The organism is Pseudomonas sp. K2I15, from assembly GCF_002204795.1.
Classification (GTDB): Bacteria; Pseudomonadota; Gammaproteobacteria; order Pseudomonadales; family Pseudomonadaceae; genus Aquipseudomonas.
In genome coordinates, this window is sequence record NZ_NIXO01000017.1 from 56,520 (window position 1) to 107,373 (window position 50,854).

Genomic DNA, 50,854 nt, shown 5'->3' on the forward strand with positions numbered 1-50,854 from the left:
CGGTGGGCGGCGCATCATGCAGCCAGCCCAGCAGCGCCAGCACCGGCAGCGGCTTGACGAGCAAGCAGAGCAGGGTGGCGTGGGTGCTCAGGCCGTAGATAAAGGTCACCGCACCCATCAACGCAAGGATCATCCATGGCATATCAGTTCACCGTAATGGCGCAGTCGAAGGTTTCGGCCGGTTCTGCTTCCGGCTCCCAGGGTTGTTGTGAGGTGAGGCGCAAACGGCCCTGGCCTGCATTAGAGGCCTGGAAGCGCCAGGTGGACTGGCCGCCACTGCCGACTACGCCGGTGTCTTCGGTGTTGCTGTAGACCTCGGGGCTGAGGCTGCGCAGCACACCGCCGGCCGAGTCCTGGATGGCCCAGCGGTAACCGGTGGTGGGGTTGCTGGGCAGGGTCAGGATCAGGTTTTGCCCGGTTTTGAGTTGCAGCGGGCAAGCGCTCTGTTTTTCCACGGTGACGTTTTGCTTCGGCGCACTGGCACAGGCGGCGAGCAGGCAAAGGCTCAGGGGGAGAAGCAGGCGGGCAGCGGTCATGGGGGCTCCGTTGTTTGGCGACGAAGGGCGAGCATAACCGAAGATGAGACAAGGTGTGACAGATGGCGTTGTGTTGGCTGCACCGGCCCCTTCGCGAGCAAGCCCGCTCCCACATTCGACCGCATTCCAAAGGATGAACTCGGTCAAGTGTGGGAGCGGGCTTGCTCGCGAAGGGGCCAGCTCAGACACTACATAACGGTCAGAACAACACCTTCGCCACATCCGCAAACCGCTTGGCAAAGTGCACCGTCATCCCTTCCTTCAGGTACTCCGGCAATTCCTCAAAACTCCCGCGATTGGGCTCCGGCAAGATCAACTCGTGAATCTTCTGGCGCCGCGCCGCAATCACCTTCTCGCGCACCCCGCCAATCGGCAGTACATGCCCGGTCAACGTCAGTTCGCCGGTCATCGCTACGCCTTTTTTCGGCGCCTGGTTACGCGCCAGCGACAGCAACGCACTGGCCATGGTCACCCCGGCGCTCGGGCCGTCTTTGGGCGTGGCGCCTTCCGGCACGTGCAGGTGCACGAAGGCTTCGTCGAAGAACTTCGGGTCACCGCCAAACGACTTCAGGTTGGAGCTGATGTAGCTGTAGGCAATCTCGGCCGATTCCTTCATCACGTCACCCAGTTGCCCGGTGAGTTTGAAGCCACGGTTCAGCGTGTGAATGCGTGTGGCCTCGATCGGCAGGGTCGCGCCGCCCATGCTGGTCCAGGCCAGGCCTGTAATCACGCCCGTACCGGACAGCACTTGCTCATTACGGAACACCGGCATGCCCAAGGACGCTTCCAGGTCCTTGTTGCCGATCTTGATCACCGAGTCCGGCTCATCCAGCAGCTTGACCACCGCCTTGCGCACCAGTTTGCCCAGCTGTTTTTCCAGCTGGCGCACACCGGCTTCGCGGGCGTAGCCATCGATCAGGGCGCGCAGGGCGCCGTCGCTGATGGACAGGCTGTTTTTCGACACGCCGGCTTTTTCCAACTGCTTTGGCCACAGGTGGCGCTTGGCAATCGCGACTTTTTCTTCGGTGATATAGCCCGACAGGCGAATCACTTCCATCCGGTCCAGCAACGGGCCGGGGATCGAATCCAGGGTGTTGGCGGTGCACACGAACAGCACTTTGGACAGGTCCAGTCGCAGGTCCAGGTAGTGGTCGAGGAATTCGACGTTCTGTTCCGGGTCCAGGGTTTCGAGCAGCGCCGAGGCCGGGTCGCCCTGGTAGCTCTGGCCCATCTTGTCGATCTCGTCGAGCATGATCACCGGGTTCATCACTTCCACATCTTTGAGCGCTTGCACCAGCTTGCCCGGCATGGCGCCGATGTAGGTGCGGCGATGGCCCTTGATCTCGGCCTCGTCACGCATGCCGCCGACGCTGAAGCGGTAGAACGGGCGACCGAGGGATTCGGCAATCGATTTACCTACGCTGGTCTTACCCACACCCGGCGGGCCCACCAGCAACACGATGGAACCGGCGACTTCGCCTTTGTAGGCGCCCACTGCCAGGAATTCGAGGATGCGACTCTTGATGTCGTCCAGGCCGGCGTGGTGTTTATCGAGCACTTTGCGGGCGTGCTTGAGGTCGAGTTTGTCCTCGCCATACACGCCCCACGGCACCGAGGTGGCCCAGTCCAGGTAGTTGCGGGTGACCGCATACTCCGGCGAACCGGTCTCCAGGATCGACAGCTTGTTCATTTCTTCAGTGATGCGTTTCTGCGCCTGGGTCGGCAGCACCTTACCCACCAGGCGTAGTTCGAACTGTTCGACGTCGGCGCTGCGATCGTCCTTGGTCAGCCCCAGCTCTTGCTGGATGACCTTGAGCTGTTCCTTGAGGAAGAACTCGCGCTGGTGCTCGCCGATCTTGCGGTTCACTTCGGCGGAGATTTCTTTTTGCAGGCGCGCGACTTCGACTTCCTTGCGCAACATCGGCAAGACTTTTTCCATGCGCTTGAGCATGGGCACGCAGTCCAGCACTTGCTGCAGCTCGTTGCCGGTGGCCGAGGTGAGGGCAGCGGCAAAGTCGGTCAGCGGCGACGGGTCGTTGGGGCTGAAGCGGTTGAGGTAGTTCTTCAGCTCTTCGCTGTACAGCGGGTTGAGCGGCAGCAGTTCCTTGATCGCATTGATCAGCGCCATGCCGTAGGCCTTGACCTCGTCGGTCGGTTGGGTCGGCTGGTGCGGGTATTCAACTTCCACCAGGTACGGTGGGCGGTGGTGCTTGAGCCAGGTCTTGATCCGCACGCGGGTCAGGCCCTGGGCGACGAATTGCAGCTTGCCGTTTTCGCGGCTGGCGTGATGCACCTTCACCAGGGTGCCGTACAGCGGCAGGCTGGAGGTGTCAAAGTGGCGCGGATCTTCTGGCGGGGTTTCCATGAAGAACAGGGCAAGGGAATGGTGGTCGGATTTGCTCACCAGCTCCAGGGTTTCGGCCCACGGCTCTTCATTGACGATCACCGGCAACACTTGCGCCGGGAAGAAAGGCCGGTTGTGGATCGGGATGATGTAGACCTTGTCGGGCAGGTTTTGCCCAGGCAGGGCCAGGCCAGTGTTGGAGGAAGTGTGTTCAGCGTTTTCCGGGTCGGCGTAGTCGTTGAGGTCGATGTCCGGGAATTCTTGCTGGTCGCTCATGGGGCACCTGCATAAGGAAGTATGCAAGTTAGATGGGGCAGGTCGGCAGTGGTTTCAATGGGCGAGGGCGGTTAGCAACAAATTGCACAATATTTTCGAAACGCTGCTGGACCGATGTGGGAGCGGGCTTGCTCGCGAATTCGGTGCATCAGTCGCACATGTATTGGCTGACCCATCGCATTCGCGAGCCAGCCCGCTCCCACAGGTTGGATTGCGTTTCGTCAGCTGAGTTTGTGCAGGTAGGCGGGTAGCGGCTGTTCGGGCAGCACCGACAGCACCTTCAAACGCTGCAACATCCGCTGCCGGGCCCGTTGCAGGTGCTCGCGCAGGTTCAGGGCAGCGGCGTCGAATGCGCCATGCAGCAACAGCTCCAGGATCAACCGATGCTCGGCCAGCATCGCCGGATCGGCGCCAATGCCCAGCAGGCGGTAGAAAATCCGGCTGATGATCATCGGGCTCTGCCCCTGGCGGATCAGCGCGGCGATCTTGCGGTTTTGCAGGCCGGCGAGGCAGTGCTGGTGCAGGTCTTCCTCGATCTGCTCGATCTCTTCCAGGCTGCAATGGGCGCTGTTCTGCGCGTCGAGCACCCGCTGCAGCATGGCGTGCAGCAGGTCGCGGTCGAGGTCTGGCGCGCTCTGGCGCAGGGCTTCGGGCTCCAGGCAGGCGCGCAGTTCGTAGTCTTCGGTGACTTCCCGGGCGGTCAGCGGCCCGGCCAGCCATTGGGAATAGGGTTCTTTTTCTACCAGGCCACGGTCGCGCAGGCGCATCAGCGCTTCACGCACCACCGCGCGGCTGACGTTGTAGTGCTCGGCGGCGGCCTGTTCATCCAGGCGGTAGTGGCCGAAAGCGATGCAGGTGGACAGCGCTGCGCCGATCTCCTCGACGATGCGCTCCCCCAGTGGCCGGGTGTCTACCAGTTCATCTTCACCGTTGAGGCCCAGGTGCGCATGGCTCAGGGGCAGGCGCAGCGGCTCCATGTCCAGGCCTTCGGGGTTGATCAGGTAACCCCGGCCATCGAAGCGGCAAATCAGCCCTTCGTCATGCAACAGGTTCAGGGCTTTGCGCACCGGCACCCGGCTGGTGCCGAACAGTTCGGCCAGCGGCGCTTCCAGCAACACCAGGCCATGGCGGGCGGTGCCGTGGGTGATTGCGTCGCGCAAAACCTGGTGAATCATCGCGTAACGGGAAGCCGAGGCTGGCACTGCTTTCATCGGGTTCTCTGGAGCAAACGGGTCGGTGGCCGGAGATTCTCTCATAGTTGCGCCTGTCACTCTGCGCCACGTCGGTGGCACTTTTTTGGGGCCTTTAGAGGGTGGATGTTACTTTTCTGCACAAAAATGTACTTATTAATAAAAGATACATTATTTCATTGTGGCCGATTATTAAACGCCCACTGATATTTCTTTTGATGTCTCAAACCCATCTAGCCTGTGGATCTGCTCCAAAGTGCCGGATGCGCCAAACGCGCTCTTCACAAGACTGGCACGAAAGCTGCCTTTATAAAATGTACATTTTATTAATATGTACGTTTTTAAAAGGTCATTCCCATGTCAGACGCCACTTCACTGGCCGAGGATTTCGCCAGCGGTCGCAGCGACCCGGTGCACGCCCTCGAACAGGCGCTCGTTCACGCGAGCATGGCCCCCAGCGTGTTCATCTCCCTGACCGCCGAGCGCGCCCGCCGTGAGGCCCAAGCGTCCGCTGCCCGCTGGCGTGCCGGCCAGCCGTTGAGCGTGTTCGACGGTGTGCCCCTGGCCTGGAAAGATTTGTTTGATGTGGCCGGCAGCATTACCACGGCTGGCGCGGCCTATCGCAGCAACGCGCCGGCCGCTTTGCTGGACGCGCCGAGCGTAGGCCTGCTATGCCGCGCCGGGATGGTCAGCGTGGGCAAGACCAACCTCAGTGAGCTGGCGTACTCCGGCCTGGGCCTGAACCCGCATTTCGGCACGCCGCACAACCCGAGCAGCGTCGACCAACCGCGAATTCCCGGTGGCTCGTCGTCGGGTTCAGCCGTCGTCGTGGCGGCCGGTATCGTGCCGATCGCCATGGGCACCGACACCGCAGGCTCCATTCGCATTCCCGCTGCGCTGAATGGCGTGGTGGGTTATCGCAGCAGTTGCCGGCGCTACAGCCGCGACGGCGTTTTCCCGTTGGCCCATACCCTCGACAGCCTCGGCCCGCTGACCCGCAGCGTGCGCGATGCGCTGGCCATCGACGACCTGCTCAACGGTCGCGACCAGCGCCAGCCACGCCAGGCCCGCAGCCTCAATGGCCAGCGCTTTTGGGTCGAACAGAGTGTGCTGGAAGACGCCCGCGTCGAACCCGGCGTGCGCGATAACCTGCAGCAGTGCGTAGACCGATTGAAAACCGAAGGTGCGCTGATTGAAGTGCGCCCCTCGAAGACCTTCCAGGCCACCCTCGACCTGATCCAGCACCAAGGCTGGCTCGGCTCCTTCGAGGCTTTCGCCCTCCACGAAGCCCTGCTCGACAGCCCCGACGCCGAACAACTCGACCCGCGCGTACGCCGTCGCCTTGAAGCCGCGCGCACGCTACCCGCCAGCCAGCTGCTGGCGCTCTACGAAGCCCGCCGCCGGCTGCAACAGCAGCTTGTCGATGAACTCGACGGCGCCATCCTCATCACCCCCACCGTGGCCCACGTTGCCCCGGCCCTGGCGCCACTGGAAGCCGACGATCAACTGTTCGTCAGCACCAACCTCGCCACCCTGCGCCTGACCATGCCCGGCAGTTTGCTGGACATGCCCGGCGTCAGCCTGCCCAGCGGCCGCGATGCCCTGGGCCTGCCCACCGGCCTGCTGCTCAGCGCCCCCAGCGGCGAAGACGCGCGCCTGCTTCGGGCTGCCCTGTCAGTCGAAACAGCACTCACTTTTTAAGGAGACACATCATGGCTAAAGACATCCTCTGTGCATTTGGCGTCGACGTCGACGCGGTCGCCGGCTGGCTCGGCTCCTATGGCGGCGAAGACTCCCCGGACGACATTTCCCGTGGCCTGTTCGCCGGTGAAATCGGCGCGCCACGCCTGCTCAAATTGTTCGAGCGCTACGGCCTGCGCACCACCTGGTTTATTCCTGGCCACTCGATGGAAACCTTCCCCGAGCAGATGAAGGCGGTGGCCGACGCCGGCCACGAAATCGGTGTGCACGGCTACAGCCACGAAAACCCGATTGCGATGACGGCCGAGCAGGAAGAAATCGTTCTCGACAAGTCCATCGAACTGATCACCCAGGTCACCGGCAAACGCCCCACCGGCTACGTCGCGCCATGGTGGGAATTCAGCAAGGTCACCAACGAACTGCTGCTGAAAAAAGGCATTAAGTACGACCACAGCCTGATGCACAACGACTTCCACCCGTACTACGTGCGCAAGGGCGACAGCTGGACCAAGATCGATTACAGCCAGCACCCCGACACCTGGATGAAACCCTTGGTGCGCGGCGAAGAAACCGACCTGGTGGAGATCCCGGCCAACTGGTACCTCGACGACCTGCCGCCGATGATGTTCATCAAGAAAGCCCCCAACAGCCACGGCTTCGTCAACCCGCGTCACCTGGAAGAAATGTGGCGCGACCAGTTCGACTGGGTCTACCGCGAGCACGAACACGCGGTGTTCACCATGACCATCCACCCCGACGTTTCCGGCCGCCCGCAAGTGCTGTTGATGCTTGAACGGCTGATCGAACACATCCAGAGCCATGCCGGCGTGCGCTTCCTCACCTTCGACGAAATCGCCGATGACTTTATCCGCCGCCAACCGCGTACCTGACACCTGTACCTAACCCCTGGCCCACCTTGCGAGGCGCGATTCATGTCTATCTACAACAAGCTTGATCTGACTGGCTGGAAACCCCGGCAACTGACGCCCAAGGAAGTGCGTTTCGCCACCTGGATCGCGTTTTTCGCCTGGGTGTTCGCAGTGTATGACTTCATCCTGTTCGGCACCTTACTGCCGGAAATCGGGCGGCACTTTAATTGGGGTGAAGTGGAGCAAGCGCAGATTGCGACATGGGTGGCGGTAGGCACCGCCGTGGTAGCGCTGGCCATCGGTCCGATCGTGGACAAGCTGGGTCGGCGCAAAGGGATTATTTTCACCGTGGCCGGTTCGGCGATCTGCTCGGCACTGACCGCCATTGGCGGCGCGTGGGGCAAGTCTTCGCTGATCCTGATCCGTTCGCTGGGCGGCCTGGGTTATGCCGAGGAAACCGTTAACGCTACCTACCTGAGCGAGCTGTACGCCGCCTCTGACGACCCGAAACTGGCCAAGCGTCGCGGTTTTATCTACAGCCTGGTGCAAGGCGGCTGGCCGGTGGGCGCGTTGATCGCGGCAGGTTTGACAGCACTGTTGCTGCCGGTGATTGGCTGGCAGGGTTGCTTTGTGTTTGCGGCGATCCCGGCGATTGTGATTGCGGTCATGGCGCGCAAGCTTAAGGAGAGCCCGCAGTTTCAGATTCACCAGCGCATCAGCGAGCTGCGCAAAAGCGGCTCGGTGAAAGAAGCGCAGAACGTCGCCGTGACCTACGGCGTGGACTATGACGAACACAGCAAGGCCGGCCTCAAGGCCGCATTTCGTGGCCCCGCCCGCCGTGCAACGTTGGTGATTGGCGCGGCGCTGTTGCTCAACTGGGCGGCGATCCAGGTGTTCAGCGTGCTGGGTACTTCGGTGATCGTCAGCGTGCACCACATCTCGTTCGAGAACTCGCTGATCATCCTCGTGCTGTCGAACCTGGTGGGTTACTGCGGTTACCTCAGCCACGGCTGGATGGGCGATAAGATCGGCCGCCGCAACGTGATCGGCCTGGGCTGGATGCTCGGCGGGCTGGCGTTTGCCGGGATGCTGTTTGGTCCGAGCAATATGGCGATGGTGGTTGGGCTGTACAGCCTGGGCCTGTTCTTCCTGATCGGGCCGTACTCGGCGGCGCTGTTTTTCATCAGCGAAAGTTTCCCCACCAGCATTCGTGCCACCGGTGGCGCGATCATCCATGCCATGGGGCCGATTGGTGCTGTGGTCGCAGGGTTCGGCGCTACTCAAGTGTTGTCGGCCGGCAGTGACTGGCAGACCGCCGCGCTGTGGTTCGGTGCGCTGCCGTGCTTCCTGTCCGGTGCGTTGATGTTTGCCGCGCGCCATGTGCGTCCGGAAACCGTCCAGTAAGGAGTCATTTGATGAGTCGTAAAGTTGCGTTGATTACCGGTGCCGCCAGCGGCATCGGCCAGGCCCTCGCGGTGGCGTATGCCCGCAGCGGCGTGGCGGTGGTGGGCGGGTATTACCCGGCCGATCCCCATGACCCGCATCACACCGTTGCGCTGGTGGAAGAGGCTGGCGGTGAATGCCTGATGTTGCCGCTGGATGTGGGCGACACCGCATCGGTGGATAACCTGGCTGCGCAGGCGATCCAGCACTTTGGTCGCCTCGATTACGCGGTGGCCAACGCAGGATTGTTGCGGCGTGCGCCGTTGCTGGAGATGACCGACGAGCTGTGGAACGAGATGCTCAACGTCGACCTGACCGGGGTGATGCGCACCTTCCGGGCGGCGACCCGGCATATGCATGAAGGCGGCGCGTTGGTGGCGATTTCGTCGATTGCCGGTGGTGTGTATGGCTGGCAGGAGCATGCGCACTATGCGGCGGCGAAGGCGGGCGTGCCGGGGTTATGCCGGTCGCTGGCGGTGGAATTGGCGCCGTTGGGGATTCGCTGCAACGCGGTGATTCCGGGGTTGATCGAGACGCCGCAGTCGCTGGATGCGAAGAACTCCCTGGGGCCGGAAGGGCTGGCGAAAGCGGCGCGGGCGATACCGCTGGGCCGGGTAGGGCGGGCGGATGAAGTGGCGTCCCTGGTGCGGTTTTTGACCAGTGAGGAGTCGAGTTACCTGACCGGGCAGAGCATTGTGATTGATGGTGGGCTGACCGTGCGCTGGCCGGATTAACCCCCGGTTTTAAGCCGGACTCGCTCCCACATTTTTGACCGCGTTCGCCGTTTGATTATTTAAGGAGTTCACCATGCCCCAACTCTCTAACCGCCGCGCCGTCATCACCGGCGCCGGCAGCGGTATCGGCGCCGCCATCGCCCGTGCCTACGCCATCGAAGGCGCACGCCTGCTATTGGCCGACCGCGACGCCGCAAGCCTCGCCGAAACCGCGATCACCTGCCGCAACCTCGGTGCTGAAGTCCTCGAATGCGTGGCCGACGTCGGCACCGTCGACGGCGCCCAGGCCAGCGTCGATGCCTGCGTCACCCACTACGGCGGCATCGACATCCTGGTCAACAACGCCGGCATGCTCACCCAGGCCCGTTGCGTCGACCTCACCATAGGCATGTGGAACGACATGCTGCGCGTCGACCTCACCAGCGTGTTCGTCGCCAGCCAGCGCGCCTTGCCCCACATGATCGCCCAGCGCTGGGGCCGGATCATCAACGTCGCCTCGCAACTGGGCATCAAGGGCGGCGCCGAGCTGACGCACTATGCGGCGGCCAAGGCGGGCGTGATCGGTTTCACCAAATCCCTGGCGCTGGAAGTGGCCAAGGACAACGTGCTGGTCAACGCCATCGCCCCCGGGCCGATTGAGACGCCGTTGGTAGGCGGCATCAGCGACACCTGGAAACGCGCCAAGGCCGCCGAGTTGCCCTTGGGCCGTTTCGGCCTGGCGGACGAAGTGGCGCCCACCGCCGTGCTGCTGGCGAGTGAGCCGGGCGGCAACCTGTTCGTCGGCCAGACCCTGGGCCCGAACTCCGGCGATGTCATGCCATGAGCGGGCAATAAGCATGTGCGGACTCTGCGGCCTGCTGGGCGAAGACCTGCACTGGAGTGACCCCTTGGGCGATGAGTTGCCCCGGCGCCGCGAGCGCCTGCGCCGAATCGCCGCGATCAACCAGGTGCTGGCGGTGTTCCGGCTCAAGGTCGAAGACTTCCAGGGCGCGTCCTATCTGCTGCTGGGCGCCACCGGCAAACAGGAACTGGCCAGCGGCCTGGATCAGCTGTGGCGGGCGGCAGAGACCATGCTCGGTCGGCCGCTGGACCCTCTTGATCCCCAATTACTCGACCATTTGGAACACGGTCTTCTGTAGAAGCGAGCGTGCTCGCGAAAAACTTCAACGATAACGCGCCCTGTCTGGTTAAACGCGGCGTTCTCAGGTTTTTCGCGAGCAAGCTCGCTCCTACAGGGGGCCAGCAACGAGGTAGAAATATGAGCATCGCCCTCAACGTCATCACCGGCTTTCTCGGCAGCGGCAAGACCACCTTGCTCAAGCGCTTGCTGCAAGGCGAAAGCCTCGGCGACACGGCGTTGCTGATCAATGAGTTCGGTGACGTCGGCATCGACCATTTGTTGGTGGAAGAGGTCGCGCCGGACACGGTGCTGCTGCCCAGCGGTTGCGTCTGCTGTTCGATTCGCGGCGAGTTGAAAGACGCCTTGCTCGGCCTGTTGCAGCGCCGTGAGCGGGGCGAGATTCCGGCCTTCAAACGGGTGATCCTGGAAACCACCGGCCTGGCCGACCCGGCGCCGATCCTCGCCACCTTGAACAACGACGTGCAACTGCGCGGGCGCTTTCATATCGGCCTGGTGGTGACGTTGGTAGACGCCAGCCATGCCGCCTTGCAAGAGCGCCTGCACCCTGAATGGCTGGCCCAAGTGGCCGCCGCCGATCGCCTGCTGTTGAGCAAGACCGACCTCGTCGACGACTGTGCCCCACTGCGCGCGCACTTGCAGGCACTGAACGCCGGTACGCCGATCCTCAACACCTGTGATATCGACAGCGGTGAACAACTGCTGCTCGGCGAAGGCCTGCGCAGCGCCGAACCCGCTGCCGAGGTCAGCCGCTGGAAACTCCATCAAACCACCGCCGCCAACCACGGCGCCGCGCAAGTCTGTTGCCTGACCTTCGACCAGCCGCTGGATTGGGTCGGTTTCGGGGTCTGGTTATCGATGCTGCTAAGATGCCACGGCGAACGTATTCTTCGCGTCAAAGGACTGCTCAACGTGAACGCAAGTTTGGCTCCCATCGTCATCCATGGCGTGCAGCATTGCCTGCATGCCCCGGTTCACCTGCCTGCCTGGCCGGGCACCGATCGGCAATCGCGCCTGGTGTTTATCCTGCGCGGGCTTGACCCGGCGTTGCTGCGTCGCTCCTTTGACGTGTTCTCCAGAAGGTTCGCCGCATGATCACGCTTCGCGTCCTCGGCACCTCGGTAACCTTGCTCGAATGCCTGCGTGTACGCGCCGAGCAGGAGTTGGGCATTCGCCTGGTGTACCAGGTGTACGACGTCGAGCAGGCCCAGCGCATCGCGGTGATGCAGCCTGACAGCTACGACCTCTACGACCAGTGGTTTCACAACGTCGATTTCGTGTGGCCAGCGCGTGCGATCCAGCCGATCGACACCCGGCGCATCGCGCTGTGGCACGAGATCAACGACCTGCCCAAGCGCGGGCGTTTGTCGGCCGACGACCGCCTGGGCAGCGGGAGTGTGCCCAGCGAGCGTCTGTTCGTGCAGCACGACGGCAGCCTCGGCAGCACTGTAACCGAACGCATCAGCATGCTGCCCCTGACCCACAACGCCGACAGTTTTGCCTACCGCCCGGAGCGTTTGCCCGAAGGCTTCAACCGCGCCAACGAGAGTTGGGGCTGGTTGCTGGACCCGGCTTGGGGCGCGCGTACTGCACTGCAAAGTGACGCCGCCATCGGTGCCCTCGATGCCGCGCTGGCGGTGCAGGGCGCGGGGCTTGCGAGCTTCAAGGACATCGGCAACATGAGCATCGAAGAGATCGATGTGCTGGCCGATATCCTGGTGCGCAAGCAGAAGGAAGGGCACTTCGCGGCGTTCTGGTCCGATGACGAGGAGGCGGCGCAACTGATGCTCAGCCCGAGCATCGACATCCAGAGTTTGTGGTCACCGACCCTGATGCGCCTGCATCGGGCCGGGGTCAAATATCGCCTGGCCGTGCCCCGTGAGGGCTATCGTGCCTGGTTCGGCGGGTTGTCGTTGTCGCGCCATGCCAAGGGCCCAGTGCTGGATGCGGCCTATGCCTACCTCAACTGGTGGCTGTCCGGCTGGCCCGGCGCTGTGATGGCGCGCCAGGGTTATTACATCGGCAACCCGGCCCGCAGCCGCGATCACCTGAGCAGCGCCGAATGGGATTACTGGTACGCCGGCCTGCCCGCACGGGAAGAGCTGCTGGGCAGTGATGGCTTGCCGCTGATCGATGTGGGCGAAGTGCGCGACGGTGGCTCTTATGAGCAGCGCATGGGGCATATCGCGGTGTGGAACTCGGTGATGGACGAGCACAACTACCTGGTGCGGCGCTGGAGTGACTTCATGCGTGCTCGAATGTAGATATGGCGATATGTCGCCAATTTAATGACGCTAAAGTCCCTATATTTATTGGGTGCACTTCTTCTCTCGCACAGCTAATCTGCATAATTCTAATATCCTTTTGAAAAGGATATTTATTTGACGCCGATTCAGCTGTCGCGAGGGACGCGTATGACGAAGGGACGTTTCAGCTGGAGGGGGCAGGCGCTGCCAGAGGGCAACAAAATGAGGTGGCGCCATACGTTTCAAACCCGGATCGCCGGGGTGCTGGCGCTGCTGTTGCTGGTGGTGGTGGCGGCAGTGTATTTCGCGGTGAAGACCGCGACCAATCGCGCCGTGGAAAACCAGGCCCGGGTGCAGTTGGAAACGGGCAGCCAAGTGTTCGAACGCTTGCTCGACCTGCGTGGCCGGCGCCTGCAATACGGCTTGAACTGGCTTACGGCGGACCTGCCTTTTCGTCAGTCTGTCGCTGAGGGCGAGCCCGCCGAAATTCTCGCCGCCCTGCGCCGGCATGGCACCGGCCTGACGTCCAGTGAAGTGTTTGTGTTGGGCCTCGACGGGCAGGTGATGGTCAGCACGTTACAGGCGCTGACCCCCGGCCAGCCCTTTCCCTATAACGATGCCTTGCGCCTGGCCCGGCGCAGTGGCCTGCAAATGTTGATTGTGGCCCTGGATGGCCGGCCTTTTCTGCTGGTGCAGCAGGAAGTCGTCGACCCCGCACCGATTGCCCGTGTCGCCATGGGCCTTCCCATGGACGAAGTGTTTGCCAGTGAACTGCGCTCCATGAGCAACCTGGAAGTGTCGTTCATCAGCACACAGAACGGCCAGCGGGGCGAGCTGTTCAGCACCCAGCCGGAGGCCTTTGAGGCATCGATCGTCAGTGATTTGCAGGGCACCTACATCAACCCGGTGCCGCAACTGAACCTGTTTCACGGCCAGCGTTATCTCAGCCAGGTGCTGCCTTTGGGCAACACCGCAGACGGCGGTGAGGTGCGGGTGCTGCTGCAAAGCCCGCTGGACCACGCCCTTGAATCCTTCGCGCCGCTGGACCGGCAATTTCTCGCGATAGCCCTGGTGGTGCTGCTGGTGTCGCTGGCGGGCGCGTTGTTTTTGGCGCGTCGGGTGTCGCGCCCACTCAACGCGCTGGTGCAGGCGGCCGAACGTATTGGTGCCGGTGACTACCTTACGCCGGTGCGGGTACGCAGCCATGATGAGTTCGGCCTGCTGGCCCAGGCTTTCAACGCCATGCAAACCGGGATCGCCGTGCGCGAACGGCAACTGGCCCACAACGCCCTGCACGACCCGCTCACCGGCCTGCCCAACCGGGCGTTGGCCATGGAGCGCTTGGGCAGCGCCATCAGCGCCGGCCGGCCCGTGGTGTTGCTGTACCTGGGGATTGAAAACTACCGGGTGATCAACGAAGGCTACGGCCCGGAAGGTGTGGAAGAAATGCTCCGCGAAGCCAGCCGCTGCCTGCTGTCGAGCCTGTCGGCCAGCGACACTGCCGCGCGCATCACCGGCAGCGAGTTTTTGCTGCTGCTGGAAAACACCGAGATCGACCGCGTCGTGGCCTTGGCTGACCGCTTGTATGGGCTGTTGACCGAGCCCCAGCGCATTGGCGACACTGAACTGCGCCACGAAGTGAGCATCGGCATCGCCGCTTACCCTGCCGATGGCCAGCAGGTCGAAGAACTGATCAGCCGCGCCGCCATTGCCCGTCACGATGCTGCGGCGTTACCGGGCTATTTGCAGATCTACCAGCAAGACCGCGACCTCGCTCACCAGCGCCAGATCACCCTGATCCGCGACCTGCGCCGGGCGGCGGCAGAGGGCGAGTTGTACCTGTGTTATCAGCCCAAACTCGACCTGCACCATGGCCAAGTGCGCCAGGGTGAAGCGCTGTTGCGCTGGCAGCATCCGAGCCTGGGCCTGGTGTCTCCGGCCGAATTCATTCCCCTGGCCGAGCGCACCGGTAGCATGGGCAACCTTACTCACTGGGTGATCGAAGAAGCCATTCGGCAATTGGCCGAGTGGGAGGTGCGCGGGTTGCAGGTGCAGTTGTCGGTGAACATCTCGGTGGACGACCTGGCCGATGACAGCCTGGCCCTGCGGGTTACCGAACTGTTGGCGCACTACCGCGTATCGGCCCGGCGACTGATTTTTGAAATCACCGAAAGCGCGATCATGCACAACCCGGCCCAGGCCCTCAGCGTGCTGGAGCAACTGCGCGGCTGTGGCATCAGCCTGTCGGTGGACGACTTCGGCACCGGCTATTCATCCCTGGCGCAACTGCAACGCCTGCCGGTGCAGGAGCTGAAGATCGACCAGTCATTCGTGCGCAACCTCGACAGCACCTCCGGTGACGGCGTGATCGTGCGCTCGACCATCGAAATGAGCCACAACCTGGGGCTCAAGGTGGTGGCCGAAGGCGTGGAGTTCGAGCCGAGCCTCAAGCTACTCAAGCTCTGGAAGTGCGACACGGCCCAAGGCTATTTGATCAGCCGGCCGTTGAATGCCATGGCCTTTGAAATGTGGATGCGCCGTGAGCGCGCGCCGGTGTAAACGGCACAAAAAAAGGCGGCTACCCACTCAGGTAGCCGCCTTTTTATTACCGCCGGTTTTACTTAATCCGGCAGTTTGAACGCCAACACATAGTCACCCTGCTTGGTGCCCAGGGAACCATGACCGCCGGCCATGACCAGCACGTACTGCTTGCCGTCTTTACCGGTGTAGGTCATTGGTGTGGTTTGCGCGCCTGCTGGCAGGCGGCCTTCCCACAACTGCTTGCCGTTTTTCACGTCATAGGCACGCAGGTACTGGTCAAGCGTACCGCTGAGGAAGGACACGCCACCGGCCGTGGTGAACGTACCGCCCAGGCTTGGTACGCCCATGGTCAACGGAATTGGAACCGGCGAGCTGTCACGCACGGTGCCATTTTTGTGCATCCAGATGGTTTGGTGGTTGGTCAGGTCGACCGCGGCCACATAACCCCACGCCGGCGCCTGGCAGGGCAGGCCCAATGGCGACAGCATGGCTTCGAGGATCACGCCGTATGGCGCGCCTTTGTTCGGTTGCACGCCTTCGGTTTCGCTGACCCGTGGGCCTTGTTTGGCGATGTCGGCAGCCGGGATCAGTTTCGATTTGAACGCCATGTAGCTCGGGTTCACGAAAGCAATCTGGCGCACCGGGTCGACGGAAATGCCGCCCCAGTCGAATACGCCAAAGTTACCCGGGTAAACGATCGAACCTTGCAGCGATGGCGGGGTGAACGGACCGTCGTAGCGCATGGATTTGAAATCAATCCGGCACAGCATCTGGTCGAACGGTGTCACGCCCCACATGTCACGCTCCTTGAGGGGCGGTGGCATGAAGTTCAGGTCCGATTTCGGTTGGGTCGGCGCGGTGTGATCGCCGGCCACTGCGCCTTGCGGTACAGGGATTTCGTTGATCGGCACTACAGGCTGGCCGTTGGTACGGTCGATTACATAGATGCTGCCTTGCTTGGTCGACGCCATCACCGCTTTTTTCACGCCGTCAGCGGTCTTGATGTCGATCAGCGAAGGCTGGCCGCCCACGTCCATGTCCCAGAGGTCATGGTGAGTGAACTGGAAGGTCCACTTCACATGGCCGCTGTCGATGTCCAGGGCGGTGAGGCCGGCGCTGTACTTCTCGGAGTCCGGGGTACGGTCGCCGCCGTACTGGTCGGGCATCTGGTTACCCATCGGCAGGTAGAGCATGCCGAGTTTTTCATCGACGCTGAACATGGACCACATGTTCGGCGAGTTACGGGTGTAGGTCTTGCCCTCGGCCAACGGGGTGGTGTCGTCCGGGTTGCCACTGTCCCAGTTCCACACCAGCTTGCCGGTGTGCACGTCGAACGCGCGAATCACGCCGCTAGGCTCGTCGGTGGAGACGTTGTCGGTCACGTGACCGCCGATCACTACCAGGTTCTTGGTAACGGCCGGTGGCGAGGTGGAGTAGTAACCACCCGGGGCGAAGGTGCCGATGTTGGCACGCAGGTCGATCTGGCCTTTGTCACCAAAGTCTTCGCACATTTTGCCGGTGTCGGCGTTCAGGGCGATCAGACGGGTGTCGGCGGTCGGTACGAAGATGCGTTTCGGGCAGGCGTTCGGCGCGACGGCCGCGCTGGCGCTGCCGGTCGGGCTCTGTGCGGAAGCGTAGACCGCGTCATCGTGATACGACACGCCACGGCAGGTCATGTGCGCCCAACCCTTGAAGTTGGCAGCACCTTCGCTGCTGATCTTCGGGTCGAAACGCCAGATTTCCTTGCCGGTGTCCGGGTCCAGGGCAATCACCTGGCTGTGCGGCGTGCACACGTAGAGCATGCCGTTGACTTTCAGCGGGGTGTTTTCCGCGGTGGTTTCACCGGGGTCGCCTGGGCCAGGAATGTCGCCCGTACGATACGTCCAGGCAGGCACCAGCTTGTGGGCGTTTTCCGGGGTGATCTGTGCCAGTGGCGAGTAACGGTCACCAAAGGCCGAACGGCCATAGGAGTTCCAGTCACCATCGGCCTGGGTTGGCGCAGCGCTGGCCATGCCCGGAACCGCATCGCGGTCCAGTTGGCCTTTCTTGACCATTGCACCCGGGTCGGTGAATTGGCTGGCCAAGGCAGCGGCGCCGGCCAGTACTACGGCCACGCTCAGCGCGCCAGTGCCCAGCGGCGAGGCTTGGCCACGCAGCAACGGACGGCGGAACCATGGAAGCAGCATGACGATGCCGAGGGCGAACAACAGGGCCAGGCGCGGCACCAGTTGCCACCAGTCCAGGCCGACTTCCCACAGCGCCCAGACGGTGCTGGCAAACAGCACCAGTGCGTACAAGCCCAGCGCCGCGCGGCGTGTCGCCAGCAGCAACAGGCCTGTGACGGTGATGCCGAGACCGGCCAGCAGGTAATACAGCGACCCGCCGAGCATGCTCAGCTTGATCCCCCCGGCCAACAAGGCCAGGCCCATTATCAGCAGCAAGATCCCCAGCAGCCTGGGCAGCAGGCGACTTGGACTTGAAGCACCATCAGTGCTCATAGTGTGGTTCTCCGTTACGTTTTGAATTGATTGCGCACAGTTCACTGTAGATGACGTTCCGGCGCAGGCTTGGTTCAGGGCAAATTAGGTTTATTCAGAATCAGAACGAGCTTTGCAGCTTGATCCCGCCGATCAGCGCGTCATCTACCTGAGCCACAGCCCCGGGATGACGGATGTATTGCAGGTTCGGGCGCACGGTCAGCCAGTTCGTAACGTGCACGCCGTAATAGAGCTCGGCGCTGTATTCGGTGTGTTGCAGGGGCAGGTAGGCCGGGTCATCGAAGTCGAAGACGGCGCGGGCCTGGTTGCTCGCTTCTGCGTTCTTGCGATAGGCCGGGTTGACGTGCACCCGGGCCACGGCAAAGCCGATATCGTCCTTGGCGCGGGCGTCGAACAGGCCCTTGTAGACCAAGCCCGCCTGCACGTAGTTATCCACAGCGTTGGTTTTCTTGTCGTGCATCGTGCCGTTGGCGAACACGCTCAAGCCGCGGGAGTGGTCGCTGGCCAGGCTGGTGACTTGCTGCTGCACGCCCAGCCACACCCCGTGTTTGCTGGAGGCGCTGCGATAGGCTTCGCCGCTGAGGGCCGCCGGCTGGTCGTTGCGGTCTTTATAGACATCGCTGGCCTTGGCGCTGCTGTAGTAATAACCGGCGCGGTATTCGCCCGGCAGGCCGTTGAGCGTGGGCGTCCACACCAGCTCAACCGGGAGCAGGGTACCTTGGGTGCCGCTGCCACTGAGCTTGAAGCCATTGCCGCGATCCAGGTTGGACGGGTTCTGCTCATAGGCGCCGACCTGGGCGTAAAGCTCGGGTGTCAGGTGATATTTGACCCGCAGTGCCCACTGGCTCACCGGCCAGTTGTACCAGATGCTGCCGACCCAGTTGCCGACCTGCGAGCCGCAGAACGCCAGGTTCTGGAAGTCGCAGGGGAAGCTGTTGAAGTCTTCGCCTTCGCCAAACCGCCCAGCCTTGATATCGAGCTTCTGGTCGAAGAATTTCTGCTGGTACCACATCTGCGTCAGGCGCCAGGTTTGGCCACGGCCCCACACTTCCTGGGACGAGGTGAACCCGCCCACACGCGGGTCGTTGACCCGGTCGTTGGTGATGTTGTTGCCGCTGCGCTCGGTCACCGTCAACTGGAACTCGGCGTCGTGCCAGCCGAGGATCTTCTGCAGGTCCAGGTGCGTACCCAGGCCGAACTGATCGCTGTAGCGCGCGGTGCGGTCGTGGTCTGACCCCCCGTGCAGGTTGCTGCCCATCTCGCCGGTGTAGTCGAATTTGAAGTCGTAGCCTTGTTGAGACAGCGCTGTCCGAGTGCCGCCCAAATCACCCATCATCCACGGTGATTCAGCGTCAAAGGCAGGCGCGGCCTGGGCACAGTTGATCAGGCCGAACGGTAACAGCACAGCGCACAGGCGCAGGTTTGGGAAAGCAGGCATAGGCAAAATGGAGTCTTAATATTTTATGGTTTTGAAACGCCAACAGCGGCCTGGCGCGTTCGCACAAAGGCGTTGAACACGGGCAGTCGATGGTTTGATGGAGTGATGAAACGTTTCAGTTTGTTGCTAACAAGGATAAAGCCCTGACGCGGGGAGAGAAAGGGCTAAACGGAAGATGGATTCTTTCGGATTTGGTAATAGTAGGCTGGATCGTCGGATTTGGTATCAAACTGTCCATTGGTTTGTGTTTGAGAGCGTGGTTATCTGCGTCACCAAAACGGATGGGGGTCGACATGGAGTGCGACAGCAACGCGGGTGAGGCAAAGGTCATAACGGTTGGCGATTTGATACTTATTCTTGGCCATTACCACAGTGCAATTTCCAGACTGGGTTCCGGGATCATTAGTTTGTCCGGTGCGCTGAAACACAGTGAAAATGCCGAAGTGAAAGAGGCGGCAGATGATGCTTGGTTAAAGCTGAATGAGTTTATCGATTACATGGACAGCGTCGCCGATGATTTAAACGCGTTGGCCAAGGACGAGGGCATCCCAAATGGCGAATGACCTCAAGAATAATGTGAGCTATCTTCGCCACGAGTATCGTCAAGCCTCATCACCCGAGAGTACCCGCAAAGGCGGTGGAGGCAGCGGAGGAGGAAACGACTTGGAAAAGCGTATTGATACGATTGAAAAAACACTCCCTGATATACGTGATCGGCTTTCGCGAGTAGAGACGAAGCTCGATGGCATAAAAGAACAGATGGTGACCAAGGCTGACCTGATCGCCACAAGGGCCGAGTTTCGTGAAGACACGTCAGGGCTGCGTCTTGAGATCGCCAATTTCAGGACAGACATGCAGTCAATGGAAACCCGTGTCCTAAAATGGTTTGTTGGAACCGCGGGCGTTCTGTCTGCCATTGCATTTGGCGTTGCTCGACTCGTCCACTGACACCTTCCGTTCGAAGCCCGGCTCCCCGCCGGGCTTTTTGGTTTCTAAGCCAGCTTCGCCAAACACCCCTCAAGAATATCCAGCCCTTCCTCCAGCACCGCCGCCTCAATCGTCAACGGCGCCAGCAGCCGGATGATGTGCCGCGATTTGCCACTGGGCATCAGCAGCAAACCCGCGTCGCGGGCCAGGGCCAGCAGTTGGGTCAATTGTTGTGGTGCCGGGCGGCCGTCGGCGTGGGCCAGTTCGATACCGCGCATGGCACCCACGCCGGTCAAGCGGCCGAGATACGGGCAGAGCTTTTTCGAACGCCACGATTCATAACGGCTGACGATGGCTTCTTCCTGCTGCGCCCCCCAACGTTTCAGGTGCTCATCAGTCATTTCATCCAGGGTGGCCAACGCCGCGGCGCAGGCAATCGGGTTGCCGGAGTAGGTGCCGCCCAGGCCGCCTTTGGGCAGGTTGTCGAGCAACGATTTACGACCCACCACTGCCCCCAGCGGCACACCGCCAGCGATGCTTTTGCCCAGCAGAATCAGGTCCGGCTCGATCCCCAAGCGAGAGAAGGCAAAGCGCTGGCCGGTACGACCGAAGCCGGACTGGATTTCGTCAGCAATCAGCAGGATGTTTTTCTCGTCGCAGAAGCGTCGCAGGGCCAGGGCGAATTCGACGTCGAGGGTCAGGAAGCCACCTTCGCCCTGCACCGGTTCGATGATGAAACAGGCCACGTCGTCGACGTCGATTTCCACGCTGAACAGGCGGTCCATCGCCTTGAGTGCTTCGGCGCAGGTCACACCGTTGTCGCGGCTGGGGTACGGCAGGTGGAACACCGGCCCCGGCAGCACGCCGACTTTTTGCTTGTAGGGTGCGACCTTGCCATTGAGGTTCAAGGTGGCCAGCGTGCGCCCGTGAAACGCACCGTCAAAGGCAATCACAGCGGTGCGGCCAGTGGCGCCCCGGACGATTTTCAAGGCGTTTTCCGCCGCTTCCGCACCACTGTTGGTAAGCATGCCGCTGACTGGGTAATCCACCGGGATGAACGCGGTGAGACGGTCCATCAATTCGATGTAGGGCGCGTGAGGTGCGGCGTTGAAGGCGTAGTGGGTGAGCTTCGTTGCCTGCTCACGAATCGCCTCGACCACACGCGGGTGGCAGTGCCCCAGGTTGAGCACGCCGATGCCGCCGACGAAATCGATGTAGCGCTTGCCCGTGGTGTCCCAGACTTCGGCGTTCTTGCCATGGCTGAGGCTGATGGGGTGGACGATGGAAATCGACTGGCTGATGGTTTCGCGGCTCATGGATCCGGGACTCAAGAATGGGAGGCGTCCTTTTATCTAAGCCGTGAGCCGCCTTGCCCCGCAAACGAAATAAAGTCGCCGGGTCATTATTAAAAGTCGGGATGTGCTGCGACGTACTCCACCATCCAGTTCAAAAACGCCTTCACTTTTGGAATTTCCCCGGCATGTTCGGCATGGGCGATAAAGTGCGCGCCGGCGCTGGGCATCGTGTAATCCCAGGGGATCATCAGGCTGCCGTTCGCCAATTCCTCTGCCACCAGGTACTGCGGCACCAGCGCCACGCCATACCCTGATTGCGCCGCGCGGATGCACATGTAGAACGTATCAAAACGCGGGCCGTGGTAACTGTTTTGCGAGTGCAGGCCCTGTTCCAGGAACCACTCGTGCCAGGCCTCAGGGCGCGAGGTGCATTGCAGCAACGTGTGGCGGGACGAGGCGTCGCTGCCAGCGGCGACAAACCCGGGTGCGCACACCGGCACCACGGCTTCGCGAAACAACTCGATGCAGGTTGCCCCCGGCCACGATCCCTGGCCGAAGAAAAACGCGATGTCAGCCTTGGCCTGCAACACGTCGAACGGCTCCAGTTCATTGCGCACATCCAGATGGATATTGGGGTGCAGCGCGGCAAAATCCTTGAGCTTGGGCACCAGCCAGCGGTCACCGAAGGTCGGCTGGGTGGCGATGCGCAGCACTTCGGTTTCACCGCCGTAGGTCAGGATGTAGCGGCTGGAAATATCCACCTGGTTGAGGATCTTGCGCACCTCCGCAAGGTACAGCGAGCCCGCCGGCGACAGGTACAAACGCTGGCGCACCCGCTGGAACAGCGGGTGGCAGAGCATTTCTTCCAGCTGCGCCACCTGCTTGCTCACAGCGCTCTGGGTCAGGTGCAGCTCTTCGGCAGCGCGGGTAAAACTCAGGTGGCGGGCGGCGGCTTCGAAGCACTGCAGGGCAGTCATCGAAGGGGTCAAGCGTTTTGAGATCACGGGATCGCAGATCCTTTCAAATAGCCGAGTTCATTCCAAATCGGAAGGAGCCTAAGCCTAAACGTCGTTTGTGGCCAAGGTGTAAAGCCGTTGATACTGACCGGCAACACTATAAACCGGCGCGGGTTTGCGGCGCCGAATAATAAAGAACGACAGGGAGCGCCTTGCATGAAGAACATGAAAACCACGCTGGCGGCACTCACCGCCGCCGCAGTATTGGGGTTGGCCGGAACTGCGCACGCGGGCGCGACGCTGGATGCGATCCAGAAGAAGGGCTTTATCCAGTGCGGCGTCAGCGACGGCTTGCCGGGCTTCGGCGTGCCGGATGCCAACGGCAAGATGACCGGCATCGATGTGGACGTGTGCCACGCCGTCGCGGCGGCGCTGTTCGGTGATGCGTCGAAAGTGAAGTTCAGCCAGTTGACCGCCAAGGAGCGTTTCACCGCGCTGCAGTCCGGCGAGATCGACCTGATCTCCCGCAACACCACCTGGACCAGTTCCCGCGACGCGGGCATGGGCATGGTATTCACCGGTGTTACTTACTACGACGGCATCGGTTTTCTGGTGAACACCAAACTGGGCGTCAAGAGCGCCAAGGACCTGGACGGCGCAACCATCTGCATCCAGGCCGGCACCACCACCGAGCTGAACGTCTCGGACTACTTCCGCTCCAACAGCCTGAAGTACACGCCGATCACCTTCGACACTGCCGATGAAAGCGCCAAGGGCCTCGAAGCCGGCCGCTGCGACGTGCTGACCACCGACCAGTCGGGCCTGTATGCGCAGCGAATCAAGATGGCTCACCCAGATGAATTCGTAGTATTGCCGGAGGTGATTTCCAAGGAACCGTTGGGCCCGCTGGTACGCAAGGGCGATGACGAGTGGTTCAGCATCGTCAAGTGGACCCTGTTCGCCATGCTCAATGCCGAGGAGATGGGCATCACCTCGCAGAACGTCGAAGAGCAGGCCAAGTCCACCAAGAACCCTGATGTTGCCCGCCTGCTGGGCGCCGACGGCGACTACGGCAAGGACCTGAAACTGCGCAAGGACTGGGTGGTGCAGATCGTCAAGCAAGTGGGCAACTACAGCGAAGTGTTCGAGCGCAATATCGGCCAGGGCAGTGTGCTGAAGATCAAGCGCGGCCTCAACGCCCTGTGGAGCAACGGCGGCATCCAGTACGCGCCGCCGATTCGCTGAGGCTTCACGAAGAGACCGTGTCCTTGCCCGCCGCCTTGGAGCGGTACAACGCCTGATCGGCCCTGGCCATCAGGCTTGCGGGTGACTCTTCGTTGCTTCGCTCGACCACGCCCAGGCTCAACGTCACCTTGAAGTTGCCCACCGCGGGCAAGTCCTTGAGCGCACAGCGCATCCGCTCGGCCAGTTCCCGCGCGGTTTCCAACGTGCTTTTGGGCACGATTACCATGAACTCATCGCCGCCCCAGCCGGCCAGCAAGTCGCCATGGCGAATGCAGGCTTCCAGGCATTCCACCACGCGCACCAGGGTTTCATCACCGACGGCGTGGCCGTGCTGGTCGTTGATGGGCTTGAAGTCATCAATATCCATGGCGATCAGCGACAGCGGCAGGCGAAACCGTTGGGCGCGATCGCACTCTTCCAGCAGGGCGCGCTCCAGGCGGTAACGATTGGCCACGCGGGTCAAGGCATCGCGTTCGGCCAGGGAGCGGTTTTCGTCGAGTTGCAACTGCAGTTGCTGATTGACCCGCGACAGCTCGCGCGTGCGCTCGGCCACCAGGGCTTCGAGGGATTGGTTGCGTCGCTCCAGTTGCTCTATGGATTGCTTGCGCGCCTGGATGCTGCGATGTGCACCGAGCATGCGCGCCACTGAGCCGTCGTCGTTACGGGCGATCACGTAGCCGCGGTCTTCGATCCACAGGTAGGAGCCGTCTTTCTTGCGGCAGCGGTATTCGGCTTGATAGTGAGTGGTGCGGCGGTTGATGTAGTTATCAAACAGCACCATGACCTGCGGGTAGTCCTCGGGATGGATCACGTTTTCCCAGGTGAATACGCTGTTTTCCAGGGAGTGGTGGGCATACCCGAGCATTTCGTACCAGCCGGGGTTGCGATAGACGAACCCGGTGTTGGCGTTCCAGTCCCAGATCCCGTCGCTGACCAGCTCCATGATGGCGTGCAGCATGTCGGCGTTAAGGTCGCAAAAGTCGCTCCTAGACGGCTCGCTGGCGAATGTATCGTTCATTGCGCGCTCCCTGCGTGAACTGGCCGTGATGGCCAGTCAAAGTTGACGCCGATACTCCGTGGCTGGCGATACTTTACAACGGCGCTTTGGCGCTTAGAAAGGGGGGCGTTGCTAGAGGTGGGGTGACTGATGTTCAAGAGCGGGTTGTGGTGAGCCCGCTCACCACAACCACCGACAATACATTTCTCGCCCTTGTGCAGTTGACGAGAATACGGCGTTACACCACTGCGCCAGCCGTGGCGGGTTCACCGTCGACCACTACGTTGTACGGTGCCTGTTCGCGATCACGCAGGCCGTAATCACGAATCACCGAGGTCACGCGCACGCGATAGTCATCGAAGATTTTGTCGCGCCCGGCGCGCTGGGCCGACAGGTGGGCTGTCACGTTGCGCCACTGCACCACCGCTTCTTCATCGCGCCAGGTGGTGACCGACATCACCTTTTTGGGGTTCAGCGTGCTTTGAAAGCACTCGACGGAGATAAACCCATCCATGGGTTCAAGCAGCGGGGTCAGCTTGTTGACCAGGTCAACATAGGTCTCACCCTGGCCTGGCAGTGCCTGCAACTCAAACAAAACAACGATCATTTTTGACTCCTCATCCTTGATGGTATTTTCAAGTGGTTTTACACGGTGCAAATGCGGGGGGCGGTTGCCCGACCGCCTTTAGTGTTTTATCGGCGTGCCCAGGTTATTCAGCCAGCCCCGCATCACGTTGCCCGCAGCGCGGGTCAGGCGGTCGCCCAGGTGAATGGCCTCGCTGCGCAACGCCACGGGGTCGATGCCGGTTTGAGCCAGTTCACTGGCATGGCCAACCAGCCATTGCTCGATGTTAGCGGTATCGGCTTCGAGGTGAAATTGCAGGCCCAGAATCGTGTTGCCCACGGCGAACGCTTGATGAGCACCCACCGGGGTACTGGCCAGCAGCACAGCGCCTTGCGGCACATCGAACTGGTCGCCGTGCCAGTGCAGCACGGGGGTGTCCATCAGTGCGGCGAGCGGCGAGTCTTGACCCGCCGCGGTCAGGGTCAGTGGTGAAAAACCGATCTCCTTGACCCCCATCGGGTACACGTTCGCCTGCATGGCCCGGGCGATCAATTGCGCACCGAGGCAGATGCCCAACAGGGGATTCCCGGAAGCAACGCGCTGGCGCACCAGCTTCAATTCGTCGTGCAAAAACGGATACAGCTGCTCGTCATGGGCGCCGATAGGGCCGCCGAGTACGATCAGCAAGTCGGCCTGCAACACCTGCTCGCTGTAGATGGCGTCGACCGTGGGGTCCAGGTAAATCAGCGTATAGCCTTCCTCGGCCAGAACGGCATCCAGGGTGCCAACGTCTTCGAAGTGAATGTGGCGCAATGCAATGGCAGTTTTCATGGAAAAACCCGGTTGTTGAAGTAAGGGCGGTAACGGTTCATGCCGTGGTGGTGAGGTCGACCTTGATCGTGCCGGACTGCGGGAAGGTGCAGCAGGCGAGGGCGTAGCCTTCGTCTTTGTCCTTGTCCGTCAGGCAAAAGTCGGGCTCAAGGGTGTAGTGCCCCTGCGACACCTTCAGCCGGCAGTGACCGCAGATGCCGGCGCGGCACAGGCTGCGCACCGCAATACCGCTGGTTTCGAGCATATCCAGCAAACTCTTGCCGGCGGCTGGCTCCAGCACTTGATCGTTGTGGTTCAAGTGCAGGCGCAGTGGCGCGTCGGTCGAGGCCTCGCTCTGTGGGGCCGCGACCGGCGCGACCGGTGGCGTGAATGACTCGACCAGCAAGCGGCTGGCGGGGAACATTGCCTGTGTGTATTCGCGCATGCCTTGGGCGAAGCCATAGCTACCGCAGATCACCACGCTCTCGGGGTTACCCAGCTGGCTCAAGTCCTGGGCTTGGGGGCGACCGGCGCTGAAGTGTCCGTTGTTGTTGACCGCTTCGCGGGTGACGAACACCTGCAAGGAGAACCACGAGGTGGTCAGCTCAAGCTCCAGCAACTCATGTAGAAACGAAATCTCGGCGATGGACGGCACACACAGCAGCAGGCTCACATCGGGCACCGCCAGTCCGCGTCGTGAGTGATCGACCAGGCCACGCAGCAATGCAATCGGCAAGGTGATGCCGATGCCGCCGGCGAGCATGCCGACCTGTCGGCAGCCCAGAATCGACTTCAGCGAAATGTCACCCGTCACAAACTGCACCGAGGTGCTCGAGCCGGCTTGCAGCGTGGCGTGCAACTGGTCCGAAACCCCGCCATGGCCTTCGCGCTTGACCGCAATGTCGAACCGGTCGGCGCCGCGCTTGCGGGTGATCGAATACAGCCGCTGGTGATGGGTGCCCGCCATGTCAGCGGCGTGCAGGGCCACGTGTTTGCCTGCCTCCAGGCTGTCGAGGAATTCGGCGGGTGCATCCACCGCGCGCAGGGTGAAGACTTTTACGTTAGCCGTTTCAATGCTCACGTGTTCGCACAGTGCCTGGTGGGACGTCATGGCATTCATGCGCGTGCCTTCTCGCCCAAGGTTTCAATGGCATGCCCGGCACTGCTGAGGCCGTTGCCGGTCAAGCCGATCCGGTCGATCAGGGCTTCGAGCGAGTCGGTGTAGACGCTGATTTCGTTGTTGTCGCCCACGTCATGCAGGATCTCGCCGGCATGGGGGAAATCCAGCATCGAAAACACGGTGGACCATGCGCCCATTTCGTTATTGGCGAACATCTGCACCGTGCGCAGGATGATCGAGCGCAGGTACTCGCGTTCCTTGCGGCTCAGGCCATTGACGATGTCGGAGGCGACGAAGCTGAAGACGCTGGAATGGCTCCACTCGTCGATGGCATGGGTGCGCGTGACCTCATGGCACACCGCCTGAATGCTGGCGTCCTCGGCCATGGTCTTGAGGTAGTCGGTGATCAGCGTTTCGCTGGCGCACGCGACGCCGAAGCGGGTCAGGCGGCGCTCCCATTCGGCGGTGCAGTTGGCCAGGAGCGCCTCGCGCCAGGTCACCAGATTGAAGGCGCTGAAATCCAGCGGGGCGAGTTTGCGCATGTCATAGATATAGTTGCAGGCCATGATGGACATGCGCGTGTGCAGGGCTTCGTCGAGCAGTGCCTGAGACATCACGTCCTGCAGCAGGGCGCGGTTGTTGCTCGGCGGCGGGGTCTTGATAATGTCCTCGCAGGCAGGCACCACCACATTGCATTCGATGTAGATGGTCTTGAGGTTGTAGATGCCCCATGCGTAGGACAGGCATTTGGATTGCAGGTCCTTTGGGGCTTCGAGCCAGGCCTGGTGATGACGAAACGGCAGCAGCGACAGGCTGAAGTCGTGCTTGTCGGCATCAAAGGCGAGGCCCCAGTAGTTCGGTTGCGGGTTGTTGACGGCGGCGCGGGTTTTCCAGAGCGTGGACAGTTTGTCCAGCATGTTTTTTACCACGTCATCGGTACCACAGTTCAAACGTTCCATGTTTCAACTCCACGGAAATCGGCTATTGGTGTTCGGTTTTACCGTACAGTCCTTGCAAAAATAACCGGCCCGCACAGCGCTCGGGTGCAGCGCAATAAATGCGGGACGGTGCCCTTCAAGTTTGCGGCAAAAAACCGCGGGTGCTTTTGACCCAAGTCATTTGAATGCCACTTTGAGTGCCATCAATTTTCGAGTCCTGGCCATGGATCGCTCCTGCATCAGGGTCAGCACAACGGTCAGGCCCATGAAGGCGGCGCTGGCCCAGAAAATTGCGTCGGGGTGGCCTTGGTCGAGCAGCCAGCCGAACCCGACGGGGCCGATGGCGCCACCGATATTGAAACCGGTAGAGACGATGCCGAAGGTTTTGCCTTCGGCGCCCTTTGGGGCGGCCGCACGTACCAGCATGTCGCGGGACGGTGCGATCACCCCGGTCAGGAAACCCGCTGCCCCCAGCACGATCAGCAATGCCGGCTCGCTCAAGCGTGCCGTGGCAACCAGCAGCATCAGCACGCTGGCCAAGGCAAACGCGCTGGCTGCCACTACGCCATGGCGACGGGTTCGGTCGGCCAAGGCGCCCCCCGCCAGCACGCCGAAGGCGCTGGCAAAGAGGAAGGCGGTCAACGCCGAGTTGGCCCAAGTCAAGGCCACGCCCTGGCCTTGCATCAGGGCGGCGACCGAGAACTTCTCAATCGCACCGGTGCTCAGGTTCAGCAGCACGAACAACAGGGTCAGGCTAAGCACCATGGGCGAGAGCAGTGATAGGCGACGCAGGCCGAGGGGCGTCGGGTCGGCAGCGGGATTGACGTGACTGACCCAGGCCGGTGCGCAGCCACCGATCCACAACAGCGCCAGCGCGGCAAACCCCACCAGTGCCGCCGCTGCGAAGGCCATGGCCGGGCTGCTCGCCACCGCGATACCCAGCAAAAACACAGGGGCTACGGCCGCGCCAAGGAAACCGGCAAAGGTATGCACGGAGAACGCCTTACCAATGTGGGCAGGGTCAATGTGTCGGGACAGCAGGGCGTAGTCGGCCGGGTGATAAATGGCATTGGCGACGCCGGCCAGCGCCATGCCGACCAACAAACAGGTGTAGCCGGGCAAGAGTGCAATCAGCAGGAAACTGCTGCTGCCCAGTGCCAGCGCGACCAACAGCAAGCGCCTGGCACCGTAGCGGTCTACGGCAAACCCCGTGGGCGCCTGTAGCAGCGCCGTGACGATATTGAACAGGCTCAACGCCAGGCCCAACTCGACATAATCCACGTTGAAAAAAGCCGGAAGCAGGGGGAACAACGCCGCCAGCACCATGATGTGCAAATGACTGACAAAGTGCGCTACGGCGACCTGAGGCAACAACCCGATACGAATCGTCATGGCGAAACCTGTGTGATGAGCATGGCAAAACCGGCGCAGAGCTTAATGAGCCAATGGTTTTGCGCGATAGTCCATTACCGATGAGTCCACCAGACCACTTTGAATGGCTGCGATTTCACGACGTTTGCCTCTGCGTAGAGGTGTGGCAGTGGCATTGAGTGCGGTGGTCTGGCACGTCGGCACGAACTGGTATGGTTGGCCAGCCCGTGGGCGGCTAGGGTAGTGCGGCTGTTATCGGGCGTTTACACAGGGAGTGAACATGGCGCATATCGCTTATCGAGAAGGCCACGCGTTGCCAGGGGTCAGTGGCGTTGCGCTGCCCCAGGTGGACGGGGAGGTTTGGCGCGCCATCGACGCCGAGCGTCAGCGCCAGATACAGTCAATCGAGCTGATCGCCGCTGAAAACGTAGTCAGTCGTGCGGTGCTCGAGGCGCAAGGGTCAGTGCTGACCAACAAATACGCCGAGGGCTACCCCGGGCGTCGTTATTACGCCAGTTGCTGCAATGTCGATGCAATTGAAGAACTCGCCATCGAGCGGGCCAGGCAACTGTTCAGCTGTGCCTATGCCAACTTGCAACCCCATTCGGGCAGCCAGGCCAACCAGGCTGTGTTTCTGGCTTTGCTGGCGCCGGGGGACAAGATCCTGGGCCTGGACCTCAAGTCCGGTGGGCACTTGTCCCATGGTGCTGCGTTCAACTTGTCCGGGCGCTGGTTTCAGGCCCTCAGCTATGGCGTGCACCCGGTGACCCATAGGGTCGACATGGATCAGGTCGAGCAGATCGCCCGACAAGAACGCCCGCGCCTGATCATCGCAGGGGCCTCGGCGTATTCACGGGCGCTGGATTTCGCCCGTTTTCGTGCGATTGCCGACGAGGTGGGGGCGTTCCTGATGGCCGACATCGTCCACGTCGCTGGGCTGGTCGCCGGAGGGGCGTATCCGTCTCCAGTGCCATTCGCCCACGTCACCACCCTCAGCACCCACGCCACGTTGCGCGGCCCGCGTGGCGGGATGATCCTGTGCAATGAGCAGGCCATTGCGCAGAAGATCAATGCGGCGGTGTTCCCCGGCCTGCAGGGCGCGCCACTGATGCACTCCGTTGCGGCCAAGGCCGTGGCGCTGGGCGAAGCATTGCAACCGGCCTTCGGTGCTTATGCCCACGCTGTAGTCGCCAATGCCCAGGCCTTGTGCGGCCGCTTGGCTGAAGGTGGGCTGTTGGTCGTGTCGGGCGGCACCGACTGTCACTTGGGGGTGATTGACCTGCGGCCCTGGGGGCTGGTGGGGAATGTCGCCGAGCGTGCGTTGGAGGCCATCGGCATTAGCGTGAACAAAAACGTTGTGCCCGGTGACGAGGTCAAGCCCACCGTGACATCCGGCATTCGTCTGGGCAGTGCGACATGCACTTCGCGTGGCATGGGGGTCGATGAGTTCAGAGAGATCGGCGACATGATTCTGGCCATGCTCGGTGGCGTTCGCAGCGGTGCCCTCGACGGCCGCACTGAACGCTCGATTCGTGAAGGCATCGGCGACCTGACCAAGCGTTTCAAGCTGCCGTATTAACCGCCTGCGCTTTTTAAAAGGAATTCCAATGCCCGGCATCATCCCCACTGCCCGCCCGTCACGGTTCAGACTGTTCACCACCGCCAAGCCTCAACCCGTCATCGCGGTTGAATGCCAGAGGCTGCCCAGGCGTGTGCGGATAGCCGCCCAGGCCCAGCAACTGCTGATGAACTATGCCCTGGGCCATTAGAGTTTCAGGGCGTTGGCCAGGCGCAACATGGCGGCTTCGATTTCATATGCGGTCAGGGAGGAGTAGCCCAGCAGCCAGCCCTGTTGCTTCGGTTCGCCCGCGTACAAGCCGCTGAGGCCGGACAGTTGCACGCCGGCCGTGGCGGCCTGGCGGATGGTTTTTTCCTCGGACCATCCGGCTTTCAGCAAGCAAGGGATTTGCAGCCCGCCCGGCGGCAGTTCAGCGGTGACCACCGTGCTCAAGTACTTGCCGATGGCATCGTGCATGATCGACCGGCGTCCGGCGTACAGCTTGCGCATGGCCCGGACATGCGCGTTGTAATGGCCGTCTTCCATAAAGCGCGCCAGCGTCAGTTGCAGGGTTTGCGGAGTGTGGCCGTCCATCATGCTGCGCGCATAGGTAAAGGGCTTGACCAGCTCGGCGGGCAGCACCATATACCCCATGCGCAGGCCGGGGTAAAGGGTCTTGCTGAACGTGCCGATGTAGAGCGTGCGCTGATACTTGTCCAGGCCCTGCACGCACGCGGTGGGTTGCCCGTCGTAATGGAACTCGCTGTCGTAGTCATCCTCGATGATCCACTTGCCTTTTTGCGCCGCCCAATTGATCAACTCAAGACGCCGTTCCAGCGGCAACGTCGCGCCGGTGGGGTATTGGTGCGAGGGCGTGACATACACGCAATTGGCGCCGCTGCGGTCGGCGTACAGCAGGTCGGTGCGGATGCCCTGTTCATCGACATCAATGGGCAGCACCTTGGTTTCGGCGATTTCAAAGGCCTTGCGGGCGCCGTAATAGCCGGGGTTCTCCAGCAGAATCGGCTTGCCGGCATCCACCAGCAACTGCGCGCACAGGTACAACGCCTGACGCGTACTGCTCAACACCAGCACCTGGTCGGGGGAGCATTTGGCGCCGCGTTCGAGGTTCAGGTAGGTGGCAATCGCTTTGCGCAGGGGCTCGGCCCCTTGTGGATCGCCATGCAGCAGCACGTTCGCGCGATAGTCCTTCATGACCTGGCGCTGCAAACGCTCCCAGACATCCGTCGGGAAGCTGCGGGTTTCCGGCAGGCCGGTGGCGAATGCCTTGATGACTTGCTGATCGCGCACGCCGCCGGTGTCGAAGATCATCCGCCCGCGTTGGCTGAGTTCGGCGCCCGGTGCGGCGACGCTGCTCCTGACTTCTTGAGCCTTGAGGCGTCGACGGCCGGCACCGCGCAATTCGACGCCCACTGTGTTGCAGACATAACTGCCGGCGCCTTCGCGGCGCACGATAAACCCGTCCCGATGCAACTGCACATAGGCGTTCTCGACAGTGTCGCGGGCGCAGCCCAGTGACTTGGACAGCACCCGCGTGGCGGGCAGTTTCAAGCCGGGGGCGAGGGCGCCGTCGAGAATCAGCGCACGCAAGGCACGTTGGATCCGCTGGTGCAAATCCAGCAACTGAAACTCAGCGTCGTTGAGGCGCATCTTCAGGGTTTCCAGCTCGAAGGTCTTGGCCATGTGGTCTGCTCTCTTTCCATGAATTGGCAGGTAAAGGCAGGCCAGTTTATCCATAGACTCTGGCCCTCGCCACCCCGGGCTTAACCTCGGTGATTACGCACAGGGCGAGCGTTCTTGAACAGGAGTTACTCAACCATGGCTCGGTCACACAACTTCAGCGCAGGCCCCACCGCGGTGCCGTTGGACGTTCTCACTCAGGCGCACGAGGAGTTTTTCGATTTTGCCGGAACCGGCATGTCCGTGATGGAGATCAGCCATCGTTCGCAGGTGTTCATGGCGGTGGCCCGTGAAGCCGAACAGGACATGCGCGATATCCTCGGGGTGCCGCCTGCCTACAACGTGCTGTTCCTGCAAGGGGGCGCCTCGTTGCAGTTCGCTCAAGTGCCGATGAACCTGATAGGCGATAAAGGCACGGCGGATTACCTGCACACCGGCCTCTGGTCGGGCAAGGCGATCGAGGCTGCACGGCGCTACTGCGACGTGCGCGTGGCTGCCAGTGCCCACGCGTGCGGTTTCGACCGCATCCCCCACGCCTCGGACTGGCGCCTTAACGCCGACGCCGCCTACTTGCACTACACCGAGAATGAGACGGTACACGGCGTGCAGTTCATCGACACCCCCGCAAGCGACGCGCCGCTGGTGTGCGATGCCTGTTCAAGCCTGCTGTCCAAGCCGATCGACATCGCCCGGCATGGGCTGGTCTATGCCGCCGCGCAGAAAAACATGGGCGTGGCCGGGTTGACGGTGGTCATCGTGGACCCGGCGTTGCTGGAGCGTTCCCATGCCTTTACCCCGGACATTCTCAACTACGCGCGCATCAGCGATGCGCAGTCGATGCTCAATACCCCGGCGACCTTCCCCTGGTACCTCACCGGCCTGACGCTCAAGTGGATCAAACGCAGCGGCGGTCTGCAGGCCCTGCATCAGCGCAACAAGGCCAAGGCGCGAATGCTGTACCGCGCCATCGATGAGAGTGACGGGTTTTATCGCAATGGTGTGCAGTTGCCGTACCGCTCCATCAACAACGTGCCCTTCCGGCTGGCCGAGGCGGCGCTGGAGAAGGCATTTTTTGCGCAGCGCCGAGCAGGCCGGCCTCAATGGCCTCAAAGGCCACGCCAGCGTCGGCGGCCTGCGCGCCAGCCTCTACAACGCTGTTTCAGTGCCTGCGGTCGAGGCGCTGTGCGATTTCATGAACGCGTTTGCGCGTGAGCATGGCTGAGCCGACCGCGCAAGTGGTCTGGTCTGCTGCCCTAAAGCGTAGGGGTAAAACCTGCCGTTCAACGGCTATAAATGACCGCTTACCAGCGGCCGGATACATCGTCCAGCAAGGAGCCAAGACCTATGTCATCTATTCAATCCCTGTCGTCCCTGCGTTTGCGGGACCTGCTGCACCCGGTAGTTGCCGGGATGATTTCGGTGATCGTCAATTACGGCGGCACGTTCATCCTGGTGTTTCAGGCCGCGAAGGTCGCGGGGCTCAGCCCTGAGTTGACGGCGTCGTGGGTGTGGTCAGTGTCCATCGGGGTAGGGGTGACCGGGCTGTTCCTCAGTTGGGTGAGCCGCGAGCCGATCATCACCGCCTGGTCGACCCCGGCGGCGGCTTTTTTGATCGTCGCCTTAGCCACCACACCCTACGCCGAGGCCATCGGGGCGTACATGATTTCGGCTGCAGCGTTCGTGCTGCTGGGTGTGTCCGGCTACTTTGAAAAAGCCGTTCGCCTGATCCCGCCCGGTGTGGCAGCGGGCTTGTTGGGCGGCATCCTGCTGCAGTTCGGCATCGGTGCGTTCACCAGCATGAGCGTCGACCCGTTATTGGTCGGAGTGTTGATCGGCGCCTACATCCTGTTCAAACGCGTGAGTGCGCGCTATGCAGTGGTTGGCATTTTGGTGCTGGGGCTTGGCTTTCTGCTGATGCAGGGGCGCGTGGATTTCACCGGGCTGGCGCTGGAGTTTGCGACACCGGTGTTCACACGCCCTGAGTTCTCAGTCAATGCGTTGTTGAGCGTGGCGTTGCCGCTGTTTCTGATCACCCTCACGGGGCAGTACATGCCGGGCATGCTGGTACTGCGTAATGACGGGTTCAACACCAGCGCCAACCCGATCCTCAGCGTGACCGGGCTGGGTTCTTTGCTGATGGCGCCGTTCGGTTCCCATGCCTTCAACATCGCGGCCATCACGGCGGCCATCTGCACTGGCAAGGAAGCGTCTGAAGACCCCTCCAAGCGCTGGATCGCAGGCGTGGCAGCGGGCATCTTCTACATCCTGGTGGGGATTTTCGGCGTGACCCTGGCGGCGGTGTTCATGGCCTTCCCGGCGACCTTCATCACCACCCTGGCCGGGCTGGCCCTGTTGGGCACACTCGGCGCGAGCCTGGCCAATGCCATGGCGGACGTGAAATCGCGGGAAGCGTCGCTGATCACCTTTCTGGCCTGCGCCGCCAATATCAACCTGCTGGGCATCGGCGGCGCGTTCTGGGGCCTGGTCATCGGCCTTGCGGCCTACGCGGTGCTCAATGGGCAGTTACCCCGTCGGGAAAAAGCGGCTGTACCACAGGCCGAACCGGTTGCAGTGCCCACCAAAGGAGCTGCCCATTGATGCCTGATCAAACTGAAGACCTCAACACCCTGCATGCGCGCCACGGTCGTTACCCACAGGCCGACAGTGTCGAAGACTTTCGCCACAACCTGGCCGCCGTGCAGCAACGCATTGTGGAGGCGTGCCGTCGGGTAGGGCGCGACCCGGCCGGTGTGCGCTTGCTGCCCGTCAGCAAAACCTTTGATGAAGCTCATGTGCGCTTGGCCTATGCCGCCGGTTGCCGCCTGCTGGGCGAGAACAAGGTGCAGGAAGCACAGCGCAAGTGGGAAGCCATGACCGACCTGCAAGACCTGCAATGGTCGGTGATCGGCCACTTGCAGACCAACAAGGCCAAGCAGGTCGCACGCTTCGCCAGTGAGTTCCAGGCCCTGGACAGCTTGAGGGTGGCCGAGGCGCTGGACCGTCGCCTGCGCATTGAAGGCCGGCAGATGGACGTGTTCGTTCAGGTCAACACCTCTGGCGAAGCCAGCAAGTACGGGCTGGTGCCCGATGACGTGGCGGCTTTCCTGGACGCTATGCCAGCGTTCCCGACACTGCGGGTTCGCGGGTTGATGACGCTGGCGCTGTTCTCGGCCGACGTGGTGCGGGTGCGCCCGTGCTTCGTGCGGCTGCGTGAATTGCGCGACCGTTTGCGTGATTGCGCCCCTGATGGGGTATCGCTGCAAGAGCTGTCGATGGGCATGTCCGGTGACTTTGAAGTCGCCATTGAAGAGGGCGCGACCGTGGTGCGCGTCGGACAAGCGATCTTCGGTGCCCGAGCCATGCCCGACGCGTACTACTGGCCGACCGCCGATGCCTGCCCCCTCAGTGAAGACACGGTGTTGTCGATCACGCCCAGCCCTTGAACCCCTCTACAGGAAGGCCCGCAATGTCTGCTGCACCCGCTTACCTCATGCACACCTCAGCCCGACAACCGGTTTCGTTCAGCCGAGGCCAGGGCGCCTCGTTGTGGGACACCGAGGGTGTTGAATACCTGGATGCCATCGCCGGTGTGGCGGTGACGAGCCTGGGGCACGCCAACCCCGAAATTGCCGCCGCCATCGCCGAACAGGCCACGGTGTTACTGCACACGACCAACCTGTTTCGTATCCCATGGCAGGAGCAATTGGGCGAACGGCTGTGCCAGCTCTCGGGCATGCAACGGGCGTTTTTCTGCAACTCCGGAGCGGAGGCCAACGAAGCGGCGCTCAAGCTGGCACGCCTGCACGCCAACGCCCGGCAGGTGGCCCAGCCGCAAGTGTTGGTGATGGACAACAGTTTTCACGGGCGCACCCTGGCCACCCTCGCCGCCACCGGCAACCCCGCCGTGCATCGCGGCTTCGAGCCCCTGATGCCGGGCTTTGTGCGAGTGCCTTACGACAACATCGAGGCGATTCGCCAGGTCGCGGCGCAGTCACCCGATATCGTCGCGGTGCTCGTTGAACCGGTGCAGGGTGAAGGGGGCGTGCACGCCGCCTCTGCCGGCTACCTGCGGTCCCTGCGCCAACTGTGCGATGAACGCGACTGGCTGATGATGATCGACGAAGTGCAGACCGGGCTGGGCCGCACTGGCACCTGGTTTGGCTTTGAGCATGCGGGTATCGAGCCGGACGTGATTACCCTGGCCAAAGCGCTGGGCAACGGTTTCCCCATCGGCGCATGCCTGGCGCGGGGCAAGGCCGCCGAGCTGTTTTCTCCCGGCCACCATGCCTCCACGTTCGGCGGTAACCCGCTGGCGTGCCGCGTGGGCTGCACAGTGCTCGACATCATGGCGCGCGATCACCTCCCGCAACGCGCTGCCGCCTCGGGTCGCCGCTTGCTGGCGGCCTTGAAGCTGGCGCTGGGCAATCATCCTGAGGTGGTGTCCATTCGTGGCATCGGCTTGATGATCGGCATTGAGCTCAATGGCCCGTGCGCCGAACTGGTCGACCGGGCCCGTGAAGAGCAACGCCTGCTGATCACCGTTACACGGGGCACCACCGTGCGCCTGTTGCCGCCGCTGATCTGCGATGACGCACAGATCGACGACATCGCCGCGCGCATCACGCGCCTGCTGTCACCCGCCGTTTGAATTTTTGACCAAGGACACTTTGCCTATGTACGACTCGACGCTGACCCTCAACGCTTTCGACCCTGAGCTGTATGAATCGATTCACAACGAAGAGCATCGCCAGGAAGACCATATCGAGTTGATCGCCTCGGAAAACTATGCCAGCCCGCTGGTGATGAAAATCCAGAGCACGGTGCTCACCAACAAGTACGCCGAAGGCTACCCCGGCAAGCGCTATTACAGCGGCTGCGAATACGTTGATGTGGCTGAGCGGCTGGCCATCAAGCGGGCCAAGGCCCTGTTCGACTGCGACTACGCCAACGTGCAACCCCATGCGGGCGCCCAGGCCAACGCGGCGGTCTTCCTGGCCCTGATCAACCCCGGTGACACGGTGATGGGCATGAACCTGGCCCAGGGCGGTCACCTGACCCACGGCAACCCGGCCAACTTTTCGGGGCGTCACTACACCATAGTGCCTTACGGACTGGACCCGAAAACCGGCTTTCTGGACTATGAGGAGATGGAGCGCATCGCACTGCAAACACGCCCCAAAATGCTGATCGGTGGTTTTTCCGCGTATTCGCGCTACAAGGACTGGGCACGCATGCGCAGCATTGCCGACAAGGTAGGGGCGATCTTCTGGGTCGATATGGCTCACGTCGCCGGGCTGGTCGCTGCGGGCGAATACCCGGACCCGCTGCCCCATGCGCATGTGGTCACCAGCACCACACACAAAACCCTGCGCGGGCCACGCGGCGGTTTGATTTTGTCCAAGGGACAGGATGAAGCCTTCTACAAAAAGCTCGATTCCGCTGTGTTTCCCGGTGTGCAGGGCGGGCCGCTGATGCACCAGATCGCGGCCAAGGCCGTGGCGTTCAAGGAAGCGCTTACACCGGAGTTCAGCGTCTACCAGACCCAAGTGGTCATCAACGCCCGGGCCATGGCCGGGGTGTTGCAAAAGCGCGGGTACAAGATCGCCTCGGGCGGCACCGACAACCACATGATGCTGATCGACCTGTCCGACAAGCCTTACACCGGCAAGGAGGCCGACGCGGCCCTGAGCACTGCCTATATCACCGCCAACAAAAACTCGGTGCCCAATGACCCGCGCTCGCCGTTTGTGACATCCGGCCTTCGTATCGGCACCCCGGCGGTGACCACTCGCGGGTTTGGTGTGGCGGCTTGCGAGCAAGTGGCCGGCTGGTTGTGCGACGTACTGGACGCCCTGGAAAACGATGACAGCGACAAGGTCGCGCACCACGTGCGTGAACAGGTTGTTGCGCTGTGCCGTCGTTTTCCGGTCTATCGCTGAGCCTGGCCCGGTCATTGCCTGAGCGGGTGGTGGCCGGGGTAAGCGACCGCCAACCGGAGGGCAGCGGTGCTGCCCTCCGGTTGGCGGATTAGGGCAGGCGGCCGCCGCCGAGGTTGTCCAGGCCTCCGGAGTTTTTACGACCCCGGTCGCTGGCTGAGACGCCGTTGTAATCAACGGCGTCTCTCGCTTCGGCAAAGGGTTCAAGGCTTCGCTTGTTGCGCACTGGTGCAGGTTGTTCAGTGTGGGCCGAGGAGGTGTGCAAGGGTGCAAAGGAGCCGTTCATAGGATTGATCATAGTGATTTCCTTTTTAAAAGAGAGGGTTCTGCCTTGATAACCAGTGCTATCGAGGAGAGCCGGAAATTACGCATCCCCTGGTTGCCCCGCCATAAACATCTCGCGTCAAATCATGACGCTGTCCGGTCTACCGTCTTATGCCGCTCATGGGCCGTGTCTGACGCCTCTCCCTGAATCATCAGCCAGCGCATGACATCGGTCAGCGCCACGCTGTGTTGGCGTTCGACCCAGCGCACGCCGTCTGGGTTGTAGTGTTCGATATAGCGACTGAGGATCAACCGACTCTGGTCGTCAGAAAGTTGCAGGCGTATTTCCCGACAGAGCAGGGCGTTGGCCCCGCGTCTGCGGACCTGATGCTTGAGCACCAGTGGGCCTGAATCAGAAATCATCGCCGGCTCCCTGTGCGCAACCATCGGCCTGGGGCGACGTCGCCCCCTGCTTGCCCTCCAGCACAAAGGCCGCACGGTGTTCGGCCACCACATTACGCAAGGCGCTGTAGTAGTCGGGCAACTTTTGCAGGCTGTCGGTCAGCGGCAGCAACGAGGCTCGCGTGTCCACCGTGCCGCCCACCAGGCTGAGGGTGCCCAGGGTTTGCACGGTATCGCTGTCGCCCAGCGGCGCCACCAGGAAGCTCAAGACTTTGCCCGCTGCATCGCGGCTGTTGCCGGTGCCCAGCAAAGGCAGCTCGACGATCGGCCCGTTGCCTATCCCCCACACGCCAAACGTCTGGCCGAAGTCGGCGGTGTGGCGAGGGATGCCCAGCGGGTCCGAGACATCGATCAGCCCAACGATGCCCACGGTGGTGTTCACCGCAAAGCGTCCCAGGGTGTTGATCGAGCGCCGGGGGTTGCCTTGCAACAGGTCGTTGATAAACACCTTGGGCTCGCTGAAGTTGCTGGCGAAGTTATGCACACCCTGCTGGAAAAAATCCGGCATGTATCGGTAGCCGCGGGCCACAGGCGCCAGGGCGTAGTTATCCACCGCGCGGTTGAAGGCGAAGACGCTCCGGTTTACCGGCTCGGCGGGGTCATACACCGGGTAGGAAACCTGTGCACAGCGTGTGGTACTCGTCACGCTGGCCGGGCTCGCGCAGCCTGTCAGGTAAGACATAGTCAGCAACAACACCGCCTGGCGGGCCAGGTGCTGGGGATACGTCAGCGAGCGCATAGGTTCAGTCTCCGGGAAAAGGAGGCCGATGCTGGCAGCCGCAGCTTGCGCAAAGATGTCTGCTTTATTGCGCCGTTGACGCTTTATTGCACGATTGAAATATATGACGGGCCGCGTCGAATGGTTTTAGATGGCGCATCGACAAGACCAAGTGATGCCCACCGGTGAGCCATCTTTTAATCGTGGACGATGACCTTGAGGTCCTCGCCCTGCTGAAGAAATTTTTCCTGCAACATGGCTACACGGTCGAGACCGCCGCCAATGGCACCGACCTGTGGGCGGCCATGGAGCGTACGCCTGCCGACCTGATTATCCTCGACCTGATGCTGCCGGGGGACAACGGCCTGTTGCTGTGCCAACGCCTGCGCCAGCAATACGCAACACCGGTGATCATGCTGACCGCCATGGGTGAATTGAGTGATCGCGTGGTGGGCCTGGAAATGGGCGCCGATGACTACCTGAGCAAACCCTTCGACGCCCGCGAATTACTCGCCAGGGTGCGCGCCGTGCTACGCCGGGCCGGGGAAAGTCGGCCCACCCTGGGCGACGCTTCACGCCCGTTGATTCGCTTCGCTGGCTGGCAACTGGACCTGACGCGCCGGGAATTGCGCTCGCCGGATCAGGTGATGATCCCGTTGTCGTCCGGCGAGTTCGACCTGCTGCTGGTGTTTGTCGAACACCCGCAGCGCGTGCTCACCCGCGAGCAATTGCTGAACCTGGCGCGGGGCCATAGCCACGACGCGTTCGACCGCAGCATCGACGTGCAGGTGAGCCGCCTGCGACGCAAGCTGGAATTCGACACCAAGCGCCCGGCGATGATTCGCACCGTGCGCAACGGTGGTTACCAGTTCACCGTCGCGGTAACCCGCTCATGAGCCGCTTCAAACCCCGGGACACTGTGGCCCGCTGGATCGCCCTGACCATCCTGATTGCGATGCTCACCGCGCTGGCCTTCAACGCGCTGTTTGCGCAACTGGCGGGCGTTTGGGCCAGGCCGCCGTTGGGTGAAACCGGCCTGCTGGAAAAGGTTGCGGTGATCGTGCGGATGATTGAAGCGGCAGAGCCGTCCCAACGTGCACAACTGACGCGGGCGGTGGGCGATGACAGTTTCAGTGTGAATTGGTCGGCCACCCGCGCAGGTATTGATTTGCCGATTCTGGAAGACCCGGGTTTTCATTCCGATCAGGTGTTCAAACAGTTGCTCAAGGGCCCGGAGCGGCCAATGGAAGCCTACAAACCGTCCGATTGGCCAGGCCCCGGCGGGCACTATGCGCTGGTGGTGCAACTGGTTGACCAGTCCTGGCTGATGTTCAGCTCGCCATCGCGCAGTTGGGGCCTGGCGGAGGGCCCGCGAAGCCTGGTGGTACTGGTGTTGGTGCTGGTTTCCACTGCACTGGTTACGCTGATCGCCACCCGGCGCCTGGCCCGGCCGTTACAGCATTTCGCCCAGGGTGTGTGGCGTTTCGGCGCCGACTTTCGTGCGCCGCCGATCGAACCGGTCGGTCCTCACGAAATTCGCCAGGCGATCCTCGCGTTCAACGGCATGCAGGCGCAGTTGCAACACTTCATCCAGGACCGCACTCAGATGCTCGCCGCAATTTCCCATGACCTGCGTGCGCCGCTGACCCGCCTGCGGCTGCGGGGCGAATTTATCGAGGATGCCGACCAGCAGCACCGCCTGTTCCGGGATGTCGACGAGATGCAGGCGATGATCAACACCGCGCTGGAATTCTTCCGCGACGACGCGCGCCTGGAGCAGGCCACCCAACTGGACCTCGCCGAGTTGCTGCAAACCTTGATTGACGACTACCGTGACCAGTCCATCGACATCACCTTCAACGGCCCGCCGCGGCTGGTTTATTTCGGCCGGCCTCTGGGGTTGAAACGGGTGATGACCAACCTGATGGACAACGCGATCCACTACGGGCTGTCGCCGGAAATTGAACTGCAACAGAGTCCTGGAAGGGTGACGGTGCGTGTGCTGGACCGTGGCCCAGGCATCCCGGTGGAGCAGCACGAACAGGTGTTTTTGCCGTTCTTCCGGTTGGAAGGCTCACGCAATAAAAGTACGGGTGGTGTTGGTTTGGGACTCTCTACAGCACGGGCGATTGTGCTGGAACATGGTGGGACGCTGACACTGCAAAATCGCCCGTGTGGCGGGCTGGCCGCCGTGGTGGTATTGCCGGTTTAGGAGGGGTTTGGGCGGTCAGAGCAAATTGCCTCCCAAACCGCTTAGAGAGCCGCCATTCGACTGAGAGCTTTGTTGGTTGGAGCCGCTGCGCGAAGGCTCTTCCTTTGGTTTGGAGGGCGGTTGAACGGGCTGGACCGATTGAATGGCCTGATTCAGGTTTTGGGTATGGAAAGCGCTGCCGATGATCATGGATGTACCTCTCGCTCAATAGGAAGTTTGCTTTGCGCATCAACTCCCTCTGAGTGCGTCCTGATCAGTGGCCTTGGCGCGGCTCAACGTTCCCGGGCATTGGTTTCCGTTTGCTTCGCCGGCTCGAATCAGGGCGCCGGCGCGCCCGGCACCAAGGCCGATTGCACGCAATCGAGCAGGCCCTCGGTGCTCCAAGGCTTGGGCAGGAACCGCACGGTGCCGCCCAGTTGTGAGGCCATCGCGGTGTTGCCCGAGGTCAGCACCACCGGCAGTGAAGGCCAACGATGAGCCACCACCTTGCTCAAGTCGTAGCCATTGAGCAGGCCGGGCATCTGGATATCGCTGACAATCAGGTCCACCGGGTCACTGGCCCGCTCCAGAAAAATCATGCCCTCGTCTGCGGTGGGGAACGAGGTCACCACCGCACCGAAATCTTCCAGTACATCGACCATCAACGAGCGAATGATTTCGTCGTCTTCCAGCACCAATATCGATGGCTGAGCCATGATCACTACTCCACCATCCGGGTTAAGTAAGGTGGAGTGGGGGGCCGTTGATTAGGTTCGATTGGATGTTTTTTTTGCGATGGGTGGTCATTTGATTCGCTTTTAGTTGCCCTTGCGCAGGGCGCTTTACTTGCGAACCGTGTAATGGATCAGCCACGATACGCCGCGCGAAAGTACTCGCGGGCACCTTAAAGACAAGGCCGTTAATCGTGAACGCCCCAGCCTCCCAATCGATCGAAAAAGACATCGGCAGCCGCATGATCAAGGTCGACCACGCCGGTGAACATGGCGCGATCTGCATCTACAGCGGCCAATTGTTCATGGCGCGGCTGGTTGCGCCAGGTCTGGTGGAGGAACTCAAAGAGTTGCGCTCCCACGAGCGCCGCCATCGCGCCGTGTTCCAGGCAGAATTGCAGCGCCGAGGCCGCCGGCGTTGCCGCAGCTACTGGTTATGCGGCTTCGGCGGCCTGGTGTTGGGGCTGATCACCGGGCTTTGCGGGCGCAAGGCGATCCTCGCCACCACCGTTGCCGTCGAAAGCGTGGTGCTTAAACACCTGGCCCATCAACTTCACGTTTTGCAGGGCAGCGACCCGCAGGCGGTGGTGGCGATTTCCTCGATCGTGGAAGAAGAGCAGCAGCACCATGACCAGTCGGCCGCGCAGATTGACCCGCGTGATCCGTGGAGCCGGGCGTTGAACCCGGTGGTGACGGCCTGGACGGAAGCGGTGATCTGGATGGGTATGCGCTCGTGAGTGGCCGCTGCTTCATACCGGACGCCATCCGAGTTGCTACCATGTCGTGGCATGTCATCACCTGAACCGGCACACCGGATGGAAAGCTACCTATGAAGCACGTCGTTTTACTTACGCTTGTCCTGCTTACCGGTTTCGTCAGTGCGCAGGCAATGGCGCAAGGCGACGCCGAAGCCGGTGGAAAGTTATTCAGCAAAACCTGCGGCGGTTGCCATAGCGTTGGCGAAAACGCCCGGGGCGGTTTTGGGCCGCAACTCAACGGCATCATTGGCCGCCCGGCTGGGACGACCACTGACTATCAGTATTCAGATGCGATGAAGAATTCAGGCGTGGTCTGGACGCGGGACAAACTGGCCGCCTATATCGAGGCGCCGAAAAAAGTCGTGAGCGGCACCCGCATGATTTTTTGGGGGATCAGTGACCAGGAGAAAATCGACAACTTGCTGGCGTACCTCGCGACCTTCAAGGCGCAGTGATTGACGCGTGCTTAGGGCCGCGGCGTAAATGCCATGCCCCCTGTGGCGAGAGAGCAGCTCCCTTGCCACAGGTTAAGCGTTTCTTACGGTAGACCGCGCAGAGCCTTCAACGCACATTCCTGAACAACATCAACCGCGCACTTTCATGCAGGCCCCGAGTCAGCCCCTGCAACCGCTGAAACTCCTCGGGGTACTGCTGAGCTACATCGTCCCTCGGCGTTTGCGACGCCAGGTCATGCAACGTTGGCGAGCTTCCGTCGTGCTCCATCTGCAGCAAAAAGTCTTTGGTCACCCCACCAATCAACGGGAACGTACCCTCGCGCAATACCAGCGGCACCACGCGCTCACCTTCCGGCGCAGGCTGCTGGATATCCCGGCCCATCGCGCCATTGCGAAACGGAATGCCCGCCATGCCGGCCACGGTCGGCAGCAAGTCTGCCAGGCCGACGGCTTCTTCGATCACCCTGGGTTGCAGCCCGGGTGCGTGGATCATCATCGGCACGTTGTTGCTTTCCAATCCAAGCTGCTCGAACGCCGGCGCCATGTGCGGGATCTGGCTGATGCGGGTGTTGTGGTCGCCGAAGAACACGAAGATGGTGTTGTCGTAGTAACCGCCGGCCTTGGCGATTTCCATCAGGCGGCCGATGTTGAAGTCCAACAGGCGCACGGCGTTGTATTGTTCGACGCTGCGACTGCCTGCGGCCTGGACTTGCTCCACGGTCAGGTCATGCACCACGAAGCCGTCGTTGCTCTTGGGGATGGTGAACGGGCGGTGGTTGCCGGAGGTTTGCAGGTAGGCAAAGAACGGTTGGTCCTTGGGGATGGCACGCAGCAGTTCGTCGCCTTCCTTGAACAGGTCCAGGTCAGAAACGCCCCACACATCCACGCGCGGCGAGCGCCAGTGGCTTTCGTCATACAGTTTCACGCCGTCGATGCTCTGGCGGATCAGGGCGTTGATGTTCGCCCAGCCGGCATTGCCGCCGATCATGTAGAGCTTCTGATAGTCCTCGAAAGAGTTGATCAGCGTGTGTTGCCGGGTGATCAGCGGGTTGCGGGTGGCGGTCTCCTGGCGAGTGACATCGGGCACGCCGGTGATGCTCGCCCACACGGTCTTGGCGGTGCCGGTGACGGGCACGTAGAAGTGTTTGAAGAACCAGCTTTCTTTCGCCAGTTTGTCGAGGTTCGGCGTGGGGTTCAGCGGGTTGCCGTAGGCGCCCACGGCGCTGGTGCCAAGGGACTCGAGCATCACGAAAATCACGTTCGGCGGGCGCTCGCCTCTAAGCCGATAAGGCTGCACGGCTTGTTCGCGGGCGAAGCTCAATTGCTCGGGATCGGGTTGGCTGACGCCCAGGTAATTAGCGACTTGCGGGTAATGCTCGCGCACCCGCGCCTCATCGTATTGCGACTGGCCGACCTTGAGGGTGTCGTACAAAAACAGCACCGGGTTGAGGCCCACGGCGGCGATCTGGTTGTTGCCGGAAAAGAACGCGTCGCTCCAGCGCAACGGCACCGGGTTTTCGAGATTGAGGTTGGCTACGCGGCCGAGCAGGGCCAGCAGGACGGCGATCACACCGACGGTGGCCACGGATGCAATGGCCAACTTGCCGATGGGTTTGTGTTCGCCATCCAGGGTGATGCGTTCAAGGCGAACCAGGGCGTAGGTCCACAGGCTGACTGCTGTAAGCCAACTCAAGGTTATCCAAAGCACCGGGTAGGTTTCCCACACCATCTGTTGGGAAATCTGCGCGTCTTCCAGGTAACGCAACACCGTGGCGTTGATGCGCACACCGAGGTAGGCGTAGTGGCCAAAATCGATGATGTACACCAGCCCGACGATGCCCAGCGCCAGCAGCAGATAACCCCGTGCCAGCCAGCGCAAGGCGGGCACGGTCAGCAGGTTCCAGCGCGGCAGCCAGGCGAGCAGGGCCAGCGGCAACAGGATCAGCACCGCCAGGCGCAGGTCGAAACGCAGGCCGATGCCGAGGGTTTCCAGCAATGCGGCTTCCCTGAGATCAACCCCGGAAAACCCCAGTACAAACACCAGCCGCAGTGCCGCCAGCAACGCAAATACCAAACCGATCGCGCCCACGCCGTAGCGCAGGCGGCGCGATTGCAACCATCCCATCATTGACCTCTGTGCAGTTTTAAAAGAGGGCGCCAGGCAGCCATCGCCAGCATCCACAACCCGGCCACCAGGCAGTAGCCCGTCAGCAGTGGGTCGATCAGATAGTCCCAGTAGTTTTCCGAGGCCTTGAGCCGCAGCGCAAACGCCAAGGTACCCGCCGCGAGCATCCACACCGCCAACGTATTACGCAGCCAGAGCATCAACAGCGCCGCCATGCCTATCAGCACAATCATTGGCCGAGGGTTGAAACCCCAGCGGTAGGGGTCGAAGTAAGTCAGGCCCATCGTCGCCGGGTACAGCACCAGGCTCAGGGCGCCAAACAGCAGCAACACCTGGAGCTTTTGCGGGTGCTTGAGCGGCTGCACCACGCCCAATCGGCACAGGCTGACCCACGCCAACAACACCAGGGTGCTGATGGCCAGGTCATCGGTGAAGCTGCGCACGTAGGCCGCCAACGGCAGCTCGTTGACCGGGATAAAACTCACCACCACCAACACCGGCAGCAGCCACGGCCGCCAGGGCGCTGTCACGCGCAACAGGCTGAGCAGCACAAAACCCAACAGCACAAAACTCAAATGCGCTTGCCACACAGAAACCATCACAGGCGCTCCGACAGCCAGGCTTCGTTGAAGCTGACGTGTTTGATAAAGGTGTTATTCCACGAGTACACCAAGTGGTACATGCCGTCCGGGCTGCGGCTGAAGTACGGGTACTCGTATTCGAAATCGCAGCCACGGGGTTTGCACACTCGGTAATCCAGGTTGCTGAGGAAGCGTTGCTCCAGCGGCAGGCGCAGGGCACCGCTGGATTCGCGGAAGCCTTCGCCGATGATTTCCTTGTAGGCCTCGGGGGAGAACGGTTGGCCCAAAGGGTCGGGGGATTGGTCCAGCTCTACCACGGTGCGCCACTGGTTAAGCTTGGCATCGGTGCCGTACAGGCTGAGCTTGAAGCGGCCGTCTTGCAGGTCGTTGAGGGCCACCAGCAAGCCGTCGCCTTCGGTGCTGACGGCCGCCAGCGAGGAGTTGGGGTTGGACGGCTCCAGCGGGTAAGGCTCGCTCCAGGTTTGGCCGGCGTCTTCGGTACGGCTGGCGAGCACCCGGTGATGGGTTTCGCCGGCGTAACGCAGCATGGCGATGGCGCGCTGGCCGTCCTGCGGAACGATGGTCGGTTGCAGCGAATTCTTCCCACGGCTGATACGGAATTTGTCGACCACTGCACCGTCGGCGCTCAAGTACAGGTACTCGGCGAACTTGCCCATGAACTCGTGGTACACCGGCAGGCCGATGGAACCGTCGGCATGGAACACCGGCGCGGCGCGTACCAGCGTGCTGATGTTGAAGAACGGTGAAGTCACCAGTTGCCGAGGTGCTGACCAGTTCGTCCCCAGGTCGTCCGAGACCATCACATTGATTGCGCTGGTGGCCCAGCCGCCCACCGACACCGAAACGTAAAACATCCACAGGCGATTGTCCGGCGCCAGGGCGATCACCGGGTTGCCCAGTTTGCGGATGTAACGGTGGGTGCCGTCGCGGGTGCTTTCACGGGTGGCGAGTACTTGCTCTGGGCCCCATTCGGCGCTTTTGGCGTCAAAGCGCGCGGTGCGCACCTGCACGTCGGCGGCGCCTTCGCGGGAACCGGCAAACCATACGGCCATCAGGTCGCCGCCGGGCAGGGCGGTGACCGAGGAGGAATGCACAAAGTCATTGAGCTGCGAAGAGACAAAGCGGCTGCTGTATTGCGGGGCAGCCGCTGTTGGCGAGGTGTCCTTGGGGCCTTGAGCAAACGGCGCCAACACGTGGGGCGGATGGCTTTGCCAGGCGGCAGCAAACACCAGTAGCAGACTGCAGATCATTAAAAACGGGCGCATAGAGAACCTGTCGAGAAAAAGGATTACTGCGCACGGTCATCCGGCAGGCGCCTCCTGCGGCCGGTGAGCATGGATAACGGCAGGTTGTCCCGCACCTGGATACTTTCAAACAACGCCGCCAGCACATGCACGCCTACCAGACCCGCCAGCACATTGGCGGCGGTTTCGTGCAACAGCAGCGGCCAATCGGCGCCCCACAAGGCGTCGACTTCCTGCATCAAAAAGCCACTGACGCCGAGGGTCAGCAGCGCCAGCAACATCAACATCATCACCAGCGCGCCGATGGGCGAATGGCCCAGGCGGTGCAGCGGTCGGCGGTTGAGCAGTGAACGCGCATGGCCCTTGAGCCGTTCCAGCGTCGGCCAAAAATCTGCCCAGCGTGCGCTGCGCGGTCCGACAAATCCCCACACCAACCGCACCAGCAACCAGGCCATGGCGTAATAGCCCAGCCATACATGCCAGTCGTCGCCTGCTTCGTTGAAGAAGTAATTGGCCACAAAGACGCCGGCGATGGAGAGGTGAAACACCCTCACCACCGGGTCCCAGAGGCGCAGGGAGGTTGCTGGCATCAGCCCTTGATCTCAGTCTTTACGGCCTTGCCGGTGACTGGATCGTGGTAGATCTCGACCTTGCGCTTGTCCTTGTCAAAGCCGTAGATTTCGTAGCAGTTGCCATCGGTGACCTTGAACTTGCTGATCTCGTAGCCCTGGGCTTTGAGTTGCTCCTGAAAAACTTTCTGGTCCTGCCATTGCGAGCGCTCGGCAGTGGTGCATTGCGGGCCGGCAATGGCCAGGGGGCTGGCGATAATCAGCGACAGCAAGAGAATTTTACGCATGGAAACGCTCTCAGCAGATGTGGGAGATTTCACTGTGCAAAACCAACCTTAGCGAAAGCTTAGTTGGCAACGGCCCGTAACATCTTTCTCGAAATAGTCCAGGCTGTTACACGGCATCATGCCGCCGTTTCCTACAGAGAATCAGCTATGCGTCTGCTCCTAGTCGAAGATGATCGTGCCCTGGCCCAAGGGATCCGCGTGGCCTTGGGCGCCGAAGGCTACACCCTGGACTGGTTGCGGGATGGCGTCAGCGCCTTGCACGCGTTGCGCACCGAAAGCTTCGACCTGCTGCTGCTCGACCTCGGCCTGCCGCGCCTCGACGGTCTGACACTGCTGCAAACCCTGCGCGCCGAGCAATACGACCTGCCGGTGCTGATCCTCACCGCCCGCGACGGCACTGCCGAACGCATCGCCGGCCTGGATGCCGGCGCCGATGACTACCTGGTCAAACCCTTCGACGTCGAAGAATTCAAGGCCCGCGTGCGCGCCCTGTTGCGCCGCAGCCAGGGCCGCGCGCAGCCATTGCTGGAACATGCGGGCGTGAGCCTGGACCCGGCGACCCAACAGGTCAGCTATCAGGGCCAGGACATCGTGGTCACGCCGATGGAATACCAATTGCTCCATCAACTGATGGTGCGCCCCGGCAAAGTCGTCACCCGCGAACGCCTGTCCCGCGCACTTTACGGCTGGCAGGACCGCGTCGAAAGCAACACCCTAGAAGTACTTATCCACAACCTGCGCAAAAAACTCTCCACCGAACTGATTCGCACCGTGCGTGGCGTGGGCTACGTGGTGGAACTCAAGCCATGAACTCGGTCCGCGCGCGCATCCTCATTCCGGTACTGGTGCTTATCCTGCTGGGTGATGGCCTGATCAGTTGGCTCGTGCTGCGGGACAGCCACCACGAAATCGAAGAAGTCTACGACGCCCAACTCGCCCAAGGTGCCCGTTTACTGCAAGGCGTACTGCGCCAGCGCGACCCCGGCGATGCCGACTGGGACCGCCTCTACCAAGCCTTCGACCAAGCCATGAGCCGTGTCGGCGAAGACGGCGCCGCACACCCTTATGAGACCCGCCTGACCTTCCAGGTATGGCGCACCGACGGCCAACTGCTGGTGCGCTCCACCGATGCACCGGTCCTCAACACACCGCCCACCACACTCGGGCCCCACGACCTGATGGAAAACGGCAACGACTGGTGCGCGTACATGCTCGCTGACATGCAACAAGGCCTGCTGATCTGGGTAGGCGAGCGCGACGACATTCGCCAGGACGTGATCCAGCGCATCATCCGCCACACCCTCTGGCCCATTCTGATTGGCGTACCGCTGCTGGCGTTGTTGATCTGGCTGACCATCGGCTGGGGCCTCAAACCCTTGCGCGCCATGGCTCAGGCAATACGCGGGCGCAATAGCGAGACGCTGCGACCGCTGCAACTTGAACCATTGCCGGCGGACCTGGAGCCGATGCAAACCGCACTGAACCGCTTGCTGGTACAGGTGGATGACCTGCTGGAGCGCGAGCGACGGTTTATTGCGGATGCAGCGCACGAACTGCGCACGCCGTTGGCGATATTGCGCATTCATGCGCAGAACGCCCAGGGTGCGGGGACCGAGGCAGAGCGGCGAGAGGCGCTGGACTTTCTGGTAAATGGCGTGGACCGGGCGACGCGCGTTGGCAGCCAACTGCTGACCATGGCGCGGATTGAGCCGCAGATGAACAACACCGTTCGCGTGCGTGTGCCGTTGACGGAGCTGGTGCGCGAAGAGCTTGCGGAGCTGACGCCCCTGGCGATGGAGAAAGGCGTTGAGCTGGTGCTGGAAGGGGATGAGGAATGCTGGATTGAAACGGACCCGATAGCGTTGGCGATTGCGCTGCAGAACCTGGTGACCAATGCGCTGAATTTCTCGCCGGCGGGGAGTGAGGTGCGGGTAGTGGTGCGGGGGACAGATTCGGGAGTGGTGCAGCTGTGTGTGGAGGATGCGGGGCCGGGGATTGATGAGGGGGAGATTGGGCGGTTGTTCGAGCGGTTTTATAGCCGCGGGAATGCAAATGGGGCGGGGTTGGGGCTGGCG

Annotated in this window: 48 protein-coding genes and 1 pseudogene (1 of these 49 running past the window's edge); 25 read left to right on the forward strand and 24 right to left on the reverse strand. The window is 61.8% G+C overall.

Translation table 11 applies throughout. The features are described from left to right. The 4 genes from CEC48_RS12830 to CEC48_RS12845 form a co-directional block, all read right to left on the reverse strand. A protein-coding gene (locus CEC48_RS12830) for a lysoplasmalogenase (RefSeq protein ID WP_088424081.1) crosses the window boundary here: on the reverse strand, positions 1–142 show its 5' portion. 515 nt of this gene lie to the left of the window's left edge; 142 of the gene's 657 nt are visible here — the first part of the coding sequence; the start codon lies at positions 140–142; its stop codon lies beyond the left edge, outside the window. A 1-nt stretch (position 143) separates the two neighbouring features. Next, positions 144–536 carry a protease inhibitor I42 family protein gene (locus CEC48_RS12835; RefSeq protein ID WP_088424082.1) on the reverse strand — a complete coding sequence of 131 codons (393 nt, stop codon included), beginning with the start codon at positions 534–536 and terminating at the stop codon, positions 144–146. Positions 537–735: 199 nt separating this feature from the next. Further along, positions 736–3,156: an endopeptidase La gene (lon, locus tag CEC48_RS12840; protein ID WP_088424083.1), complete on the reverse strand. Its 2,421-nt coding sequence runs from the start codon at positions 3,154–3,156 to the stop codon at positions 736–738. Positions 3,157–3,377: 221 nt separating this feature from the next. Next, positions 3,378–4,367: a GntR family transcriptional regulator gene (locus tag CEC48_RS12845; protein WP_088424084.1), complete on the reverse strand. Its 990-nt coding sequence runs from the start codon at positions 4,365–4,367 to the stop codon at positions 3,378–3,380. A 336-nt stretch (positions 4,368–4,703) separates the two neighbouring features. Between CEC48_RS12845 and CEC48_RS12850 the strand changes: the two genes are divergently transcribed. The 9 genes from CEC48_RS12850 (at position 4,704) to CEC48_RS12890 (ending at position 15,036) form a co-directional block, all read left to right on the forward strand. Then, on the forward strand, positions 4,704–6,047 hold the full coding sequence (locus tag CEC48_RS12850) for an amidase (protein ID WP_088424085.1): 1,344 nt from the start codon (positions 4,704–4,706) through the stop codon (positions 6,045–6,047). Between the two features lie 11 nt (positions 6,048–6,058). Further along, a complete protein-coding gene (locus CEC48_RS12855) occupies positions 6,059–6,937 on the forward strand; it encodes a polysaccharide deacetylase (RefSeq protein WP_088424086.1) in 879 nt (292 codons plus the stop codon). A 42-nt stretch (positions 6,938–6,979) separates the two neighbouring features. After that, positions 6,980–8,320: an MFS transporter gene (locus CEC48_RS12860; protein WP_088424087.1), complete on the forward strand. Its 1,341-nt coding sequence runs from the start codon at positions 6,980–6,982 to the stop codon at positions 8,318–8,320. An 11-nt stretch (positions 8,321–8,331) separates the two neighbouring features. Continuing rightward, entirely contained in the window at positions 8,332–9,093 is a 762-nt protein-coding gene (locus CEC48_RS12865) for an SDR family NAD(P)-dependent oxidoreductase (protein WP_088424088.1), read from the forward strand. Positions 9,094–9,166: 73 nt separating this feature from the next. Beyond that, the gene (locus CEC48_RS12870) at positions 9,167–9,916 is read left to right on the forward strand and encodes an SDR family NAD(P)-dependent oxidoreductase (RefSeq protein WP_088424089.1); all 750 of its coding nucleotides are present in this window, start codon (positions 9,167–9,169) and stop codon (positions 9,914–9,916) included. 13 nt (positions 9,917–9,929) lie between these two features. Continuing rightward, positions 9,930–10,232: a hypothetical protein gene (locus CEC48_RS12875; protein WP_088424090.1), complete on the forward strand. Its 303-nt coding sequence runs from the start codon at positions 9,930–9,932 to the stop codon at positions 10,230–10,232. 119 nt (positions 10,233–10,351) lie between these two features. Continuing rightward, positions 10,352–11,326, forward strand: coding sequence for a GTP-binding protein (locus CEC48_RS12880; RefSeq protein WP_088424091.1), 975 nt, complete (start codon positions 10,352–10,354; stop codon positions 11,324–11,326). Next, complete coding sequence (locus CEC48_RS12885) at positions 11,323–12,495, forward strand: PotD/PotF family extracellular solute-binding protein (protein ID WP_088424092.1); 1,173 nt, start codon at positions 11,323–11,325, stop codon at positions 12,493–12,495. Before CEC48_RS12880 ends, CEC48_RS12885 begins: the two co-directional genes overlap by 4 nt. Before the next feature lie 204 nt (positions 12,496–12,699). Beyond that, entirely contained in the window at positions 12,700–15,036 is a 2,337-nt protein-coding gene (locus tag CEC48_RS12890; protein WP_088424093.1) for a bifunctional diguanylate cyclase/phosphodiesterase, read from the forward strand. Between the two features lie 62 nt (positions 15,037–15,098). On the opposite strand, the gene CEC48_RS12895 is transcribed toward CEC48_RS12890, so the two are convergent. Together CEC48_RS12895 and CEC48_RS12900 are read right to left on the reverse strand one after the other, a co-directional pair. Beyond that, positions 15,099–17,516, reverse strand: coding sequence for a glucose/quinate/shikimate family membrane-bound PQQ-dependent dehydrogenase (locus CEC48_RS12895; protein ID WP_088424094.1), 2,418 nt, complete (start codon positions 17,514–17,516; stop codon positions 15,099–15,101). Positions 17,517–17,616: 100 nt separating this feature from the next. Further along, on the reverse strand, positions 17,617–18,954 hold the full coding sequence (locus CEC48_RS12900; RefSeq protein ID WP_088424095.1) for a carbohydrate porin: 1,338 nt from the start codon (positions 18,952–18,954) through the stop codon (positions 17,617–17,619). 293 nt (positions 18,955–19,247) lie between these two features. Between CEC48_RS12900 and CEC48_RS12905 the strand changes: the two genes are divergently transcribed. Both CEC48_RS12905 and CEC48_RS12910 read left to right on the forward strand, forming a co-directional pair. Beyond that, positions 19,248–19,517 (forward strand): hypothetical protein, encoded by a 270-nt coding sequence (locus CEC48_RS12905; RefSeq protein ID WP_088424128.1) that lies wholly within the window; start codon positions 19,248–19,250, stop codon positions 19,515–19,517. Then, on the forward strand, positions 19,507–19,902 hold the full coding sequence (locus CEC48_RS12910) for a DUF1640 domain-containing protein (protein WP_088424096.1): 396 nt from the start codon (positions 19,507–19,509) through the stop codon (positions 19,900–19,902). The genes CEC48_RS12905 and CEC48_RS12910 overlap by 11 nt, the downstream gene beginning before the upstream one ends. A gap of 44 nt (positions 19,903–19,946) precedes the next feature. Here the strand turns inward: CEC48_RS12910 and CEC48_RS12915 are convergent, their stop codons facing one another. Together CEC48_RS12915 and CEC48_RS12920 are read right to left on the reverse strand one after the other, a co-directional pair. Then, positions 19,947–21,197, reverse strand: a complete 1,251-nt coding sequence (locus CEC48_RS12915; RefSeq protein WP_088424097.1) for an aspartate aminotransferase family protein — start codon at positions 21,195–21,197, stop codon at positions 19,947–19,949. Positions 21,198–21,286: 89 nt separating this feature from the next. Continuing rightward, a complete protein-coding gene (locus CEC48_RS12920; RefSeq protein ID WP_176438710.1) occupies positions 21,287–22,177 on the reverse strand; it encodes a LysR substrate-binding domain-containing protein in 891 nt (296 codons plus the stop codon). A gap of 171 nt (positions 22,178–22,348) precedes the next feature. On the opposite strand from CEC48_RS12920, the gene CEC48_RS12925 reads away from it, so the two are divergent. Continuing rightward, the gene (locus CEC48_RS12925; RefSeq protein ID WP_088424099.1) at positions 22,349–23,377 is read left to right on the forward strand and encodes an amino acid ABC transporter substrate-binding protein; all 1,029 of its coding nucleotides are present in this window, start codon (positions 22,349–22,351) and stop codon (positions 23,375–23,377) included. 4 nt (positions 23,378–23,381) lie between these two features. On the opposite strand, the gene CEC48_RS12930 is transcribed toward CEC48_RS12925, so the two are convergent. From CEC48_RS12930 to CEC48_RS12955, 6 genes are all read right to left on the reverse strand, one after another. Then, positions 23,382–24,395 carry a diguanylate cyclase domain-containing protein gene (locus CEC48_RS12930; RefSeq protein ID WP_088424100.1) on the reverse strand — a complete coding sequence of 338 codons (1,014 nt, stop codon included), beginning with the start codon at positions 24,393–24,395 and terminating at the stop codon, positions 23,382–23,384. A gap of 217 nt (positions 24,396–24,612) precedes the next feature. After that, positions 24,613–24,981: an antibiotic biosynthesis monooxygenase gene (locus CEC48_RS12935; protein WP_088424101.1), complete on the reverse strand. Its 369-nt coding sequence runs from the start codon at positions 24,979–24,981 to the stop codon at positions 24,613–24,615. A 78-nt stretch (positions 24,982–25,059) separates the two neighbouring features. Further along, a complete protein-coding gene (locus CEC48_RS12940; RefSeq protein WP_088424102.1) occupies positions 25,060–25,770 on the reverse strand; it encodes a glutamine amidotransferase in 711 nt (236 codons plus the stop codon). A gap of 37 nt (positions 25,771–25,807) precedes the next feature. Then, on the reverse strand, positions 25,808–26,869 hold the full coding sequence (locus tag CEC48_RS12945; protein WP_088424103.1) for a 2Fe-2S iron-sulfur cluster-binding protein: 1,062 nt from the start codon (positions 26,867–26,869) through the stop codon (positions 25,808–25,810). After that, positions 26,866–27,828, reverse strand: a complete 963-nt coding sequence (locus tag CEC48_RS12950) for a diiron oxygenase (protein ID WP_088424104.1) — start codon at positions 27,826–27,828, stop codon at positions 26,866–26,868. The genes CEC48_RS12945 and CEC48_RS12950 overlap by 4 nt, the downstream gene beginning before the upstream one ends. 156 nt (positions 27,829–27,984) lie before the next feature. Further along, a complete protein-coding gene (locus CEC48_RS12955; RefSeq protein ID WP_088424105.1) occupies positions 27,985–29,199 on the reverse strand; it encodes an MFS transporter in 1,215 nt (404 codons plus the stop codon). Between the two features lie 259 nt (positions 29,200–29,458). On the opposite strand from CEC48_RS12955, the gene CEC48_RS12960 reads away from it, so the two are divergent. After that, positions 29,459–30,757: a serine hydroxymethyltransferase gene (locus CEC48_RS12960; protein ID WP_088424106.1), complete on the forward strand. Its 1,299-nt coding sequence runs from the start codon at positions 29,459–29,461 to the stop codon at positions 30,755–30,757. Between the two features lie 28 nt (positions 30,758–30,785). Beyond that, positions 30,786–30,947 (forward strand): hypothetical protein, encoded by a 162-nt coding sequence (locus tag CEC48_RS31560; RefSeq protein WP_176438708.1) that lies wholly within the window; start codon positions 30,786–30,788, stop codon positions 30,945–30,947. Here the strand turns inward: CEC48_RS31560 and CEC48_RS12965 are convergent. Further along, entirely contained in the window at positions 30,944–32,440 is a 1,497-nt protein-coding gene (locus tag CEC48_RS12965) for a PLP-dependent aminotransferase family protein (RefSeq protein ID WP_088424107.1), read from the reverse strand. The two genes, CEC48_RS31560 and CEC48_RS12965, sit on opposite strands and share 4 nt — an antisense overlap. A gap of 135 nt (positions 32,441–32,575) precedes the next feature. Here CEC48_RS12965 and serC point away from each other — a divergent pair. The 5 genes and pseudogenes from serC to glyA all read left to right on the forward strand — a co-directional run bounded on the left by serC (position 32,576) and on the right by glyA (position 38,376). After that, positions 32,576–33,659, forward strand: a pseudogene (gene serC / locus CEC48_RS12970) (3-phosphoserine/phosphohydroxythreonine transaminase). A 122-nt stretch (positions 33,660–33,781) separates the two neighbouring features. Next, positions 33,782–35,035, forward strand: a complete 1,254-nt coding sequence (locus CEC48_RS12975) for a benzoate/H(+) symporter BenE family transporter (RefSeq protein ID WP_088424108.1) — start codon at positions 33,782–33,784, stop codon at positions 35,033–35,035. Beyond that, positions 35,035–35,880, forward strand: coding sequence for a YggS family pyridoxal phosphate-dependent enzyme (locus tag CEC48_RS12980; protein ID WP_088424109.1), 846 nt, complete (start codon positions 35,035–35,037; stop codon positions 35,878–35,880). The genes CEC48_RS12975 and CEC48_RS12980 overlap by 1 nt, the downstream gene beginning before the upstream one ends. A 23-nt stretch (positions 35,881–35,903) precedes the next feature. Beyond that, positions 35,904–37,085 (forward strand): aspartate aminotransferase family protein, encoded by a 1,182-nt coding sequence (locus tag CEC48_RS12985; RefSeq protein WP_088424110.1) that lies wholly within the window; start codon positions 35,904–35,906, stop codon positions 37,083–37,085. Positions 37,086–37,110: 25 nt separating this feature from the next. Further along, a complete protein-coding gene (gene glyA, locus CEC48_RS12990) occupies positions 37,111–38,376 on the forward strand; it encodes a serine hydroxymethyltransferase (protein ID WP_088424111.1) in 1,266 nt (421 codons plus the stop codon). An 88-nt stretch (positions 38,377–38,464) separates the two neighbouring features. Here the strand turns inward: glyA and CEC48_RS12995 are convergent, their stop codons facing one another. The 3 genes from CEC48_RS12995 to CEC48_RS13005 form a co-directional block, all read right to left on the reverse strand. Further along, positions 38,465–38,671 carry a hypothetical protein gene (locus CEC48_RS12995; protein WP_088424112.1) on the reverse strand — a complete coding sequence of 69 codons (207 nt, stop codon included), beginning with the start codon at positions 38,669–38,671 and terminating at the stop codon, positions 38,465–38,467. 110 nt (positions 38,672–38,781) lie between these two features. Further along, positions 38,782–39,060, reverse strand: a complete 279-nt coding sequence (locus CEC48_RS13000; protein WP_088424113.1) for a hypothetical protein — start codon at positions 39,058–39,060, stop codon at positions 38,782–38,784. After that, positions 39,050–39,838 (reverse strand): VacJ family lipoprotein, encoded by a 789-nt coding sequence (locus CEC48_RS13005; RefSeq protein WP_088424114.1) that lies wholly within the window; start codon positions 39,836–39,838, stop codon positions 39,050–39,052. Before CEC48_RS13005 ends, CEC48_RS13000 begins: the two co-directional genes overlap by 11 nt. Positions 39,839–40,002: 164 nt before the next feature. Between CEC48_RS13005 and CEC48_RS13010 the strand changes: the two genes are divergently transcribed. After that, positions 40,003–40,713: a response regulator gene (locus CEC48_RS13010; RefSeq protein WP_088424115.1), complete on the forward strand. Its 711-nt coding sequence runs from the start codon at positions 40,003–40,005 to the stop codon at positions 40,711–40,713. Next, positions 40,710–42,029: an ATP-binding protein gene (locus tag CEC48_RS13015; RefSeq protein ID WP_088424116.1), complete on the forward strand. Its 1,320-nt coding sequence runs from the start codon at positions 40,710–40,712 to the stop codon at positions 42,027–42,029. The genes CEC48_RS13010 and CEC48_RS13015 overlap by 4 nt, the downstream gene beginning before the upstream one ends. A gap of 317 nt (positions 42,030–42,346) precedes the next feature. On the opposite strand, the gene CEC48_RS13020 is transcribed toward CEC48_RS13015, so the two are convergent. Then, positions 42,347–42,724 carry a response regulator gene (locus CEC48_RS13020; RefSeq protein ID WP_088424117.1) on the reverse strand — a complete coding sequence of 126 codons (378 nt, stop codon included), beginning with the start codon at positions 42,722–42,724 and terminating at the stop codon, positions 42,347–42,349. 209 nt (positions 42,725–42,933) lie between these two features. On the opposite strand from CEC48_RS13020, the gene CEC48_RS13025 reads away from it, so the two are divergent. Then, positions 42,934–43,476, forward strand: a complete 543-nt coding sequence (locus CEC48_RS13025) for a demethoxyubiquinone hydroxylase family protein (protein WP_256579713.1) — start codon at positions 42,934–42,936, stop codon at positions 43,474–43,476. A gap of 92 nt (positions 43,477–43,568) precedes the next feature. Next, positions 43,569–43,952, forward strand: a complete 384-nt coding sequence (locus CEC48_RS13030) for a cytochrome c family protein (protein ID WP_088424118.1) — start codon at positions 43,569–43,571, stop codon at positions 43,950–43,952. Positions 43,953–44,058: 106 nt separating this feature from the next. On the opposite strand, the gene CEC48_RS13035 is transcribed toward CEC48_RS13030, so the two are convergent. The 5 genes from CEC48_RS13035 to CEC48_RS13055 are packed head-to-tail and all read right to left on the reverse strand — an operon-like array spanning position 44,059 to position 48,779. Continuing rightward, positions 44,059–46,077, reverse strand: a complete 2,019-nt coding sequence (locus CEC48_RS13035; protein ID WP_088424119.1) for an LTA synthase family protein — start codon at positions 46,075–46,077, stop codon at positions 44,059–44,061. Beyond that, the gene (locus CEC48_RS13040; RefSeq protein WP_088424120.1) at positions 46,077–46,676 is read right to left on the reverse strand and encodes a hypothetical protein; all 600 of its coding nucleotides are present in this window, start codon (positions 46,674–46,676) and stop codon (positions 46,077–46,079) included. The genes CEC48_RS13035 and CEC48_RS13040 overlap by 1 nt, the downstream gene beginning before the upstream one ends. After that, positions 46,676–47,944, reverse strand: coding sequence for an exo-alpha-sialidase (locus CEC48_RS13045; protein ID WP_088424121.1), 1,269 nt, complete (start codon positions 47,942–47,944; stop codon positions 46,676–46,678). The genes CEC48_RS13040 and CEC48_RS13045 overlap by 1 nt, the downstream gene beginning before the upstream one ends. Before the next feature lie 23 nt (positions 47,945–47,967). After that, positions 47,968–48,513 (reverse strand): cytochrome b/b6 domain-containing protein, encoded by a 546-nt coding sequence (locus CEC48_RS13050; protein WP_088424122.1) that lies wholly within the window; start codon positions 48,511–48,513, stop codon positions 47,968–47,970. Further along, positions 48,513–48,779, reverse strand: coding sequence for a PepSY domain-containing protein (locus CEC48_RS13055; RefSeq protein WP_088424123.1), 267 nt, complete (start codon positions 48,777–48,779; stop codon positions 48,513–48,515). Before CEC48_RS13055 ends, CEC48_RS13050 begins: the two co-directional genes overlap by 1 nt. Before the next feature lie 147 nt (positions 48,780–48,926). Between CEC48_RS13055 and CEC48_RS13060 the strand changes: the two genes are divergently transcribed. Further along, complete coding sequence (locus tag CEC48_RS13060; protein WP_088424124.1) at positions 48,927–49,589, forward strand: response regulator; 663 nt, start codon at positions 48,927–48,929, stop codon at positions 49,587–49,589. Then, on the forward strand, positions 49,586–50,854 hold a 1,269-nt coding region (locus CEC48_RS13065; protein ID WP_088424125.1), incomplete at its 3' end, for an ATP-binding protein. The genes CEC48_RS13060 and CEC48_RS13065, both read left to right, overlap by 4 nt.

Coding starts and splice junctions, on each gene's coding strand:
- CEC48_RS12835 (WP_088424082.1), bottom strand. CDS start 536: ATGACCGCTGCCCGCCTGCTTCTCCCCCTGAGCCTTTGCCTGCTCGCC.
- lon (WP_088424083.1), bottom strand. CDS start 3,156: ATGAGCGACCAGCAAGAATTCCCGGACATCGACCTCAACGACTACGCC.
- CEC48_RS12845 (WP_088424084.1), bottom strand. CDS start 4,367: ATGAAAGCAGTGCCAGCCTCGGCTTCCCGTTACGCGATGATTCACCAG.
- CEC48_RS12850 (WP_088424085.1), top strand. CDS start 4,704: ATGTCAGACGCCACTTCACTGGCCGAGGATTTCGCCAGCGGTCGCAGC.
- CEC48_RS12855 (WP_088424086.1), top strand. CDS start 6,059: ATGGCTAAAGACATCCTCTGTGCATTTGGCGTCGACGTCGACGCGGTC.
- CEC48_RS12860 (WP_088424087.1), top strand. CDS start 6,980: ATGTCTATCTACAACAAGCTTGATCTGACTGGCTGGAAACCCCGGCAA.
- CEC48_RS12865 (WP_088424088.1), top strand. CDS start 8,332: ATGAGTCGTAAAGTTGCGTTGATTACCGGTGCCGCCAGCGGCATCGGC.
- CEC48_RS12870 (WP_088424089.1), top strand. CDS start 9,167: ATGCCCCAACTCTCTAACCGCCGCGCCGTCATCACCGGCGCCGGCAGC.
- CEC48_RS12875 (WP_088424090.1), top strand. CDS start 9,930: ATGTGCGGACTCTGCGGCCTGCTGGGCGAAGACCTGCACTGGAGTGAC.
- CEC48_RS12880 (WP_088424091.1), top strand. CDS start 10,352: ATGAGCATCGCCCTCAACGTCATCACCGGCTTTCTCGGCAGCGGCAAG.
- CEC48_RS12885 (WP_088424092.1), top strand. CDS start 11,323: ATGATCACGCTTCGCGTCCTCGGCACCTCGGTAACCTTGCTCGAATGC.
- CEC48_RS12890 (WP_088424093.1), top strand. CDS start 12,700: ATGAGGTGGCGCCATACGTTTCAAACCCGGATCGCCGGGGTGCTGGCG.
- CEC48_RS12895 (WP_088424094.1), bottom strand. CDS start 17,516: ATGAGCACTGATGGTGCTTCAAGTCCAAGTCGCCTGCTGCCCAGGCTG.
- CEC48_RS12900 (WP_088424095.1), bottom strand. CDS start 18,954: ATGCCTGCTTTCCCAAACCTGCGCCTGTGCGCTGTGCTGTTACCGTTC.
- CEC48_RS12905 (WP_088424128.1), top strand. CDS start 19,248: ATGGAGTGCGACAGCAACGCGGGTGAGGCAAAGGTCATAACGGTTGGC.
- CEC48_RS12910 (WP_088424096.1), top strand. CDS start 19,507: ATGGCGAATGACCTCAAGAATAATGTGAGCTATCTTCGCCACGAGTAT.
- CEC48_RS12915 (WP_088424097.1), bottom strand. CDS start 21,197: ATGAGCCGCGAAACCATCAGCCAGTCGATTTCCATCGTCCACCCCATC.
- CEC48_RS12925 (WP_088424099.1), top strand. CDS start 22,349: ATGAAGAACATGAAAACCACGCTGGCGGCACTCACCGCCGCCGCAGTA.
- CEC48_RS12930 (WP_088424100.1), bottom strand. CDS start 24,395: ATGAACGATACATTCGCCAGCGAGCCGTCTAGGAGCGACTTTTGCGAC.
- CEC48_RS12935 (WP_088424101.1), bottom strand. CDS start 24,981: ATGATCGTTGTTTTGTTTGAGTTGCAGGCACTGCCAGGCCAGGGTGAG.
- CEC48_RS12940 (WP_088424102.1), bottom strand. CDS start 25,770: ATGAAAACTGCCATTGCATTGCGCCACATTCACTTCGAAGACGTTGGC.
- CEC48_RS12945 (WP_088424103.1), bottom strand. CDS start 26,869: ATGAATGCCATGACGTCCCACCAGGCACTGTGCGAACACGTGAGCATT.
- CEC48_RS12950 (WP_088424104.1), bottom strand. CDS start 27,828: ATGGAACGTTTGAACTGTGGTACCGATGACGTGGTAAAAAACATGCTG.
- CEC48_RS12955 (WP_088424105.1), bottom strand. CDS start 29,199: ATGACGATTCGTATCGGGTTGTTGCCTCAGGTCGCCGTAGCGCACTTT.
- CEC48_RS12960 (WP_088424106.1), top strand. CDS start 29,459: ATGGCGCATATCGCTTATCGAGAAGGCCACGCGTTGCCAGGGGTCAGT.
- CEC48_RS31560 (WP_176438708.1), top strand. CDS start 30,786: ATGCCCGGCATCATCCCCACTGCCCGCCCGTCACGGTTCAGACTGTTC.
- CEC48_RS12965 (WP_088424107.1), bottom strand. CDS start 32,440: ATGGCCAAGACCTTCGAGCTGGAAACCCTGAAGATGCGCCTCAACGAC.
- CEC48_RS12975 (WP_088424108.1), top strand. CDS start 33,782: ATGTCATCTATTCAATCCCTGTCGTCCCTGCGTTTGCGGGACCTGCTG.
- CEC48_RS12980 (WP_088424109.1), top strand. CDS start 35,035: ATGCCTGATCAAACTGAAGACCTCAACACCCTGCATGCGCGCCACGGT.
- CEC48_RS12985 (WP_088424110.1), top strand. CDS start 35,904: ATGTCTGCTGCACCCGCTTACCTCATGCACACCTCAGCCCGACAACCG.
- glyA (WP_088424111.1), top strand. CDS start 37,111: ATGTACGACTCGACGCTGACCCTCAACGCTTTCGACCCTGAGCTGTAT.
- CEC48_RS12995 (WP_088424112.1), bottom strand. CDS start 38,671: ATGATCAATCCTATGAACGGCTCCTTTGCACCCTTGCACACCTCCTCG.
- CEC48_RS13000 (WP_088424113.1), bottom strand. CDS start 39,060: ATGATTTCTGATTCAGGCCCACTGGTGCTCAAGCATCAGGTCCGCAGA.
- CEC48_RS13005 (WP_088424114.1), bottom strand. CDS start 39,838: ATGCGCTCGCTGACGTATCCCCAGCACCTGGCCCGCCAGGCGGTGTTG.
- CEC48_RS13015 (WP_088424116.1), top strand. CDS start 40,710: ATGAGCCGCTTCAAACCCCGGGACACTGTGGCCCGCTGGATCGCCCTG.
- CEC48_RS13020 (WP_088424117.1), bottom strand. CDS start 42,724: ATGGCTCAGCCATCGATATTGGTGCTGGAAGACGACGAAATCATTCGC.
- CEC48_RS13030 (WP_088424118.1), top strand. CDS start 43,569: ATGAAGCACGTCGTTTTACTTACGCTTGTCCTGCTTACCGGTTTCGTC.
- CEC48_RS13035 (WP_088424119.1), bottom strand. CDS start 46,077: ATGGGATGGTTGCAATCGCGCCGCCTGCGCTACGGCGTGGGCGCGATC.
- CEC48_RS13040 (WP_088424120.1), bottom strand. CDS start 46,676: ATGGTTTCTGTGTGGCAAGCGCATTTGAGTTTTGTGCTGTTGGGTTTT.
- CEC48_RS13045 (WP_088424121.1), bottom strand. CDS start 47,944: ATGCGCCCGTTTTTAATGATCTGCAGTCTGCTACTGGTGTTTGCTGCC.
- CEC48_RS13050 (WP_088424122.1), bottom strand. CDS start 48,513: ATGCCAGCAACCTCCCTGCGCCTCTGGGACCCGGTGGTGAGGGTGTTT.
- CEC48_RS13055 (WP_088424123.1), bottom strand. CDS start 48,779: ATGCGTAAAATTCTCTTGCTGTCGCTGATTATCGCCAGCCCCCTGGCC.
- CEC48_RS13060 (WP_088424124.1), top strand. CDS start 48,927: ATGCGTCTGCTCCTAGTCGAAGATGATCGTGCCCTGGCCCAAGGGATC.